General features: G+C 71.9%; 44 protein-coding genes and 1 riboswitch. Of the genes, 22 read left to right on the forward strand and 22 right to left on the reverse strand.

What is annotated here, in order from left to right:
* Positions 1–36 precede the first annotated feature (36 nt).
* Both AC5WRL_RS22975 and AC5WRL_RS22980 read right to left on the reverse strand, forming a co-directional pair.
* Positions 37–1,155 (reverse strand): lipid II:glycine glycyltransferase FemX, encoded by a 1,119-nt coding sequence (locus AC5WRL_RS22975; protein WP_496090534.1) that lies wholly within the window; start codon positions 1,153–1,155, stop codon positions 37–39.
* Positions 1,156–1,321: 166 nt separating this feature from the next.
* Positions 1,322–1,624: a hypothetical protein gene (locus tag AC5WRL_RS22980; RefSeq protein ID WP_496090535.1), complete on the reverse strand. Its 303-nt coding sequence runs from the start codon at positions 1,622–1,624 to the stop codon at positions 1,322–1,324.
* 215 nt (positions 1,625–1,839) lie between these two features.
* On the opposite strand from AC5WRL_RS22980, the gene rpsF reads away from it, so the two are divergent.
* The 4 genes from rpsF to rplI all read left to right on the forward strand — a co-directional run bounded on the left by rpsF (position 1,840) and on the right by rplI (position 3,606).
* On the forward strand, positions 1,840–2,130 hold the full coding sequence (gene rpsF / locus AC5WRL_RS22985; protein ID WP_453854694.1) for a 30S ribosomal protein S6: 291 nt from the start codon (positions 1,840–1,842) through the stop codon (positions 2,128–2,130).
* A 101-nt stretch (positions 2,131–2,231) separates the two neighbouring features.
* A complete protein-coding gene (locus tag AC5WRL_RS22990) occupies positions 2,232–2,816 on the forward strand; it encodes a single-stranded DNA-binding protein (RefSeq protein WP_496090536.1) in 585 nt (194 codons plus the stop codon).
* Between the two features lie 80 nt (positions 2,817–2,896).
* Positions 2,897–3,133 (forward strand): 30S ribosomal protein S18, encoded by a 237-nt coding sequence (rpsR, locus tag AC5WRL_RS22995; RefSeq protein ID WP_003978893.1) that lies wholly within the window; start codon positions 2,897–2,899, stop codon positions 3,131–3,133.
* Positions 3,134–3,153: 20 nt separating this feature from the next.
* A complete protein-coding gene (gene rplI, locus AC5WRL_RS23000; protein WP_030732522.1) occupies positions 3,154–3,606 on the forward strand; it encodes a 50S ribosomal protein L9 in 453 nt (150 codons plus the stop codon).
* 121 nt (positions 3,607–3,727) lie between these two features.
* Here rplI and AC5WRL_RS23005 read toward each other — a convergent pair whose 3' ends face one another.
* Positions 3,728–5,059, reverse strand: a complete 1,332-nt coding sequence (locus AC5WRL_RS23005; RefSeq protein ID WP_496090537.1) for an MATE family efflux transporter — start codon at positions 5,057–5,059, stop codon at positions 3,728–3,730.
* A gap of 400 nt (positions 5,060–5,459) precedes the next feature.
* On the opposite strand from AC5WRL_RS23005, the gene dnaB reads away from it, so the two are divergent.
* Positions 5,460–6,920, forward strand: a complete 1,461-nt coding sequence (gene dnaB, locus AC5WRL_RS23010) for a replicative DNA helicase (RefSeq protein WP_496090538.1) — start codon at positions 5,460–5,462, stop codon at positions 6,918–6,920.
* Positions 6,921–6,945: 25 nt separating this feature from the next.
* A complete protein-coding gene (locus tag AC5WRL_RS23015; protein ID WP_496090539.1) occupies positions 6,946–9,762 on the forward strand; it encodes a tetratricopeptide repeat protein in 2,817 nt (938 codons plus the stop codon).
* Here AC5WRL_RS23015 and AC5WRL_RS23020 read toward each other — a convergent pair whose 3' ends face one another.
* The 5 genes from AC5WRL_RS23020 to AC5WRL_RS23040 form a co-directional block, all read right to left on the reverse strand.
* A complete protein-coding gene (locus AC5WRL_RS23020; protein ID WP_496090540.1) occupies positions 9,763–10,074 on the reverse strand; it encodes a thioredoxin family protein in 312 nt (103 codons plus the stop codon).
* Positions 10,075–10,091: 17 nt separating this feature from the next.
* A complete protein-coding gene (locus AC5WRL_RS23025; RefSeq protein WP_496090541.1) occupies positions 10,092–10,469 on the reverse strand; it encodes a MerR family transcriptional regulator in 378 nt (125 codons plus the stop codon).
* Positions 10,470–10,498: 29 nt separating this feature from the next.
* Complete coding sequence (locus tag AC5WRL_RS23030) at positions 10,499–10,696, reverse strand: hypothetical protein (protein ID WP_496090542.1); 198 nt, start codon at positions 10,694–10,696, stop codon at positions 10,499–10,501.
* A gap of 54 nt (positions 10,697–10,750) precedes the next feature.
* Positions 10,751–11,245, reverse strand: a complete 495-nt coding sequence (locus AC5WRL_RS23035; RefSeq protein ID WP_496090543.1) for a hypothetical protein — start codon at positions 11,243–11,245, stop codon at positions 10,751–10,753.
* A gap of 324 nt (positions 11,246–11,569) precedes the next feature.
* Positions 11,570–12,319, reverse strand: coding sequence for an SDR family NAD(P)-dependent oxidoreductase (locus AC5WRL_RS23040; protein ID WP_496090544.1), 750 nt, complete (start codon positions 12,317–12,319; stop codon positions 11,570–11,572).
* Between the two features lie 21 nt (positions 12,320–12,340).
* On the opposite strand from AC5WRL_RS23040, the gene AC5WRL_RS23045 reads away from it, so the two are divergent.
* The 3 genes from AC5WRL_RS23045 (at position 12,341) to AC5WRL_RS23055 (ending at position 15,274) form a co-directional block, all read left to right on the forward strand.
* A complete protein-coding gene (locus AC5WRL_RS23045; protein WP_496090545.1) occupies positions 12,341–13,198 on the forward strand; it encodes a phosphotransferase family protein in 858 nt (285 codons plus the stop codon).
* A 14-nt stretch (positions 13,199–13,212) separates the two neighbouring features.
* Entirely contained in the window at positions 13,213–13,878 is a 666-nt protein-coding gene (locus AC5WRL_RS23050) for a helix-turn-helix transcriptional regulator (protein ID WP_496090546.1), read from the forward strand.
* A gap of 82 nt (positions 13,879–13,960) precedes the next feature.
* Complete coding sequence (locus AC5WRL_RS23055; protein WP_496090547.1) at positions 13,961–15,274, forward strand: MFS transporter; 1,314 nt, start codon at positions 13,961–13,963, stop codon at positions 15,272–15,274.
* Positions 15,275–15,511: 237 nt separating this feature from the next.
* Here the strand turns inward: AC5WRL_RS23055 and AC5WRL_RS23060 are convergent, their stop codons facing one another.
* Positions 15,512–15,982 carry a MarR family winged helix-turn-helix transcriptional regulator gene (locus AC5WRL_RS23060; protein WP_496090548.1) on the reverse strand — a complete coding sequence of 157 codons (471 nt, stop codon included), beginning with the start codon at positions 15,980–15,982 and terminating at the stop codon, positions 15,512–15,514.
* Between the two features lie 147 nt (positions 15,983–16,129).
* Here AC5WRL_RS23060 and AC5WRL_RS23065 point away from each other — a divergent pair, with 147 nt between their 5' ends.
* A complete protein-coding gene (locus AC5WRL_RS23065; RefSeq protein ID WP_496090549.1) occupies positions 16,130–17,419 on the forward strand; it encodes an MFS transporter in 1,290 nt (429 codons plus the stop codon).
* Here AC5WRL_RS23065 and AC5WRL_RS23070 read toward each other — a convergent pair.
* Positions 17,379–18,263 (reverse strand): GNAT family N-acetyltransferase, encoded by an 885-nt coding sequence (locus AC5WRL_RS23070; RefSeq protein ID WP_496090550.1) that lies wholly within the window; start codon positions 18,261–18,263, stop codon positions 17,379–17,381. The genes AC5WRL_RS23065 and AC5WRL_RS23070 overlap by 41 nt on opposite strands.
* A 100-nt stretch (positions 18,264–18,363) precedes the next feature.
* Here AC5WRL_RS23070 and AC5WRL_RS23075 point away from each other — a divergent pair, with 100 nt between their 5' ends.
* On the forward strand, positions 18,364–19,749 hold the full coding sequence (locus AC5WRL_RS23075) for a serine hydrolase domain-containing protein (protein WP_496090551.1): 1,386 nt from the start codon (positions 18,364–18,366) through the stop codon (positions 19,747–19,749).
* A gap of 19 nt (positions 19,750–19,768) precedes the next feature.
* Here AC5WRL_RS23075 and AC5WRL_RS23080 read toward each other — a convergent pair whose 3' ends face one another.
* Positions 19,769–20,233, reverse strand: coding sequence for a GNAT family N-acetyltransferase (locus AC5WRL_RS23080; protein WP_496090552.1), 465 nt, complete (start codon positions 20,231–20,233; stop codon positions 19,769–19,771).
* 226 nt (positions 20,234–20,459) lie between these two features.
* Here AC5WRL_RS23080 and AC5WRL_RS23085 point away from each other — a divergent pair, with 226 nt between their 5' ends.
* Both AC5WRL_RS23085 and AC5WRL_RS23090 read left to right on the forward strand, forming a co-directional pair.
* Positions 20,460–21,659: a globin domain-containing protein gene (locus AC5WRL_RS23085; protein WP_496090553.1), complete on the forward strand. Its 1,200-nt coding sequence runs from the start codon at positions 20,460–20,462 to the stop codon at positions 21,657–21,659.
* 37 nt (positions 21,660–21,696) lie between these two features.
* Complete coding sequence (locus AC5WRL_RS23090; protein ID WP_496090554.1) at positions 21,697–22,632, forward strand: pyridoxamine 5'-phosphate oxidase family protein; 936 nt, start codon at positions 21,697–21,699, stop codon at positions 22,630–22,632.
* Positions 22,633–22,668: 36 nt separating this feature from the next.
* Here the strand turns inward: AC5WRL_RS23090 and AC5WRL_RS23095 are convergent, their stop codons facing one another.
* From AC5WRL_RS23095 to AC5WRL_RS23105, 3 genes are all read right to left on the reverse strand, one after another.
* Positions 22,669–23,166 carry an NUDIX hydrolase gene (locus AC5WRL_RS23095; RefSeq protein WP_496090555.1) on the reverse strand — a complete coding sequence of 166 codons (498 nt, stop codon included), beginning with the start codon at positions 23,164–23,166 and terminating at the stop codon, positions 22,669–22,671.
* A 37-nt stretch (positions 23,167–23,203) separates the two neighbouring features.
* Positions 23,204–24,364: a cystathionine gamma-lyase gene (locus AC5WRL_RS23100; RefSeq protein ID WP_496090556.1), complete on the reverse strand. Its 1,161-nt coding sequence runs from the start codon at positions 24,362–24,364 to the stop codon at positions 23,204–23,206.
* Positions 24,365–24,515: 151 nt separating this feature from the next.
* Positions 24,516–24,887, reverse strand: a complete 372-nt coding sequence (locus AC5WRL_RS23105; RefSeq protein WP_496090557.1) for a phage holin family protein — start codon at positions 24,885–24,887, stop codon at positions 24,516–24,518.
* A 51-nt stretch (positions 24,888–24,938) separates the two neighbouring features.
* On the opposite strand from AC5WRL_RS23105, the gene AC5WRL_RS23110 reads away from it, so the two are divergent.
* Together AC5WRL_RS23110 and AC5WRL_RS23115 are read left to right on the forward strand one after the other, a co-directional pair.
* Entirely contained in the window at positions 24,939–25,256 is a 318-nt protein-coding gene (locus AC5WRL_RS23110; RefSeq protein ID WP_496090558.1) for a cupin domain-containing protein, read from the forward strand.
* A gap of 150 nt (positions 25,257–25,406) precedes the next feature.
* Complete coding sequence (locus tag AC5WRL_RS23115) at positions 25,407–25,619, forward strand: DUF5326 family protein (RefSeq protein ID WP_496090559.1); 213 nt, start codon at positions 25,407–25,409, stop codon at positions 25,617–25,619.
* Here AC5WRL_RS23115 and AC5WRL_RS23120 read toward each other — a convergent pair.
* Positions 25,585–26,886 (reverse strand): YibE/F family protein, encoded by a 1,302-nt coding sequence (locus tag AC5WRL_RS23120; protein WP_496090560.1) that lies wholly within the window; start codon positions 26,884–26,886, stop codon positions 25,585–25,587. The two genes, AC5WRL_RS23115 and AC5WRL_RS23120, sit on opposite strands and share 35 nt — an antisense overlap.
* A gap of 74 nt (positions 26,887–26,960) precedes the next feature.
* Positions 26,961–27,073: riboswitch (TPP riboswitch) on the forward strand.
* Between AC5WRL_RS23120 and thiC the strand changes: the two genes are divergently transcribed.
* Both thiC and AC5WRL_RS23130 read left to right on the forward strand, forming a co-directional pair.
* On the forward strand, positions 27,068–28,705 hold the full coding sequence (gene thiC / locus AC5WRL_RS23125) for a phosphomethylpyrimidine synthase ThiC (protein WP_496090561.1): 1,638 nt from the start codon (positions 27,068–27,070) through the stop codon (positions 28,703–28,705). Its footprint overlaps the riboswitch before it by 6 nt.
* A 140-nt stretch (positions 28,706–28,845) precedes the next feature.
* Complete coding sequence (locus AC5WRL_RS23130; protein WP_496090562.1) at positions 28,846–30,135, forward strand: DUF4241 domain-containing protein; 1,290 nt, start codon at positions 28,846–28,848, stop codon at positions 30,133–30,135.
* Between the two features lie 154 nt (positions 30,136–30,289).
* On the opposite strand, the gene AC5WRL_RS23135 is transcribed toward AC5WRL_RS23130, so the two are convergent.
* Positions 30,290–31,192: a BRO-N domain-containing protein gene (locus AC5WRL_RS23135; RefSeq protein ID WP_496090563.1), complete on the reverse strand. Its 903-nt coding sequence runs from the start codon at positions 31,190–31,192 to the stop codon at positions 30,290–30,292.
* 181 nt (positions 31,193–31,373) lie between these two features.
* Between AC5WRL_RS23135 and AC5WRL_RS23140 the strand changes: the two genes are divergently transcribed.
* The gene (locus AC5WRL_RS23140; protein WP_496090564.1) at positions 31,374–32,069 is read left to right on the forward strand and encodes a DUF2637 domain-containing protein; all 696 of its coding nucleotides are present in this window, start codon (positions 31,374–31,376) and stop codon (positions 32,067–32,069) included.
* 191 nt (positions 32,070–32,260) lie between these two features.
* Positions 32,261–33,061 carry an SAM-dependent methyltransferase gene (locus AC5WRL_RS23145; RefSeq protein ID WP_496090565.1) on the forward strand — a complete coding sequence of 267 codons (801 nt, stop codon included), beginning with the start codon at positions 32,261–32,263 and terminating at the stop codon, positions 33,059–33,061.
* A gap of 21 nt (positions 33,062–33,082) precedes the next feature.
* Here AC5WRL_RS23145 and AC5WRL_RS23150 read toward each other — a convergent pair whose 3' ends face one another.
* The 6 genes from AC5WRL_RS23150 to hisC form a co-directional block, all read right to left on the reverse strand.
* Positions 33,083–33,826 carry an SDR family NAD(P)-dependent oxidoreductase gene (locus AC5WRL_RS23150; RefSeq protein ID WP_496090579.1) on the reverse strand — a complete coding sequence of 248 codons (744 nt, stop codon included), beginning with the start codon at positions 33,824–33,826 and terminating at the stop codon, positions 33,083–33,085.
* 57 nt (positions 33,827–33,883) lie between these two features.
* The gene (locus tag AC5WRL_RS23155) at positions 33,884–35,494 is read right to left on the reverse strand and encodes a sensor histidine kinase (RefSeq protein ID WP_496090566.1); all 1,611 of its coding nucleotides are present in this window, start codon (positions 35,492–35,494) and stop codon (positions 33,884–33,886) included.
* A 14-nt stretch (positions 35,495–35,508) separates the two neighbouring features.
* On the reverse strand, positions 35,509–39,081 hold the full coding sequence (gene cydD, locus AC5WRL_RS23160; RefSeq protein WP_496090567.1) for a thiol reductant ABC exporter subunit CydD: 3,573 nt from the start codon (positions 39,079–39,081) through the stop codon (positions 35,509–35,511).
* A gap of 41 nt (positions 39,082–39,122) precedes the next feature.
* The gene (gene cydB, locus AC5WRL_RS23165; RefSeq protein WP_496090568.1) at positions 39,123–40,127 is read right to left on the reverse strand and encodes a cytochrome d ubiquinol oxidase subunit II; all 1,005 of its coding nucleotides are present in this window, start codon (positions 40,125–40,127) and stop codon (positions 39,123–39,125) included.
* Positions 40,128–40,152: 25 nt separating this feature from the next.
* A complete protein-coding gene (locus AC5WRL_RS23170) occupies positions 40,153–41,697 on the reverse strand; it encodes a cytochrome ubiquinol oxidase subunit I (RefSeq protein WP_496090569.1) in 1,545 nt (514 codons plus the stop codon).
* Between the two features lie 141 nt (positions 41,698–41,838).
* Positions 41,839–43,014, reverse strand: coding sequence for a histidinol-phosphate transaminase (gene hisC / locus AC5WRL_RS23175; RefSeq protein ID WP_496090570.1), 1,176 nt, complete (start codon positions 43,012–43,014; stop codon positions 41,839–41,841).
* Between the two features lie 322 nt (positions 43,015–43,336).
* On the opposite strand from hisC, the gene AC5WRL_RS23180 reads away from it, so the two are divergent.
* From AC5WRL_RS23180 to AC5WRL_RS23190, 3 genes are all read left to right on the forward strand, one after another.
* Positions 43,337–44,530 carry a LacI family DNA-binding transcriptional regulator gene (locus AC5WRL_RS23180; protein ID WP_496090571.1) on the forward strand — a complete coding sequence of 398 codons (1,194 nt, stop codon included), beginning with the start codon at positions 43,337–43,339 and terminating at the stop codon, positions 44,528–44,530.
* A gap of 203 nt (positions 44,531–44,733) precedes the next feature.
* Positions 44,734–45,714, forward strand: coding sequence for a metallophosphoesterase (locus AC5WRL_RS23185; protein ID WP_496090572.1), 981 nt, complete (start codon positions 44,734–44,736; stop codon positions 45,712–45,714).
* 268 nt (positions 45,715–45,982) lie between these two features.
* Positions 45,983–47,109, forward strand: a 1,127-nt coding sequence (locus AC5WRL_RS23190; protein ID WP_496090573.1) for a hypothetical protein, incomplete at its 3' end; no start/stop codon positions are given.

Consider the following 47,109-nt stretch of genomic DNA (forward strand, 5'->3'; position numbering starts at 1 on the left):
CGGGTGCGTCGGGGTGGGGGAGGGAAGGGGGGAGGGTCAGCGCCGCGACATGTAGATGTCGAGCGCCTTGTGCAGCAGCTTATTGAGCGGGAAGTCCCACTCGCCCAGATACTCGGCCGCCTCCCCGCCCGTACCCACCTTGAACTGGATCAGGCCGAAGAGATGGTCCGTGTCCTCCAGCGAGTCGCCGATGCCCCGCAGGTCGTACACGTGGGCCCCCAGCGCCTGGGCGTCCTGGAGCATCCGCCACTGCATGGCGTTGGAGGGCCGCACCTCGCGCTTGTGGTTGGCGGACGCACCGTAGGAGTACCACACATGGCCGCCCACGATGAGCATGGTGGCGGCGGCCACCGGCTCGCCCTCGTGCTGGGCGATGTACAGCCGCATGCGGTCCGGGTCCTCGGCGTTGAGCGCCTTCCACATGCGCTCGAAGTACGCCAGCGGGCGCGGCCGGAACTTGTCGCGGACGGCGGTGACCTCGTACAGCTCCTGCCACACCGGCAGATCGTCGTAACCGCCGCGCACCACCTCGACGCCGGCCTTCTCGGCCTTCTTGATGTTGCGGCGCCACAGCTGGTTGAAGCCCTTGTGGACCTCCTCCAGGGAGCGGTCCTTGAGCGGGATCTGGAAGACGTAGCGGGGCTGGACGTCGCCGAAGCCGGCGCCCTCGTCCTCGCCCTGCTGCCAGCCCATGCGGCGCAGCTTGTCGGAGACCTCGAAGGCGCGCGGCTCCAGCTCGGTGGCCTCGATGTCGCGCAGCCGCTTGATCTCGGGGTTCTGGATGCCGGCCTTGATGGCGGCGGCGTTCCAGCGGCGGATGACGACCGGCGGGCCCATTTTGACCGAGAACGCGCCCTGCTTCTTGAGGTGGGCGAGCATCGGTCGCAGCCACTCCTCCAGGTTGGGCGCGAACCAGTTGATGACCGGGCCCTCGGGGAGGTACGCGAGGTAGCGCTTGACCTTGGGCAGCTGCCGGTAGAGGACCAGGCCGGCACCCACGCAGACGCCGTTCGTGTCGAACCAGCCGAGGGACTCCGTACGCCACTCGGCCTTGACGTCGCCCCAGGCCGGCACCTGCATGTGGCTGGCCGCCGGCAGGGAGCGGATATACGCCAGATGCTCCTCGCGGCTGATGGTCCTCAGGGTCAGGCTCATTCGGGGCGCTCCTTGGGGCGTCAATCGCGGCGTCTGGCGGGAAGCCTAGCGGCGCGGTGGACGCCCGGGGCGCGGTGGCCTGCCCGGAGCCGGCCCGGAGCCGGTCCGGTGAGGTGCCCGTGGGCCGGAGTCGGCCGGAGACGCGGCCGGGGACGCGGCCGGGGAGTCAGCCGAGGACGCCGCCGAACAGGCCGCCGTGCGCCATGCCGAGATAGAAGCCGGTGGCGGCGGCGCCCAGGCCGATGACCAGGACGAATCTTTCGGCGGTGGTGGCGGAGATCATCTGGCCCCAGCCGCCGGTGATGATGCCCGCCAGGCCGGCCCAGGAGGCTGCCAGATGCATGCTGTGCCACTGGGAGAGGAGGAGCGCCGCCGGGCCGAGGACGAGGGTGATGGCGGCGAGGGTGTTGGGGAGGGGATGGGGGTGGCCGTCGGAGTTGAAGACGCTGCTGAGCGTCATGTGGGCCATGGGGCACCTCCTGCGGAGCGCTGCGGAAGCCGTGTACCCGATCCCTCCAGGTTGCGCTGACCGGGGCCGGATTTCAACCGGAAGGTGCTTGCCGGGTACGGTGTACTGTCCCGTGTTCCGTCGACGCCGCGGCGCCGACGCGTGGGACGCGCATAACGACCCTCCTGCCACGGATCGTCCGTGGCCGCCTGAGTCCAGAGGAGGTGGGTTCCACAATGCGTCAGTACGAACTGATGATCATCCTCGATCCCGATCTTGAGGAGCGCGCTGTCGCCCCGCTGATCGAGAGCTTCCTTGCTGTCGTCCGCGAGGGCAACGGCAAGGTCGAGAAGATCGACACGTGGGGTCGCCGTCGGCTCTCCTACGAGATCAACAAGAAGCCCGAGGGCATCTACTCCGTCATCGACCTGCAGGCAGCCCCCGAGACCGTCAAGGAACTCGACCGGCAGCTGAACCTCAACGAGTCGGTTCTGCGGACCAAGGTCCTCCGTCCCTCCACCCACTGAGCATCACGCTCCGCGGGATCAGCGGGACACCGAGTAGCGATGTCAGTGCCATAAGTAATCATCGCAGCAACAGCAGTTAGCACCCCGCCGAGAGGTTCACCATGGCAGGCGAGACCGTCATCACGATTGTCGGCAATCTGGTCGACGACCCCGAGCTGCGCTTCACCCCCTCAGGTGCGGCGGTCGCGAAGTTCCGTGTCGCGTCCACGCCGCGCATCTTCGACCGGCAGACCAATGAGTGGCGGGACGGCGAAGGGCTGTTCCTGACCTGCTCGATCTGGCGGCAGGCGGCGGAGAACGTCGCCGAGTCCCTTACCAAGGGGATGCGGGTCATCGTGCAGGGCCGGCTCAAGCAGCGGTCCTACGACGACCGGGACGGGGTCAAGCGCACGGTCTACGAGCTGGACGTCGAGGAAGTCGGCCCCAGCCTGAAGACCGCGACGGCCAAGGTCACCCGGGGCGCGAGCGGCGGCGGCCGTGGCGGTCAGGGTGGCGGCGGCAACGGCTGGGGCGGTGGCTCCGGTGGCGGCCAGGGCCAGCAGGGCGGTGGCGGCGCTCCCGGGGGTGACCCGTGGGCGACCGGCGCGCCGGCCGGTGGTGGCCAGCAGCAGGGTGGCGGTGGTAACGGCGGCTGGAGCGGTGGTTCCGGTGGCGGTGGCGGCTACTCGGAGGAGCCCCCGTTCTGACGACGGCCCGGAGTTCGCGGGCTGAAGGGAACGGCCGGGCTCGGCTATTCACTTCTTTTTGAGATCAACGGAGAGAGACCATGGCGAAGCCGCCTGCTCGCAAGCCTAAGAAGAAGGTTTGCGTGTTCTGCAAGGAGAAGATCTCCTATGTGGACTACAAGGACACGAACCTGCTGCGGAAGTTCATTTCCGACCGCGGCAAGATCCGTGCCCGCCGGGTCACCGGCAACTGCACCCAGCACCAGCGTGACGTCGCCACGGCCGTGAAGAACAGCCGTGAGATGGCGCTGCTGCCCTACACCTCGACCGCGCGCTAAGGAAGGGTGGTTCAAGCATCATGAAGATCATCCTGACGAGCGAGGTCTCCGGCCTGGGCACGGCCGGTGACGTTGTCGAGGTGAAGGACGGGTACGCCCGTAACTACCTGCTTCCCCGCGGTGTCGCGATCCGCTGGACCCGGGGCGGCGAGAAGGACGTCGAGCAGATCCGGCGGGCGCGGAAGATCCGCGAGATCGCCACGATCGAGCAGGCGAACGACATCAAGGCGCAGCTGGAGAAGGTCACGGTCCGGCTGAAGGTCCGTGCGGGCTCCGGCGGCCGGCTGTTCGGTTCGGTCACCCCGGCGGACATCGTCTCCGCGGTGAAGACCTCTGGTGGTCCCGATGTCGACAAGCGTCGCATCGAGCTGAGCAACCCGATCAAGTCTCTGGGTACCCACCAGGTCTCGGTCCGGCTGCACCCGGAGGTCGTGGCGAAGGTCGGACTGCACGTCGACTCGTCCGCGAAGTGAGCGGTAGGCAGTAACAGCAGTAACAGCAGTAAGCGATACGGCGTCGGCCGCGTCTCCGTTCACCGGGTGGTGGGCGGGGCGCGGCCGATGTCGTTGTGTGGCGGTGGTGGCGGCGGGGGTCTCAGGCCCGTTCGGCGCCGGTGACGACCCAGCGCCCGGTGCGGGCGCGCAGCGCGAGGGTGAGCAGCCGGGTGGCCATCATCAGTCCGGCCATCGCCCACCACAGGGTGGCGACGCCACCGCCGATGGTGGGCACCAGCAGGGCGACGGGGGCGAAGACGGCGAGGGTGAGCAGCATGGCGGCGGCCAGGTACGTACCGTCCCCGGCGCCCATGAGCACGCCGTCCAGGACGAAGACGACGCCGGCGATGGGCTGGGTGACGGCGATGATCAGCAGGACCGGCAGCAGCCGGTCGTGGACATCGCTGTCGCCGGTGAACAGCGGCATGGTGAGGGGGCCGGCGGTGGCCACCAGGACGCCGAGCGCGATCCCGGAGACGATGCCCCAGCCGACCATGCGGCGGCAGATCGTCCGGGCGCCGGCCGCGTCGCCTGCGCCGAGGTAGCGGCCGATGATGGCCTGGCCGGCGATGGCGATGGCGTCGAGGGCGAAGGCGAGCAGCATCCAGATGGTGAGGGCGATCTGGTGGGCGGCGACGTCGGCGTCGCCGAGCCGGGCGGCGACGAGGGTGGCGAGCAGCGAGATGGCGCGCAGCGCGAGGGTGCGGACCAGGAGTGGGGTGCCGGCTCTGGCGGAGGCGCGGATGCCGGCCGAGCGGGGCCGCAGGGCGACGGCGTGCCGGCGGGCGCCCTTGAGGACGGTGCGCAGATAGACGGCGGCCATGCCGTACTGGGCGATGACGGTGCCCCAGGCGGAGCCGGCGACGCCCCAGCCGAGGCCGTAGATGAACAGGCCGTTGAGGGCGATGTTGGCGGTGAAGCCGCCGATGGCGACGTAGAGCGGGGTGCGGGTGTCCTGGAGGCCGCGCAGGATGCCGGTGGCGGCGAGGACGATCAGCATGGCGGGGATGCCGAGGATGCTGATCCGCAGATAGGTGGTGGCGTGCGGGGCGGCGGTGGCGGAGGCGCCGAGGGCGTCGACGAGGGCGCCGGCGGTGGGGACGCCGAGGGCGACGACGGCGAGGCCGAGGAGGACGGCGAGCCAGATGCCGTCGATGCCCTGGCGGAGCGCGGCGGGCAGGTCGCCCGCGCCGAGGCGGCGGGCGACGGCGGCGGTGGTGGCGTAGGCGAGGAAGACGAAGACGTTGACGGCGGTGGCGAGGAGGGCGGCGGCCACGCCGAGGCCGGCGAGTTGGGGGGTGCCGAGGTGTCCGACCATGGCGCTGTCGGCGAGGAGGAAGAGGGGTTCGGCGACGAGGGCGCCGAAGGCGGGGAGCGCGAGGGTGAGTATCTCGCGGTCGTGGCGGCGGTGCGTGGTGGTCTGCTGGGACACGAGGAGATCCAAGCATCCACAGGTAATGGACGCAATGGTTTTGTGATCCTTACCTCTGCCCGTCTCCGGTGTGATGGTCTGCGGTCGTTGTCGTGATCTCGGCGAGTGAACGAGTGTTCCCGTAATCGGGGGTGGGCGGACAGTAAACGCCCAGGTCAGGGCGGGTAAGAAGTGGATCATGAAAGAGGGTCGGCAATGGCCGCCGTCGGCTTGTCCACAGGAACCCCCGGCTTATCCACAGGGTGCGATCTGAAATCCACATAGCCTGTGGATAACTTGTCCGGCTGACCCCTCCCCCGGCCGTCCGGAGCACCCGCCGACTGCCGTAGCGTAGGTCCGCGCTTCGGTACGGAAATGTCGGAGCCGTACCGTACAAAGGGTCCGGGAGGAGGTGGGGTCGGTGGCCGAGTTCGAGCACGGGGAACCCCCCTGGGACGATGCCCCGCCGAGCGACGGGCCGCCGCCCCGACCGCCGGCCCGCGGTGGCGGCGGCTCCGGCGGTCCGGGCGGGGACGACAGCCCACCACCCACCGCCTTCGAACGGGTGCCGCCGCAGGACGTCCGCGCCGAACAGTCGGTGCTGGGCGGCATGCTGCTGTCCAAGGACGCCATCGCCGACGTGGTCGAGACGCTGCGCGGCGCCGACTTCTACAAGCCCGCCCACGAGACGATCTACTCGGCGATCCTCGACCTGTACGCCAAGGGCGAACCGGCCGACCCCATCACCGTCGCCAACGAGCTGACCAAGCGCGGCGAACTCGCCAAGGTGGGCGGCGCCGGCTACGTCCACTCCATCGTGCAACTGGTGCCCACCGCGGCGAACGCCCTGTACTACGCGGAAATCGTCCACGACAAGGCCGTACTGCGCCGCCTGGTGCAGGCCGGCACCCGCATCACCCAGATGGGCTACGCGGCGGACGGTGACGTGGACGACATCGTCAACACGGCGCAGGCCGAGGTCTACCAGGTCACCGAGCAGCGCACCTCCGAGGACTACCTGCCGCTCAGCGACATCATGGAGGGCGCCCTCGACGAGATCGAGGCCATCGGCGCCCGCAGCGGCGAGATGACCGGCGTCCCCACCGGCTTCACCGACCTGGACTCCCTCACCAACGGCCTCCACCCCGGCCAGATGATCGTCATCGCCGCCCGCCCGGCCATGGGAAAATCGACATTGGCTTTGGATTTCGCCCGGGCGTGCTCGATCAAGCACAAGCTGCCCAGCGTCATCTTCTCGCTGGAGATGGGGCGCAACGAGATCGCGATGCGGCTGCTGTCGGCAGAGGCCCGGGTGGCGCTGCATCACATGCGGTCCGGGAGCATGACCGACGAGGACTGGACCCGGGTGGCGCGGCAGATGACGGAGGTCAACGACGCGCCGCTGTACATCGACGACTCGCCGAACCTGTCGATGATGGAGATCCGTGCCAAGTGCCGGCGGCTCAAGCAGCGCAACGACCTGCGGCTGGTCGTCATCGACTACCTCCAGCTGATGCAGTCGGGCGGCAGCCGCCGCCCCGAGAGCCGGCAGCAGGAGGTCTCCGAGATGTCCCGGAACCTGAAGCTGCTGGCCAAGGAGCTGGAGGTCCCGGTGATCGCGCTCTCCCAGCTGAACCGTGGCCCCGAGCAGCGCACCGACAAGAAGCCGATGGTCTCCGACCTGCGTGAGTCGGGATCGATCGAACAGGACGCGGACATGGTGATCCTGCTGCACCGTGAGGACGCCTATGAGAAGGAGTCGCCCCGGGCGGGCGAGGCGGATCTGATCGTGGCGAAGCACCGTAACGGGCCCACGGCCACCATTACGGTGGCCTTCCAGGGTCACTACTCCCGGTTCGTCAACATGGAGGGCGGTTTCTGAGCCGCCCGGGGGGTGAGGGGGGAACGTGTCCGAAGGGAAGCTGTCGCGGCAGGAGATCATTCGGCGGCGCCGGAGTTCTGGGTTTGTGGGACGGCAGGGGGAACTGGCCCTGTTCCGCGACAACCTGGGGCGTGGTGTCGCGGATGACCGGTACCAGTTCTTATTTCATGTGCGCGGCGACGCGGGGGTCGGCAAGACCTCGCTCGTACGGCAGTGGGAGCGGCTTGCCGTCGACCAGGGGGCGGTGACCGGCTATCTGGACGACGATGTGCACGGCCCGATCGAGGCCATGGAGGCGATCCGGGCCCAGGTGGTCCGGCAGGGGCATCCGCTCAAGGAGTTCGACAAACGGCTCGCGCTGTACCGGGAGCGGCGGCAGGAAGCGGAGAGCGTGCCGCCGCTGGACGATCTGCCGGGCGGGCCGGAGTCCTCGACGCCTTCGGTGGCCGGCTCGCTCATGGCCCAGGCCGGTCTGATCGGTCTCAGCCTGATTCCCGGGGCCAACGCGCTGGCCGCCGCCGTGGACGCGCGGCAAGTGGCGCAGGGCGCCGACCGGTTGAAGGCGGCCCTGGCGGCGCAGTTCCGCAGCCATGACGATGCGCAACTGGTGCTCGATCCGGTGCCCGTGCTGAGCCGGGCGCTCCTTGAGGGCGTGGCCGGAGCGGCCGAGCGGGTGCCCTGGGTGCTGCTGACGTTCGACACCTATGAACGGGTCGGGCCGGTGCTGGACGGCTGGCTGCGGAATCTGTTGCTGGAGGAGAGCTACGGGGTCGTGCCGCCGAACGTCATCGCGGTGCTGTCCGGCCAGGGCGCGTTGAACACCCGCTGCTGGGGCGACTGGCTGGACCAGATCGCGGTGATCCCGCTGGAGGTGTTCACCGAGACCGAGGCCCGCGCTCTGCTGTCCCACCGGGGGGTCAGTGATGAGGAGAGGGTGCGGGAGGCGCTGCGGCTCTCCCAGCGGCTGCCGGTGCTCGTCTCGCTGCTGGCCCAGCACTCACCCCAGTCGCCGGGGGACATCGACGACCCGGCCGACACCGCCGTGGAGCGCTTTCTCCAGCGTGTGGTCAATCCGCATCTGCGGGAGACCGCCCTGCTCTGCGCGCTGCCGCAATATCTGGACGCGGATGTCTACCGGGCCATCGCGCCCCCCGAGACGGCCGCCTCCTACGACTGGCTTCGCGAACTGCCCTTCGTGACCTCAAGCGCCGGCCGCCGCCGCTACCACCAGGTGGTGCGCGGACTGATGCTGCGCCTCCAGCAGGGCCAGTCGCCCACCCGGTGGAGGGAACAGCACGAACGTCTTGCCGAGGTGTTCGCGGGCTGGCGCCGGCAGCGGCAGGAGCAGGTGCCGTCCATATCGCGTTGGAACGACCAGGCGTGGCGCGAATTCTTCTTGAACGAGAGCTATCACCGGTACTGCGTCGATCCGCGTGAGCGGCTGACCGACGCTCTGGCCGAGGCCGCCCATCTGTGCAGCCACGGCACGGATCTCCTGCGCCGCTGGCTGCAATTGCTGGTCCAGGTCGGTGAGGACACGGGGGACGAGACCATGGCCGACTGGGGGCGCCGGATGCGGGAGGCCAATGAAGGCGGCATGATTCCGGTGCTCGATCTGCTGCTGTCGGAACCTGCGGTGGGCGATGCCGAGCGTGCCCGGGCCTACGTGCTGCGCGGCGAGCACCACGAGTCGGTGGCTGCCTACCAGGAGGCGCTGAGTGACTACACGGCCGCGTTGCGCCTTGATCCGGAGCTGGCCCGGGCCCATGCCGGCACGGGGGATGTGCTGTGGAAGATCGACCGCCACCAGGAGTCCCTGACCGCATTCGAGCGGGCGCTGGAGCTGAGTGGGGACGATGCCCGGATTGTGGCCGGGCGCGGGGACACGCATATGGCGATGGGAAACCACTCCTTGGCGTTGGACGACTTCACGCGCGCCTGTGAGCTGGACCCGAAACTGACCTGGGCCCGCTCGCATCGGGGCAGGGCGCTCATGGCGCAGGGGCGCTATCCGGAGGCGTTGGAGGATTTCCGGCTCGCCATCGAACTGGGCCCCAGGGAGAGCTGTCCACTGAAGGCTCGCTCTCAGGTCTACGCCAATCTGGGGCGTTTTGCGGAGGCGGTCGCCGACCTTGACCGTGCTCTGGAGCTGCGGCCCGACAGTGCCGACGCCGCGCGACAGCGCGCTCAGGCGTTGCTGGAACTGGGTCGGGAACGCGATGCCCTGGATGGCTTCAACCGTTTGGTCGAGAGTGGCATGGCGGACGCGGCGGTGCTGGCACAGCGGGCCTTTCTCCACCTGTCGTCGGGCGACTATGCGGCGGCCGTCCGGGACTTCACGCGGGCCTGGGAGCTGGGTGGTGCGGGTTCCGAAGGACCGGGTGGGGAGCACGCGTTCTTGCTGACGAAGTGTGGCGAGGCACGACTGATGGTCGGTGAGTGGCAGGAGGCCCTGCGAGATCTGGCGGTCGCTGAGCGGATGCGGCCCAACGGTGTGTGGAACGCGGCGTTGCAGGCACTCGCTCACGGCAAGCTGGGGCGGGTGGACGCGGCGGAGGAACGCTGGCGTCACGCGCTGACGCTCATCGACGTACAACTCGAAGACCCGCATCCGGAGGCGTACGGCAACCTCTTTCTGATCAGCTGCGCCGTGTCCGACTGGGACCGGGCCATCGAGGCGATCGATGGTTTCTTCGATGTCGCCCCCGGTGCATGGGTGGCTCGGGAGGCCCTGAGCCTGCTGGACCGGCTGGCCGTGCTCGTACCGCTGGACGGGGAGCGGACGGCGCCGTTCCGGCGGCGGCTGGTGGATGCCGCCGGGGGCGGCGCGTCCGCGCGGTGACTAGCTCGCCAGTTCCTGGCTGAGGCGGTGCTTGGTTCTGGCCCCGACCAGGGACTTCACGGGTTCGCCGGCCCGGAAGAGGATCAGGGTGGGGACGGACAGCACGCCGTAGGCCGCGGCTGTTTCGGGGTTGTGGTCCACGTCGAGGGTGGCGACCTTGAGGTGGCCGGTCTGTTCGGTGGCGATGGCGGTCAGGACCGGGGTGAGCTGGTGGCAGGGCGGGCACCAGTCGGCGGTGAACTTCAGGAGGACGGGCAGGTCCGCGTCCAGGACCTCGGCGGCGAAGGTGGCGTCGGTGATCTCGGTCGGCATGGTCGGCATGGTCGGCCTCAGCCTCTCAGTTGGCACTTGGGTTCCTCTCCGGCGAGCAGCAGCAGTCGCTCGCTCACCTCGGCGCGTACCGCCCGGAGGCGGTCCATGAGCGCGTCGATCTCGGTGAGCTTGTTGCGGTAGACCTCCAGCGAGTCGGGGCAGGAGTCCCCACTCGGATGACCGGCCCGCAGGCATTCCACGAACGGGCGGGTCTCCTCCAGGCCGAAGCCGGACTCCTGGAGCGTGCGGATCTGGCGGACCAGCCGCAGGTCGGTGTCGTCGTACACGCGGTAGCCGTTGGCGGCTCGCGGGGTACGGAGCAGGCCGCGTGCCTCGTAATAGCGCAGCGTCCTGGTGCTGACGCCGGCCCGTTCGGCGAGTTCACTGATGCGCATGCCGATGACCGTAAACGTTGACGTCCGGGTCAGGGCAAGGCCGGCTCGCGGGAGAGGTTCCACAGCCGGGCCGCCGCCTCCGGGTCCCTGACCCAGGGCTTGACGCCGCCGATGAGCATGTCGTCGGTGGTGGCCGGTTCGGCGATGTCGCAGTCCTGGCAGTAGGCGCCGCCGTACGCGTCGAGCGGCGGGGAGGTGGCCGCCCAGACGGTCTCGGGGAGGGCCATCACCCCGGCGTTGTTGATGACGATGTCGAGGGGGCGGCCGGTGGCGACAGACCGCTATCGGCTGTCGGTGCGCACGCTGCGGGCCCGGGTGACGCCCGGTGCGTGGCCGGGCGGACCGCTGCTGGTGGCGGCGACGGTGCTGCGGGAGGTCGCGGAGTGGGCGCGGGGCGCCGGTGAGGTGGCGCTGGAGGCGTCCGGGGCCCGGGCGTGGGTACGGGAGGGGGCCGTGGTGCGGGAGTTGCCGGTGGTGGCGGGGGAGTTTCCGGCGTACCGGCTGGTGCTGGACGGGCCGGCGCCCGTACGGCACCGCGTGATCGCGGACCGGGCGGCGCTGCGTACGGCGCTGGCCGGGGTGGACGGTGCGGTGGCGGTGCTGCGCACCGGTGGGGCGGCCGGGCTGCTGGTGGGCGGGGTGGAGGTGCCGGCGATGGTGACGGGTGCGGGGCTGCGGGTGGCGTTCGATCCGGTGGTGCTGGCGGGGCCGTGGAGTCGGCGGTGGGGCCGGATGTGCTGCTGGAGCTGGGGGACGGCGCGGCGGCGGGTGAGCACTTCCGGCTGGCGGCCGGGTGTGCGGGGGTCCTTGGTGATGACGCGTACGGGCAGTGGCTGCGGATCGCGGTGGCGGGCGGGTTGCGGTGTACGGGGGCGGGCCCGGTGCGGCCGGCGGCGGTCGCCGAGGCGTTGGGCGTACGGGTGGACTCCTTGTGCGACCGGGGTGAGACGCGGACCCTGGCGCTGCTGCTGCCGGCCCAGCTCGGGGATCTGGGGACGGACGGCGATGCCGTGCGGCTGGTCACGGCCTTGCGGATGGTGCCGGCCACCGACTGGCTGAGCGGGCCGGGCGGGAGGCGGTGGCGGCGCCGGCGGGGTGGTTCAGAGCAGGCCGCCGGTGGCGAGGATGTTCTGGCCGGTGATCCAGCGGCCGTCCGGGCCGGCCAGGAAGGCGATGACGTCGGCGACGTCGGCGGGCGCGCCGAGGCGGCGCAGCGGGGTGAGGGCGGTGATGCGCTCCATGGCCTCGGGCGGGTTGACGCCGTGCAGCATGTCGGTGTCGGTGGCGCCCGGGGAGACGGTGTTGACGGTGATGCCGCGCGGGCCGAGTTCCTGGGCGGCGACGGCGGTGAGTTGTTCGAGGGCGCCCTTGCTGGCGGCGTACGGGGCGATGCCGGGGACGGGCCGCACGGTGTTGAGGGTGGAGACGTTGATGATCCGCCCGCCGTCGGGCATGTGCCGGGCGGCGTAGCGCAGGGTGCGGAAGACGGCGGTGGTGTTGACGGCCAGTACGGCGTCGAAGACGGCGTCCTCGGTCTCGGCGAGCGGGGCCGGGGCGGTGGACAGCGCGGCGTTGTTGACGATGATGTCGGGGGTGCTGTGCCGCTGCGCGGCCTGGTCGAGGAGGGCCTCGGCGGCGTGCGGGTCGGCCAGGTCGAGGCGGATGCCGTGGGCGCTGCCGGGGGCGGCGGAGGTGCGGACTGCGGCCATGACATCGGCGGCGGCCGTCTCGTTGTGGGCGTAGTTGAAGACGACATGGGCGCCGTCGCGGGCGAGCCGTTCCACGACGGCCCGGCCGATGCCGCGTGAGCCGCCGGTGACGACGGCGGTTTTTCCCTGGAGTTCTGCCATGCGCCGCACTGTAATGCGGTGATGGGCGAAGAGATCAGGGCGGTCGCGGCGCGGTACGGGATTCCGGCGGATGCGGTGGTGCCGGCCCCGCGGCAGGGGGCGGGCGGGGACGTGTGGCTGCTGGGGGAGGCGCTGGTGCTGAAGGCCGGCGCGGACTCGGCGGGGCTGCGGAAGGAGGCGGCGGTCATCGGGTACGCGCGTGGCTGCGGGGTGCGTACCCCCGAGGTGGTGGCGGCCGGGCCCGGGTGGCTGCTGGTGCGGCGGGTGGCGGGGGTGGCGGCGGGGACCGAACCGGGGGTGGGCGTGTACCGGGAGCTGGGCGAGCAGTTGGCGCTGCTGCACGCGGGTGGTGAGCCGGGGACGGTACGGGATGTGGTGCCCGGTGATCCGGCCGTCGATCCGCGTGCCGGGCTGGCGGCGCTGGTGGCGGCCGGGCAGCTGAGTGGTGAGCAGGCCAGGTGGCTCGGCGCGTGGTTCGGGCTGCTGGAGCGGGCGATGCCGGACGGCTGTGCCGAGCCGGTGCTGATCCACGGGGACGCGGCGCCGCAGAACCTCTTGGTGGCGCCGGGTGGTGGGCTGGCCGCGCTGGTGGACTGGGGGGACGCGGCGTGGGCGGATCCGGCGGTGGACTTCGCGAAGGTGCCGTTGCGGTCGGTGGAGCCGGTGCTGGCGGGGTATCTGGGCGGGGTGCGGCCGGGGGAGGAGTGGGCGGCCCGGGTGTTGTGGCATCACCTGGCGTGGGCGGTGGGCCGGCTGGGGTCGGTGCCGGACCGGGTGGGAACGCACTGGAGCGCCCAGCCCGGGAACCGGCTGGTGGAGCTGCTGCGGTTCTGGGCCGGGCGGCCGGGCGGGGTGTGGCGGGGGTTGGTGCCGGCGTGAGGGGGTGTAGGGGCGTGTACGAAGAGCAGGCGGTGTGGCACGTGGCGGCGGCGTCGGGGCTTGTGGTGCCCGATGGCTGTATGGATGTGATCTGGTCGGAGCGTGTGGGGCTGCTGGTGGCGGGGCCCGATACCCGGGGGCGGGAGGTGGCGGCGGAGGTGGCCGGGGGGATGGCGGCCGGGGTGCGGTTTCCGCCGGGCAGGGGGCCGGTGGTGCTGGGGGTGGCGGCGTGGGAGTTGCGGGACCGGCTGGTGCCGCTGGCCGAGGTGTGGCCGGGGCCGGTGGTGCGGGAGTTGAGCGAGCGGCTGGCCGGGGCGGCGGCGCCCGGGTCCGTACTGGAGGCGGTGGCGGCGCGCCGGGTGGCGCGGGTGGGGCCGCCGGAGCCGTGGCGGGCGTGGGCGGCGTCGGCGCTGGGGCGGGGGTACCCGGTGGCGCGGGTGGCCGGGGAACTGGGGGTGAGCGAGCGGCAGTTGCGCCGGCGGTGTCAGGAGGCGTTCGGGTACGGGCCGAAGACGCTGGCGCGGGTGTTGCGGATGCGGCGGGCGCTGGGGCTGGCGCGGGCCGGGGTGCCGGCGGCGGAGGTGGCGGCGCGGGCCGGGTATGCCGATCAGGCGCATCTGTCGCGTGAGGTGAAGGGCCTGACGGGGGTGCCGCTTTCGGTGCTGTCGCGTGCGGTCTGACGGTCCGAAGAACTCGGGGTGCTGTGGATAACTTTCCGGCGCTGGGGCGGGTTTGTCAGTGGGCCGCTCTACGGTCCGTGGCATGACCGCTTCCCCGACGCCCGCCGCTTCCGTTTCCGTTTCCGCTTCCGCTTCCGCTCCGGCTCCCGCCACGGCCGCCACCGGTGCCGGTGCGCCTGCGGGGCGGTTGCCCCGGGTGTTCCAGGTCTGGCTGGCGGGTGCCCTGGTATCGATGCTGGGCACGAGCCTGATGTTCTTCGCGCTGGGGTGGGCGGCGTCGGCGCACGGCGGGCTGGTGGCCGGTCTGGTGCTGACGGCGATCAACCTTCCCCGGTTCTGCCTGCTGCTGGTCGGGGGCGCGCTGGGGGACCGGGTGGGCGCGTGGCGGGTGATGGTGGCCGGGGACATCGTCATGGTGGCGGTGTCGCTGGGGGTGGCGCTGGCGGCGTGGCGGTTCGGGACCGGCGCTCCGCCGGTGTGGCTGCTGCTGGCCGCGGCGCTGCTGACCGGGGTGGTGGACGCGTTCTATCTGCCCGCCTCAGGGTCGATGCCGCGCCGGCTGGTGGGGAGGGCGGCGCTGCCCAGGGCGATGGCGCTGCGGCAGACCGGGGTGCAGTTGTCGCTGTTCGCGGGCGGTTCGCTGGGTGGGGTGCTGGTGGCCGGGGTCGGGCTGAGCGGGGTGGCGCTGGTGCAGGTGGGCACGTTCTCCTTGATGCTCGCGGTGCTGGTGGGGATACGGCGCCGGTTTGCCGGGGAGGGTCTTGGCCGTCCGGCCGACGGCTCGGTGGCCCTGGACATCGTGGACGGGCTGCGGCTGGCGTGGCGGGACCGGCTGCTGCGGGTGTCGCTGGCGGTGGTGGCGGTGGCGGCGGCGTTCCTGCTGCCGGTGGTGTCGCTGCTGGTGCCGCTGCTGGCCCGGGAGCAGGGCTGGGGGGCGGAGTCGGCCGGGATGGTGGCGGGTGCGCAGGCGCTGGGGATCGTCGCGGTGTCGCTGGTGGTGCTGTGGCGCGGCGGCGCGGCCCGGCCCGGGATCGCGGCGGCCGGGGGGCTGGTGGTGGCCGGTGCGGCGGTCGGTGTCATGGCGCTGGTGGCGCTGCCGGGTGGGGTGGTGGCCGCCGCGCTGGGGGTCGGGGTGGGCCATGGGCTGTTCGGCGCGCATGTCGCCCCGCTGATCCTGACGACGGCTCCGCCGTCCCATCTGTCCCGGGTGCAGGCGATCTTGGCGATGGTGCAGACGGGGGCGCTGCTGGCGATGAATCTGCTGCTGGGGGCGGCGGCCGAGCACATACCGGTGGCGGCCGTGCTGGGCGGCTGCGCGCTGGTGGTGGCCGCGACGGGTGGCGGTGCGCTGTGCTCGGGCCCGCTGCGTGAGGTCCGGCGACCGGCCGTCGGCTGACGCGGCGACCCGGCCGGCCGCGTCGGCCGCGTCGGCCGCGTCAGCCGTGCCGGTACGCCGGTCCCCGCGGACGCGGGCCGGGCTGTGCTGTCGGGGTTGCCGGTCCGGGGTGCCGGACGCGGTGAGCCGGGCCTTCGGTAGGGCGGTGGGTGTCGGTGTGCCGGTACGTCCGGTGTGCCGGTGTCCGCCGCTCCGCCGGGTGCGGCGGTCCGGCCGGCTCCCGGGTCGGTGCGGCGGTCACCGGGGCGTGGGGGTGGGGGCGGGGGCGGGGTTGAGGGTGCGGAGGGCGGTGACCAGGGGGGACAGGGCGGGCTGGGTCGCGGCCTCGGTGAGGGCGGCCTCCAGCGCGGCGTCGTTGGTGGGGCGGGCCTCCGCCAGGAGGGCGCGCCCGGCCTCGGTGACGTCCGTGTAGATGCCCCTGCGGTCGTCCGCGCACAGGTATCGGGTGAGGAGCCCGCGGTCCTCCAGGCGGTTGACCAGCCGGGTGGTGGCGCTCTGGCTGAGGACGACGGCTTCGGCCAGCTCGTTCATCCGGCAGTGGCCGCCGCTGCCGGCGTGCTGCCGGTCGAGCACGTTGAGGACGGAGTACTCGCGCACACTCAGCCCGTGGGCGGCCTGGAGGGCTCGTTCGATGGCCGTCTCGATGCGGCCGTGCAGGGCGGACAGGGCGCACCAGCTCTGGCTCAGGCTCTGGTCGGGGCGCGTCATCGGGCCTCTCCTTCCGCTGTGCTGCCGGGGTTCTCCGCAAGGTTAGCTCACGATCGCAATAGTCGGCGTTTGCATATATCCCGCGTCTGCAATTATTGTCCAGGCGGGTAAACGTTGTCTGCATGCAATGAACCGGAGGGTCCTCCCATGCCGCTCGCGCTCCTCGCGCTGGCCGTCGGCGCCTTTGGCATCGGTGCCACCGAGTTTGTGATCATGGGTCTGCTGCCCGAGGTGGCCGGGACCTTCGAGGTGTCCATCCCCACCGCCGGGTATCTCGCCACCGGCTACGCCCTTGGCGTGGTCATCGGGGCGCCGGTGCTGGCGGCGGCGGGGGCCCGGGTCTCCCGCAAGCGGATGCTGATGGCTCTGATGGGCCTGTTCATCGCCGGCAACGCCCTGTCCGCCGTCGCCCCCGCCTTCGCCGTGATGCTCGCCGGGCGGATCATCGCCTCGCTCGCGCACGGCGCGTTCTTCGGCATCGGCGCGATCGTGGCGGCCGGGCTGGTGGCGCCGCACAAGCGGGCCGGGGCGATATCCCTGATGTTCACCGGGCTCACCGTCGCCAATCTGGCCGGCGTCCCGCTGGGCACCTGGCTGGGCCAGCAGGTCAGCTGGCGGGCCACCTTCGCGGTGATCGCCGGGATCGGGGTGCTCGCCCTCGCCGGGGTGGCCGCCCTGGTGCCGCACCACCTCCAGCAGCCGGCCGGAGCCGGAGCCCCGGCACCGGCGTCCGCCCCCGCGCCGCCGGCGGACCGCGGGCTGCGCGCGGAGCTGGCCGCGCTCCGCAACATCCAGGTGCTGCTGGCCATGGCGATGACCGTGCTCGGCTTCGGCGGCGTCTTCGCCGCCATCACCTACCTGGCGCCGATGATGACCGACGCCGCCGGGTACGCCCCGGGCAGCGTCACCTGGCTGCTGGTCCTGCTGGGCGCCGGCATGGTCATCGGCAACCTGGTCGGCGGCCGGTACGCGGACCGCGCGCTCATGCCGATGCTGTACGTCTCGCTGGGCGGACTCGCCGTACTGCTGGCCCTGTTCGCCGGCACCGCGCACCACAAGGCGGGCGCCGCCGTGACGCTGCTGCTGGTGGGCGGGTTCGGGTTCGCGACCGTGGCGCCGCTCCAGAAGCGGGTGCTCGACCACGCCGCCCAGGCGCCGACCCTCGCCTCCGCTGTCAACGTCGGCGCGTTCAACCTCGGCAACGCGCTCGCCGCCTGGCTCGGCGGCCTGGTGCTCGCGGGCGGGCTCGGCGCCACCGCCCCCAACCTGGTCGGCGCGGTGATGACCGCCACCGCGCTCGGCCTCGCCGTCCTCGCCGCCGCGCTGGAACGGCGCTCCGCCCCTGCCCCCGACTCCGCCCCCGCCCCCGACTCCGCCCCCGCCGCCGCGCCGGGGCTCAGCCCAGCGCCACCGAGTACGGTGCGAACCGGCGGCTGATGTCGCCCGGGATATCCGCCGCACCGCGCACCATCAGCGTGCAGCGGAAGTCCCCGGACAGGCCCCGGGCCCGCAGCCAGCCGGCCAGTTCGGGGTGCCGGTCGTCCACGTCGTACCGCAGCGGCAGCGGGGCCGTCGCGCCGAGGTGTGAGATCAGCGCCTCGGCCGTCCCCAGATCCTCGGCGACGACCGGGCCGAGCACCGTGCTGGTGACGTTCGGCCAGGCCGCCGCGTACCCGGTCAGCCGCCCGTCGCCGGCCTGCGCCACCGCCAGCCGGTCGGCGAACGACGGCAGCCGGGTGAGCAGTTCGGTGCGGTCGACGCCGAACACCGGCAGGTCGAGCGCCAGCAGGCCCGGCAGATCGGCCGCGGTCGCCGGACGTACCCGGCCCGTACGACCCTCCTCGCCGTCGTCACCGGCACCCGTGAACCGGCCGCGCAGCGTCGTCACCGCCCCCACCGCCGTGAAGCCCAGCCTCTCGTACAGCGGGCGGCCGTTGTCCGTCGCGGACAGGAAGACCACCGCGTCGCCCGACTCGGCGATCGCGTGCCGCATCAGCCGCGCCCCCAGCCCGCGCCGCTCGTACCGCCGCGCCACCAGCACCATGCTGACGCAGCGGTACCCCGGGTACGGGGTGAGGACGAAGGCGCCGATCAGCCCGCCCACCGGGTCATCGGCCGGGGCGTCGATCCCGTACCCGGTGCCGGCGCTGAGCAGCAGCCGCCACTTGTGCTCCTCCCGGGTCCAGTCCCGGTCGGCGGCCAGGTCCAGGGCGGCGGGCAGATCGGCGCGGGTGAGACGGCGGATGGGCAGCGTGAGCGGCGTGAGTGATGAGGTCGGCACGCTGCCCAGGCTTATCAACCGCCCGCGCCCGCCGCGACCGGTTTTCCCGCCGCGCACCGGTCCTCGTACGCTCCCCGGCCCGGCTGGCACAGTGGGCGCCATGACCGATGATCACGCGCTGCTCCCCGCCACCGCCCGCGCCCTGCGCCACCGCGTCGCCGCCGCCCAGGCCCGGGGCCGGGCCCCCTCGGTGGTGGCCGGGGTGGTACGCGACGGCGCGCTGGTGTGGACCGGCGCGCACGGCGAGGGCGCCGCCGACGAGCACCGCCAGTACCGCATCGGGTCGATCACCAAGACCTTCGCCGCCGTTCTCGTCATGCGGCTGCGCGACGCCGGCCGGCTCGACCTCGGCGACCGGCTGCGTACCCACCTCCCCGACGCCCCGCACGGCGGCGACGCCACCATCGCCCAACTGCTGGCGCACTCCGCCGGGCTCGCCGCCGAGGCGCGCGGCCCCTGGTGGGAACGCACCGAGGGCACGCTGCGCCCCGAACTGGCCGATGTCTTCGGCCCGGACCCCGACAAGCACCCGGCCGGCCGCCGCCACCACTACTCCAACCCGGGGTATGCCCTGCTCGGCGCCCTCGTCGAGCGGCTGCGCGGCGCGCCCTGGGAACGGGTGCTGCGCGAGGAGGTGCTGGAGCCGCTGGGCATGACCCGTACCACCGCCCTGCCGCAGGCCCCGTACGCGAGCGGCTGGGCGGTGCACCCGTACGCCGATGCCGTACAGCCGGAGCCGCTCACCGACACCGGCCGGATGGCCCCGGCCGGGCAACTGTGGTCCACCGTCACCGACCTCGCCGCCTTCGCCGGCTTCCTGCTGGCCGGCGACGAGCGGATCCTGGGCGCCGGCACGCTCGCCGAGATGCGCGCCCCCGCCGTCGCGCCGCAGGACCCCCAGTGGGAGTCCACGTACGGGCTCGGCCTGCAACTGGCACTGCGCGAGGGCCTGGTGCTGGCCGGGCACACCGGCTCGATGCCGGGGTTCACCGCCGGGCTGTGGACCAGCCCCGCCGAGCGGCTGGCGGCGGTGGCGCTCGCCAACGCCACCTCGGGGGTGCCGGCCGCCTCGCTCGCCGCCGACCTGCTGACCGAGGTCGCCGACCGCGAGCCCGCCGTACCCGACCCCTGGCGGCCGATGCCGGCCGCCGACGCCGAGCCGTGGCTGCTGGAGCTGACCGGCACCTGGTACTGGGGCACGACCCCCTGTGTGCTGCGGCTGCTCGCCGGGCGCGTCCTCACCCTCACCCCGGCGAACGGCGGCGGCGGGCGCGGCTCCCGATTCCTGCCGGTGGACGGGGCCGGGGCCGGGGACGGCCGGCGCTGGGTGGGGCAGGACGGCTACTACGCGGGGGAGACACTGCACGCCGCCCCCGGGCCGGTGCCCCATCTCGACCTGGGAACCTTCGTCTTCACCCGCACCCCGTACGATCCGGCCGCCCCGACCCCCGGCGGCGCCGATCCGGGCGGCTGGGGCGGACTGTGACGGCCGGGGGCCCAGCCGCTCAGCCGTCCAGCGTCATCTTGAAGCCGAGGTGGCTCGCCTCGAACCCGAGCCGCTCGTAGAACCGGTGGGCGTCCACCCGCGTGGCGTCGGAGGTGAGCTGCACCACGGCGCACCCCTGGCGCCGCGCCTCCGCCACCGCCCAGCCGATCATCTCCCCGCCCAGACCCGCGCCGCGCTGCGAGGCGTGCACCCGTACCGCCTCGATCAGCGCCCGCGACGCGCCCCGCCGGGACAGTCCGTGGATCACCGACAGCTGGAGGGTGCCCACCACCGGGCCCGGCGCGTCCGCCCGCTCGGCGACCATCAGATGCTGCTGCGGGTCGGCGGCGATCCGCTTGAAGGCCGCGAGGTAGGGCTCGGGGTCCGCCGGGCTCTCGCGCGCCGCGCCCAGCGGGTCGTCGGCCAGCATCGCGACTATCTCCGGAATGTCCTCGCTCGTCGCGTATCGCATGGTGATGTTCATGCCATCGAGTCTAGAAAACGTCGGGCGACCGGCCGCAGCGGCACAGGAAGGGGGTTGTGTCTCGTCCCTATAACGGTAGGGTCGGACTCGCCTGCTGGGCGACGGCCAGCCGCTCAGTTTATGAGGTTCGGGGGCTCGAAGCCGGAATATCCGGCTAACCACCCCGCCCCGGTGAGCCCGCTGACACGCTGAGCCACCGGGAGTTGATCGAGGCGAGGCAGAGCACATGACCGCGATACCGGCCGACGACGGCACCGCAGGCACCGGATTCCAGCGGGGGCACCGACCGTCCCCCGACGCTGTGGTGATCCGGCGCACCCTGGCGGAGATCGAGCCGGTGGCCGACGACGCCACCTCGTACTTCTACGCGCTGCTGTTCGTCAACCATCCCAACCTGCGGCCGATGTTCCCGCCCGCCATGGACGCCCAGCGCGACCGGCTGTTCGGCGCGCTGCTCACCGCCGGCGAACACATAGACGACACCGTCACCCTGACCGACTACCTGATGGCGCTCGGGCGCGGCCACCGCAAGTACGGCACCCGCTCCACGCACTATCCGGCGGTCGGCGAATGCCTGATGGCGGCCCTGGAACGGTACGCGCCGCGCAGCTGGGGCCCCGACGCCGAGGCGGCCTGGGTACGCGCCTACACCGCGATCTCCCAGATCATGATCGACGCCGCCGCCGACGACGAACTGCGCTCCCCCGCCTGGTGGCAGGCCGAGATCGTCAGCCACGAGCGCCGCACCGCCGACGTCGCGGTGATCACCGTACGGCCCGACCAGCCCTATCCGTACCGGGCCGGCCAGTACGCCAGCATGGAGACCCCCTGGTGGCCGCGCGAGTGGCGGCAGTACTCCTTCGCCTGCTCGCCGCGCCCCGACGGGCTGCTGATGTTCCATGTGAAGGCGGTGCCGGCCGGCTGGGTGTCCCGCGCGCTGGTGCACCGGGCGCGGTGCGGCGACGTCGTACGGCTCGGGCCGCCCGAGGGCGCGATGACGATCGACCACACCTCCGACAGCGGGCTGCTGTGCGTGGGCGGCTCCACCGGGATCGCGCCGATCAAGGCGCTGGTGGAGGACGTGGCCGAGCGCGGCCGGCGGCGCCGGATGGAGGTGTTCTTCGGCGCGAACCGGGACGCCGACCTGTACGACCTGGACTCCTTCCTCGAACTGGAGCGGCGGCACAACTGGCTGTCGGTGCGCCCGGTGGTGGCGCAGTACGCCACCCGCGGGTTCGCCGGGCAGTTGCCGCAGGCGGTCAAGGAGTACGGTCCGTGGCCGGAGTTCGACGGCTATCTGTCGGGCCCGCCGCAGATGATCCGGCACAGCGTGGCCGCGCTGGTCTCCGCCGGGATCGAGGAGCGCCGGATACGGCACGACTTCACGGGTACGTTGACCGCCTCGGGGATGTCCCCGCAGAAGTGAGTCACCAGACACCACGCAAGGTCGGGTTGAACTGATCATGAACAACGGGGATGACAGCGCCCGGCTGCCCGGCAGCGACGGGGAGCACGAGTTGCAGCGGCAACTCGGCAGCGAGCACCGGGCGGACCGCTTCTACGAGGAGCAACTCCTCGACCATCTCAATGAGCGGATGCGGGAGTTCGTGGCCAGGGCGGAGATGTTCTTCCTGGCCACCGCCGACCGCGACGGCGAGTGCGACAGCAGTTTCCGGGCCGGGCCGCCCGGCTTCATCCATGTGCTGGACCACCGGGCGGTGGCGTACCCGGAGTACCGGGGCAACGGGGTGCACGCCTCGATGGGCAACATCACGGAGAACCCGCACGCCGGGCTGCTGCTGATGGACTTCGACCGGGCGCGGATCGGGCTGCACATCAACGGGCGGGCGAGCATCGTGCCGGACGCCGAACTGCGGTCGCTGCACCCGGAGCTGCCCCGGGACACGGCGCCGGGGCGGCGGGCGGAGCTGTGGGTGCGGGTGGACGTGGAGGAGGCGTACATCCACTGTGCCAAGCACATTCCGCATCTGGTGAAGGCGCCCAGGCGCACGGCGCGGGCATGGGGGAGCGATGACTACCGGCGCAAGGGCGGCGACTTCTTCGGGGCGGCGCGGCAGTCGCGCGAGAGCGGGCGCGGGGCCGGGGAAGGCGACGGGCCGGGCGTGAGCCCGGGTACGGGTACGGGTACGGGGCTGCCGCGGTCGGTACCCGCGCCGCCCCCGCCGTCCGTACCCGCGCCGCCCCCGCCGCCCCCGCCGGCGCCCGTACCGCCCGCGCCGCCCCCGCTCGTACCGGCGGCGGGCGCACTGCCGCTGCCGCCGCCGTCGGTGCCTGTACCGCCGGCCCGGGCCCATGACTGGCAGGAGCAGGCCGAGCGGGCACTGGCCGAGGCCGAGCGGCGCGGGCCGCAGGAGCCGGGCGCGGGCTGGTTCGGGTAGGCCGGCTCTTTCGGATCTTCGCGGGGCCGCGCCGGTTCAGCCCAGGTCGGGCGCCAACAGCGCCCGCACCCCGGGGATGTTGCGGGTGAGGTAGGCGCGCAGGGTGGCGGGGACGAGTTCGACGCCGGCCAGGCCCTGCGGGGTGAACGGCAGCCGGACGATCTCGTACCCGCCGCGCGGATCGGTCACTTCGGGGCCGTGCCGCAGCGCCGGGTCCATGGAGGCCAGCCGGCACACGAAGAAGTGCTGGACCTTCAGCCCGGGCGGGGTGTGCTCGCCCGGCTCGGGCAGGTGCGGCACGGTGTCGACGAACGCGGGGACCACGTCGGTGATCTTGGCGCCCAGTTCCTCGAACACCTCGCGGTGCAGGGCGTCGAGCACGGTGGCGTCGGTGGGCTCGACGCCGCCGCCCGGGGTGATCCAGTACGGCGGTTCGCCGGGCTTGGTGCGTTTGATCACGATCAGTTCGGTGTCATCCCTGGTGAGGAGGATGGCGCGGGCGGTGCGTTTGACCACAGGTCGTGCGTCGGTCATGCGGGTACTTGTCGCCCGTACCGCACCTCGCGAAACCTCAGCGGGCCGTGGTGTCCGGGGCGGCGTCCAGGGCGGTGGTCAGATCGGCGACCAGATCGGCCGCGTCCTCCACACCCACCGACAGCCGGATGAAGCCCTCGGGGACGTCGTCGCCGCCCCAGCGGGCGCGGCGTTCGGCGGTGGAGCGTACGCCGCCGAAGCTGGTGGCGTTGTCGATGACGCGCAGAGCGGCGAGGAAGCGTTCGGCGGTGTCGCGGTCGGGGAGGGTGAAGGAGACCACGCAGCCGAAGCGCCGCATCTGGCGGCCGGCGAGGGCGTGCGAGGGGTCGTCGGGCAGCCCGGGGTAGCGCAGGCCGGTCACATCGTGCCGGGAGCGCAGCGCGGTGGCGACGGCGAGCGCGTTGGTGGCCTGCCGGTCCACGCGCAACTGGAGGGTGGCCAGGCTGCGGTGGGCGAGCCACGCCTCCATGGGGCCGGGGATGGCGCCGATCGCGGCGCGCCAGCCGCGCAGTTCGGCGGCGGCCTCGGGGTCGCGGGTGACGACGTAGCCGAGCAGCAGATCGCCGTGGCCGCTGAGGCCCTTGGTGCCGCTGGCCATGGAGAAGTCGGCGCCCAGCTCCAGGGGGCGCTGGCCGAGCGGGGTGGCGAGGGTGTTGTCGACGGCGAGGAGTGCGCCGTGCGCGTGGGCGGCGTCGGCGAGGGCGGCGAGGTCGCACACGTCGAGGCCGGGGTTCGAGGGGGATTCGGTCCACAGCAGCCGGGCCCCGTCCAGGGCGTCGAACTGCCGCGGCCCGCCGGTGGGCACGGTGGTGACGTGGATGCCGAACGCCTCAAGGCGCGGGATGAGTCCCGAGGTGCCGTGGTAGCCGTCGGTGGGCAGGACGGCGGTGTCGCCGGCCTTCAGCTGGGTGAACAGGACGGCGGAGGTGGCGGCCATGCCGGAGGCGAAGACGACGGCGTGCGCGTCCCGGCCGGGGGATTCCAGCTCGGCGATGGCTGATTCGAGGGCGGTCCAGGTGGGGTTGGCGTTGCGGCCGTAGCCGTACGGGGTCTCGGCGGGGTCGCCGGGCAGGTGGTAGTGGGCGGCGAAGACGGGGCCGGGCAGCGCGGGCCGGCCGGGCCGGGGGGCGGGCAGGCCGGCGTGTACGGCGCGGGTTCCGTCGCCCGGTCCGGGGGCTGCCGCTGGGGAGTGGCTCATGGGCGGTGCTGCTTTCCGTGAGGTGGAGTGGTGTGCCGGGCAGGGCTGCCCGGGAGGTGCCCCCCGCGTCCGCGGATCCGCTCCCTCGCCCGGCGGTTGACGCCGGTGCGGGTGAAGCGGACGCGGTACGTACGGTCGTGGCCGGTTCGTGTCAGTCCCGGTCCAGGACCAGATTGACGGCCCAGGACACGATGGAGATGATCAGACCGCCGAGCACGGCCGATCCGAAGCCGTGGACCTCGAAGGAGTCCCCGGCGATCCAGCCGGTCAGCATCAGCATGAGCGCGTTGATCACCAGGGTGAACAGCCCCAGGGTGACCACCAGCAGGGGAAAGGCCAGGATCTTCACGATCGGCTTGACGATGAGGTTGACCAGGCCGAAGATCAGCGCGACGAGGATGAGGGTGAGGGCCTTGCCGCCGGTGCTGGTGTCGCCGTCACCGAGGGTGATGCCGCTGACCAGCCAGACCGCCACCAGCAGCGCCACGGCGTTGGCGATGAACTTGAACAGGATGCTCTTCATGCAAGAGATCGTTGCAGACCGGGCCATGGGCCGGGCAAGGGGTGCGGGGCGATGAAGGAATTCCGGCTGGATCTGCTGGAGGCGGAGCGGATCGCCAACAACGGTGCCTATCTGCGGTTTCTTCGTGAGCGCAATATGTCGGCCGGGCTGTACGCGCTCAATGTGGGAGACACCGACGGGCAGGGGCCGCAGCGGCAGGATGTGCTGTACTTCGTGGCCAGCGGTCACGCCGAGATCACGGTGGGTGCCGAGAGCTCGCGGGTGGCGCGTGGCAGTGTCGTCTATGTCCCGGCGCACACCCCGTGCAAATTCCACCACATTACGGAAGATCTGCGGGTGATGGTGATCTTCTCTCCGCCCGAGGGGTGAGAGAAAGGGCCCCCGGGTCTCAGGGTCCCCTCAGGGGACGGTCAGGGGAGGACGGGGGCCGCCGGGCCTCCCGTCCGCTCCCCGGTCCGCTTAGCATCGAGACAACGGTGCCGGGGGATGCCGGAGAGCGGATTGAGGAGCCGTAGCGTCATGAAAGAACTGTTCAGGTCACTGCCGTGGTGGGTGCGCTGGGTCGCCATTCCCGCCATCGTGCTCGTGGTCTTCGGCGGCCTCATCACCTCGGTGCTCACGTGGGTGATGAGTCTGATGTTCAAGATCCTGGTGTGCGCGGCACTGATCGCGCTGCTGATCTTCATCGTGCGGAAGTTCACCTCTTCCTCCTCCTCCGGCGGCGGCTGGTAGCGGCGTCCGCGGACGGGGGCCGGTCGGCGCTGACGACCAGCGCCGCCAGCACGGTGGTGACCGGCACCGACGCGACCAGACCGATCGAGCCGACCAGGGTCCGTACGATCTCCTCGGACACCAGCTCGCTGAACGCCACCGTGCCCACGCTCGCGTTCGCCACCGTGAACAGCAGCAGCAGGGGCAGCGCCGCCCCCGCGTACGCGAGCACCAGGGTGTTGACCACCGAGGCGATGTGGTCCCGGCCGATGCGCATGCCGGCCCGGTAGAGCTTGAGCCAGCCGGCATTCGGCTCGGCCGCCTTCAGCTCCCACACCGCCGAGGTCTGGGTGACGGTGACATCGTCCAGGACGCCGAGCGAGCCGATGAGGATGCCGGCCAGCAGCAGGCCGCGCACCTCGATGCCCGGGTAGAGCGCGTGGATCAGGCCGGTCTGGTCATCGGTGTTTCCGGACAGATGCGCCCACGCGGTGAACAGCGAGCCCAGCAGCCCGATCAGGACGAGCGAGATGAGCGTGCCGAGCACCGCCACCGAGGTGCGGGCGTTCACGCCGTGACACAGGTAGAGCGTCACCAGCATGATGGCGCTGCCGCCGATCACCGCCACCAGCAGCGGATTCGAGCCGTGCAGGATGGCGGGCAGGATGAACAGCGTCAGCACCCCGAAGCTGACCACCAGACCGATCAGCGCCAGCAGCCCGCGCAGCCGCCCCACCAGCACCACCGCCACCGCGAAGACGGCGGCCAGCAGCAGGATCGGGAACTTCCGGTCCACATCCGTGACGCTGTACTGGAGCTCCTCGGGGGCGTTGGGCGCGTACGCCACGATCACCTTCTGCCCGGTGTGGAACCGCTGGGTGGCGTCCGGCGGCACCACCTCGTGGAAGGTACGGCCGCTGTGCGGGCCGCTGGTCACCTCGACGGTGGCCTGCTCGCACGCCGTCGCGTCCACCCCGCGTGGCACCTGCACTCCCAGCTGGTCGCAGTCCAGCCGTTCGACGGCGGTGACCTTCGCCTCCTCGAACTGCTGGTCGAAGCCGACGCCGGTGTGCTCGTCGCCCGCGGTGGGCGCGCCACCGGGCCACAACAGCAGCAGACCGCCGACCACCGCCACGGTGAACGGGATCAGCACCGCCGCTATCACCCGGCGCAGATGCGTCGAGACGGGGGGCGGCGGTCCGTGGCTGTGGCTGTGGCCATGACCGTGGGCGTGGGCGTGGGCGTGGCCGTGGCCGTGGCTGTCGCTGGGTCCAGGGGTGTCTGTCACGCGCCGATCATCGCAAGAGAATCCCGGGTGCTCTGTTCAGCGGGGCCGGTGAGCCGTTAGCGTGGTGCCCGCTTATGTGACATCGCGGGAGCTCCGAGCACGGGGCTGAGAGGGCGCTGACGGGCTGCGCCGACCGCCGAACCTGGTACCGGGTAATGCCGGCGTAGGGAGTTGGGTCGTCATGACCAAGCAGGACACACGTGTGCTCGGCTCGCACAAGGGATATCTCACCGGATCCCGCCCCGACTTGCGGGTCCCGGTGCGCCGGGTGCATCTCACCGACGGGCACGAGGTGACGCTGTACGACACCTCGGGGCCGTACACCGACCCGGGCGTGACCACCGACGTACGGCGCGGGCTGCCGCCGCTGCGCGCCGGCTGGCTGGCGGAACGCGCCGCGCGCCGGCGCCCCGGGGACGGGCTGACGCAACTGGCGTACGCCCGGCGCGGGGAGATCACCGAGGAGATGGAGTACGTGGCGCTCCGGGAGGACCGTACCCCCGAGTTCGTGCGCGAGGAGATCGCCGCCGGGCGGGCGGTGCTGCCGGCGAACGTGAACCACCCGGAGGCCGAGCCGATGATCATCGGCAAGAACTTCCTGGTGAAGATCAACGCCAACATCGGCAACTCCGCCGTCACCTCCTCCATCGAGGAGGAGGTGGAGAAGATGCGCTGGGCCACCCGGTGGGGCGCCGACACCATCATGGACCTGTCGACGGGCAAGGACATCCACACCACCAGGGAGTGGGTGCTGCGCAACTCCCCGGTACCGGTGGGCACCGTGCCGCTGTACCAGGCGCTGGAGAAGACCGGCGGCCGGGCGGAGGAGCTGAGCTGGGAGATCTTCCGCGACACGGTGATCGAACAGGCCGAGCAGGGCGTGGACTACATGACCGTGCACGCCGGGGTGCTGCTGCGGTACGTACCGCTGACGGCACGGCGCACGACGGGCATCGTCTCGCGCGGCGGCTCGATCATGGCGGCATGGTGCCTGGCGCACCACGAGGAGAGCTTTCTGTACACGCACTTCGCGGAGCTGTGCGAGATCCTGCGGGCGTACGACATCACCTTCTCGCTGGGCGACGGGCTGCGGCCGGGGTCGATCGCGGACGCCAACGACGAGGCGCAGTTCGCGGAGTTGCGGACGCTGGGCGAACTGAACCGGATCGCCAAGTCGCACGAGGTGCAGACCATGATCGAGGGCCCGGGCCATGTGCCGATGCACAAGATCAAGGAGAACGTGGAACTCCAGCAGGAGATCTGCGAGGAGGCGCCGTTCTACACGCTCGGCCCGCTGACGACGGACATCGCGCCGGCGTACGACCACATCACGTCGGCGATCGGGGCGGCGATGATCGGGTGGTGGGGGACGGCGATGCTGTGTTACGTGACGCCGAAGGAGCACCTGGGGCTGCCGGACCGGGATGACGTGAAGACGGGCGTCATCACGTACAAGATCGCGGCGCACGCGGCGGACCTGGCGAAGGGCCACCCGGGGGCACAGCGGTGGGACGACGCGCTGTCGCGGGCGCGCTTCGACTTCCGCTGGGAGGACCAGTTCAACCTGTCCCTGGACCCGGACACGGCACGGGCGTTCCACGACGAGACCCTGCCGGCGGAACCGGCGAAGACGGCGCACTTCTGCTCGATGTGCGGGCCCAAATTCTGCTCGATGAAGATCAGCCGAAGCATCACAGAGCGGTTCGGCGGTGCGGCGGCCGAGGGGGCGACACCGGAGGAGATCGCGGAGGGGATGCTCCAGAAGTCGAAGGAGTTCGCGGCCGGCGGGAACCGGGTGTACCTGCCGATCGCCGACTGATCTGCGGGCGGTGCCCGCGGTCGGCTGATCCGGGCACCGCCTGTCGCGCTGCTCATTCACAACCGTCCCCGGCTGTTGTCACACGCCACGCCTATGGTTCCTCGAAACAGCGGGAGCAGGATCGGCGCAGCTCGGGAGGCATGATGGGCGATGGTGAGCAGACGGTGAAGGTGTCCTTCGCGGAGGGATGGGACCTTGCCGCCCGGACCGTGGTCCACCCGCTCTCGCGTGCCGATGCCGAGGCACGGGACCGTGCGGGGAAGCCTTATGTGATGGTGCACCGGCTGGAGGGCCGTACCTCACCGGTCGAGGTGCACCTGGTGGCCTGGGGCGACTCTCACGTGGGCGCATGGGCGTACGACGATCAGGGTCGGCGGACCATGGAGGGGGATTGGCGTCTGCTGGAACCCGGGCGCATGTTCCTGCGCCACCTCGGGGAATGGCGCTATGACACCGAGGAGCAGGGCGAGTTCGCCTCCGGAGCCGGGCGTACCTCTGTGGATCTTTTCCCGGACGGAAAGGGGCGCAGGGTGAGCGAGCCGGAGGGGGACCAAGGACCGTCACGCCACACGCTCGCGGACATTCCCGAAGAGAAGCGATGGCATGCGAGGGAGACGTTCGGCGTATACGGGGTGCGGCAGTTGCTCCTGTCGCAGCCGCTGCCGACTGGGCGGCAGCCGGAGTTCGTGGACGCTACCGACAGCGAGGCCGACGCGCGGTGCGCGCACCGCGTCGCCGATGGTCGGTCTTCCCTCTGGCTTCCTCCGGGTCCGACCCGAGCGGCCCATCTCAACGAGTTGTTCGAGCCGGGCACACGTATCGCGACGAGCTTCGAGCCGGAGATGACGGTCAGCGCGATCCGGGACATCGCGACTCTTCGCCTGCCCAGCGGCAGGCTGGTCGTCGCGGATCCGCTCACCGGGGGCCACGGTGCCGGCCGCGAGCTGTCCAAGCGGATCCCTTCGGGTGAGCACCTCATGCAGGCTGCTGTGGTCGCCTACGAGAGTCAGTACGAGGACACACGCACCGCTGTGGAGGAGGATGTCGCCGTCCGCCTCCTGCTGGGGGAAGAGCCGGCCGTTTCGTGGGAGCTGGCGCCGGCTGAGCAGGACGACGTCAGGCTGTTGCGTGAGGACGAGATATTCGGCTTCGACACGGACGCCGCCACGGGAGCCTTCGCCGATGGCTCGGGGTGGGAACGACTCGCGGACAAGTACCGGCGCCACCTCGTGGAGCAGGAGGACAACGCCGGAGAAACCATCAGCGGCGGGTATCTGCGCACCACGGACGAGGCAACCGGCAGTGACCTCGTCTCCTTCTACACCGGCGGCGACGGCACGTATCCCGTGTGGCTCGGACGTGCGAGCACGGGAAAGCCCGTGAGTGTCGTGGTCGTGGTCAGCTACCTGCCCGATCTACGGCTGCTCTGAGCGCTCCGCGTCCCGACGAGCCTGTGCGACCTGTCGCTTTCCTCGATGAAGATCTCGCACGACATCAGGGCCGAAATGGACCGGAAGTCGGCGGAGTTCGCGGAGGCCGGGAACCGGGTGTATCTGCCGCTGACATCGACGCGGGGCAGGCTGATCAGTAGAGCGCGTACACCGGGGCGTTGTGCAGGACGCCTATCTGCCGGATGCAGTGCCGCTTGAGGAGAAACCGCAGACTGTCGTGCGTCCGCGCCGAGGTGAGCCCGGCGCGGGCGGCGATCTCGTCCACGGGCCAGCTCACCCGCCCCTCGGCGACCAGCACGGGCGCGAGCAGCACGGCGACCGCCCAGACATCGTCGGTGACGGTGAGTCGAGCCCGCCACCCGGCGAGCAACGCCTCGGCGCCCCGCCCTTCGAGGCGGGGCGCCGGGCGCTGCCCGGGCAATCGCGGCGGGCCGGCGGCGAGCTGCTCCTGGATCCCGCCGAGCACGTCGGCGACCGAGCGCAGCGCGTCGGCCATCTCCCGCTGCGCGGCGGCCTGGGCCTCATCACGCCGCAGGGCCCGCTCCTCCAACCGGACGATGGCCTCGGCGACCTGGGGCGGCATGGCGTACGCGACGGGGGTGCCGGGGCCGGCGGGCTGGATCTCGGCTTCGGGGAGGGTGTAGGTGCCCTCGCGCTGGATGGTGACGATGACGTCGAGCATCCACTCCTTGAAGGGCGCGCAGGCGGGCTTGGTACAGCCGGTCACCAGGAGCAGCAAGCCTTGGAGACTGACCATCTGCAAACTAGTTTGCCAGCGCTGACCTGGCAGTTTGCGCAAGGTGTGACCTCTGGTCACACCTTGCAGGTGCTTGCGAAACCGCTCCGGAACGTGGTCGGTCAGGGCCTTGCGCGTCGTGGTGTAGCCCAGCTCACGACACACGTCCGCCGCCGGGAACCAGTGTTCGCCGTCCGGGGTCGTCAGCCGTCGGACGCGGGCGCCGGTGGCGGCGAAGACGAAGTCGCCGATGTCGATGGCGTCGTGTCGCTGTGGCCGCTGGTGCTGCTGCTCATTCATGTTTGTACGGTAAGCGGGCGTTTCATCCAAGTTGCTGCGAACGAACTGAAGTTCACTCGGTAGTGGGGTGCTCGGCCGCAATTTCAAGATCAACAATGGCATTGATCGTTTCATTAATAAATAAACTGGACATTCACTCCAATGCTTCGCATCGCGGCCAAATGCGTGTCGTTGGCGGGGTATGACCACACCGAATTCCTCGCCCTATCCCGAATCCCCTTACGGATCAGTGCTCTACGAGGCGGACGACACCCAGCAGTTGCTCCGGAACGGCGACGGCAACTGGCAGTTCGACGGTGATCTCGCCCAACTGCTCCAGACGGCCGCCCCGCAGGCCGCCCACCAGCCCCCGGCACCTGCCGCCGCCCCGGCCGCCGACGCCGCGGATCCCGCCGCCCGGCACCGCCGGCCCCGGCGCCGGATGCCGCTGCCCAAGCGGCCCGGCCCGGTGCAGTGGCTGCGCTGGAGCAGCCTGCTGATCGCCGCGTCCCTGACCGCCATCGCCGCCATGCTCAGCGTCCTCGGCGGGCTCATCTCCTACCAGCCGCTGCGCGAGATGGTCTCCCCGACCACCGCCAGCGGATTCACCGGCTGGTGGCCGGTGCTGATCTACGGCCCCTGGCTGGTCGCCTCCCTGTCCATCGTGCGCGCCGCCCTCCACCAGCGCCGGGCCGCGCACTCCTGGGCCGTGGTGGTCTTCTTCTCCGGCCTCGCCGTCTACCTCTGCGTCGAGCAGGCCCCCAACACCGTCACCGACCTGGCCGTCGCCGGCCTGCCACCGATCTCCGCGCTCGTCGCCTTCCACCAACTGGTGCGCCAGATCACCCTGATCAACCCACCCCGGCACGCGGTCCCGCAGCCCAGGCCCACGCGTTGACCGAACAGCACCTTCCAGGTCCGGCCGCAGCTCTGACCAGGGACGAGGGCCTACGGCATTCCTCCAGGTCACAGGGGTTGTGGATCAGGTGGCCAGCTCTCACCGCAGCCGTGGTCGTACCCCTCCCGCACCAGCCTCATCACCCGTAAACTGACGAGCAATCACCACGCCGTCTGCGGAGGGGGACTGAGATGAGCGACGAGGCCATCCCGGGGGTCGATCTGAGCCGGCCCAGCATCGCGCGGACCTATGACTACCTCATCGGTGGCAAGGACAACTACGCCGTCGACCGGGAGTTCGGCGACGAGTTCATCGTGAAGCTGCCCGGCGCGGTGCAGATGGCCATCGACAATCGGCAGGCCCTGATCCGGGCGGTCGGAGATGTCGCCGCCACCACCAGGATCCGTCAGTTCATCGACTTCGGCAGCGGGCTGCCCGGCACGGACAACGTGCATCAGGTCGCCGAGCGGCACGCCTCCGGGGTACGGGTCGTGTACATCGACAACGACCCGATCGTGCTCGCCCACGGCCGGGCGCTGCTCGCCGAGAACGATCTGACGGCCGTCCTCCAGGCCGATCTGCGCGACCCCCGTGCCATAAGGGATGACCCCGCCCTCCAGCGGCTCATAGATTTCGACCGGCCGGTCGGCGTCATCCTCTCCGCCGTGCTCCATCACCTCAACGACGACGAGGACCCGTACGGCGTGATGCGGTTCTGGCGGGAAGCCGTGCCGTCCGGCAGTTACTTCTTCATCAGCCACTTCCGCAGCCGCCGCGACCCCGAGTCGGCGAAGCTGGAGGGGCTGCTCCAGGGCTCGCTCGGCCGGGGCCGCTGGCGTACCGATGAGGAGATAACGGCGCTCTTCGACGGTCTCGACATCCTGGAGCCCGGCATCCTGCCCGCCGCCGAGTGGCGGCCCGTGCTGGAGCACCGCTCCGAACTCACCCTCTGGCAGCAACTGCTGGTCGTCGGCCTCGCCGTCAAGCCGTAGCCGGCCCCACCCCACCACCCCTCAACGGCCGCGTTCCGCGCCGCCGTTCACCTGGATGGTCTGTGCCGTGATGTGGCCCGCCGCATGGGAGGACAACCAGTGCAGGGTCTGTGCCACATCGCCGGGCTCGCCCGCCCGGCCGGTCAGGGTTTCGGCCACCCGCGCGCGACGCCGCTCCTCCGTCAGGCCGCCGCCGAAGAACTCCGTGTCGTCGATCAGCCCGGGCGCCACCACATTCACCGTGATGCCGCGCGGGCCGAGTTGGCGCGCCAGGTCGAAGGCGTACGGATGCAGGGCCGCCTTGCTCCCTCCGTAGCCGCCGGAGCCCGAGCCCCGGTAGGCGGCGATCGAGGACACGAACAGCACCCGGCCGCCCGGTGAGGCCAGCCGGTCGCGCAGTGCCTCGGTCAGCAGCACCGCCGTCAGCGTGTTGATCCGGAACGACTCGGTCCACTCGTGCGCCGCCGCAGCCAGGGGGTCGCTCGCATCGTCGGGCCCGGCCGGGGCCAGGCCGCCCGCGTTGTGGATCAGGACATCCACCGTGCCGAACCGCTCCCCGATAACGCCCGCCGCCCGCGCAACCTGTGCCGGGTCGGTCAGGTCGGCGGGTACGGCCACCGCGCCGTCGATCCGCTCCGCCGCCCGTTCCAGGACCTCGGCGCGCCGCCCGATCAGCACCGGGGTGTCGCCCCCGCGCGCGAACACGTCCGCCGTGGCGAAGCCGATCCCCGTGCCACCGCCGCTGATGACCACTGTGCGTCCGATTGTCATGGGCGCGACCGTACCCGTGCGCATCGTTATCCTCCAGCCACTTACGGCGACTTACAGGGGCACCTCCCACACCAGCCCCAGCCCCGCCCCCTCCAGGCCCGGGACCAGTTCGGCCGAGCCGCCCAGGGTGGTGGCCCGGTCGGCCAGGTTGCGCAGTCCGCTGTAGCGGCCGGCGCCGCCCTCCGGCAGCCCGGCGCCGTCGTCCGCCACCGTCAGCCGTACCCCCTCCCGGCCGTCCGGCAGCGTGATGGTGGCGTCCACCGTCACCTCCACCCGCCTCGCCCGCGCGTGCCGCGCCGCGTTCGACAGCGCCTCGCGCAGCGCCGCGATCAGGTTCTGGGTGATGCCCTCCCCCACCCGGGTGTCCACCGGCCCCGTGAACGACACCGACGGCGCGAAGCCAAGACCCTGCGCCGCGGTGCCGGTCTCCCGCAGCACCCGGGTGCGCAGCCCGGCGTGCGCCTCGTCCGGGTGCTGCTGGAGCGCGAAGATGGTGGTGCGGATCTCCTGGATCGTCGCGTCGAGTTCGGTGACGGCCTTGGCCAGCCGCTCCCCGGTGTCCGTGGCCGGGGTGGCGCGCCGGGCGCCCTCCAGGAGCATGCCGACCGCGAACAGCCGCTGGATGACCAGGTCGTGCAGGTCGCGGGCGATACGGTCCCGGTCCTCGTACACCGCCAGGGCCTCCCGGTCGGCGCGGGCCTGGGCCAGCACCAGGGCGAGCGCGGCCTGCTGGGCGAACTGGGTGGCCATCGCCCGCTCGGGTACGGAGTACACCTCGGCGCCGGGGGCGCGGGGCAGGCCGAGGGCGCCGAGGGTTTTGTCGCCGCTGGTGAGCGGGAGCAGCATGCAGGGGCCGAAGTGTTCGGCGAAGCGGCGGGCGGTGAGCCGGGGGTCGGTGGCGGCGTCCTCGATGAAGACGGGTTCGCCGGCCAGCAGCTGCCGTACGGTGTCGGCGTCGGCGGGCAGTGCGGTGCCGATCAGCGGCGGGCCGCCGGGGCCGGCGCTGGCGGCGACGATCTCCAGGGTGCCGTCGGTGGGGACCAGCACCAGGCCGGTGTCGGCGTCGGCGAGTCGTCTGGCCTGTTCGGCGACGACCGCGAGCGCGTTGTCGATGTCCTCGGCCAGCAGCGAGGCGGACAGTTCCACGCTGCCGTCCATCCAGCGGGCCTGCTGCCGTACCGCCTCGTACAGCCGGGCGTTGCCGATCGCGATGCCGGCCTCGGTGGCCAGGATGCGGAGCATCTGGCGGTCCTCGGGGGTGAAGGGGGCACCGGCCGGCTTGTCCGCGAGATAGAGGCCGCCGAAGCCGGCGCCGTGCACCCGGATGGGGACGCCGATCACGGGTGCGCTGTCGTCGGACTCCGCGCGCGGCAGGGGGCGTCCGCCGTGCTCCAGCAGTTCGGCGAGCAGTTGGTCGCGGCCCAGGGCCCCGGGGTCGGTGCCGTGGGCGACGAACTCTCCGACGCGCTCCCCGTCGTCGGAGAGGACCACCAGTGCGGCGTACCGGGCACCGGCCAGCTCGGCGGCGGTGCGGACGATCCGGTGCAGCAGGGTGCGCAGCTCCACGTCGCCGCCGAGTGAGGTCATGGCGGCGAGCAGCTGGGGCATCCGGCGGGCCAGCTCGGGGCTGAGCGGTGGTCCGGGTGCCTCCTGCTGTGTCATAGCAGTGAGGGTAGTTAGTCCACCTTTGCGGCGAAAGTCGGGATCGGTGCCGAGGGCCGTTCCACCGCCGCCTCCCGTTCCAGCATCCGGCGGAACGGGCCCTCGGCGGCGGCCAGCTCGGCGTACGGGCCGCGCTGTACGGGACGCCCCGCCGCGAGCACCAGCACCTCGTCGACGGCGTCGAGGCCCGCCAGCCGGTGGGTGATCAGCACGGTGGTACGCCCCTCGGTGGCGGCCAGCAGATCGCGGGTGAGGGCGTCGGCGGTGGGCAGATCGAGGTGTTCGGCGGGCTCGTCGAGGACCAGGACCGGGAAGTCCGCGAGCAGCGCGCGGGCCAGGGCGAGCCGCTGGCGCTGGCCGCCGGAGAGCCGGGCGCCGTGTTCGCCGACCTCGGTGTCCAGGCCGTCGGGCAGCGCGTCCACCCAGTCCAGCAGCCGGGCGCCGGCCAGCGCGGCGCGCAGCGCGGCGTCGTCGGCGCCGGGGGCGGCGAGCCGGAGGTTCTCGCGCAGGGTGCTGTCGAAGATGTGGGCGTCCTGGGCGCACAGGCCGACGTACCGCCGTACGGTGTCGCCGTCCAGTGCCGTGGCCGGGGTGCCGCCGAGGGTGTAGGTGGTGGGGTCGGCGGGATCGGCCGGGTCCAGGAAGCGCAGCAGAACGTGGGCCAGGGTGGTCTTCCCGGCCCCGGAGTGACCGACGACCGCGATCCGGTGACCGGGGGTGAGGTCCAGGTCGAGGCCGTCCAGCGCGGGCGGGGCGGCCGGGGCGGCTCCCGGGTGGCGGGCGGTCAGCCCGCGCAGCCGCAGCGGGAACGGGGTGGCCGGGGCGGTGGTGGCGGGAGCGTCCGGCTCCCGCACGGGCGAGGGGGCGTCCAGCACCTCCCGGATCCGTTCGGCGGCCTGGCGGGCACGCTGCCGGTGCTGTACGGCAGACGGCAGGCCGAGGACCGCCTCGAACGCGGCCAGCGGGATGAGGACGACGGTGGCCAGCCACACCCCGTCCAGGCGGCCGTCCGCGACGGCCGGGACGCCGGCCCAGGCGGCGGCGGTCACGGTGAGGCCGGTGATCACGGCGAGCAGTCCGCCGGCCAGACCGGTGACGGCGGCCGAGCGGGCGGCGATCCGGGTCAGCCGGGCGTCCGCCTCGCGGACGGCGTCCAGCTGGGCGGGGAGCGCCCCGGCCACGGTCAGTTCGGCGGTGCCGGTGAGCAGATCGACGGTGCGGGTGGCGAGTTCACCACGGGCCGGTGCGAGCTGCCGGTCGGTGCGGCGGGCCAGGGCACCGCTGAGGGCCGGGACGGCGACCCCGGCCAGCAGCAGCCCGGCACCGAGGGCGGCGCCCGCGGCCGGCAGCAGCCAGGTGGTGAACGCGACGGCTCCGGCCGACACCACGCCGGCCGCGACGGCCGGCAGCAGCCAGCGCAGGAAGTAGTCCTGGAGGGCGTCCACATCGGTGACGACCCGGGAGAGCAGGTCCCCGCGCCGGGTGGTGCGCAGTCCGGCGGGGGCGAGCCGTTCCAGCCGCCGGTAGACGGTGACCCGGAGCCCGGCGAGTATCCGCAGGACGGCGTCGTGGCTGATGAGGCGTTCGGCGTAGCGGAAGACGGCCCGGCCGATGCCGAAGGCGCGGGTCGCGGTGACGGCGACCATCAGATAGAGGATGGGCGGCTGCTCGGAGGCCCGGGAGATCAGCCACCCGGAGACGGCCATCAGCCCGGTGGCCGACCCCAGCGCCAGCGCCCCGAGCACGGCCCCGAGGAGCAGCCGCCTCCACCAGCCGGCCCCGGCCCGCCGCACCCAGGCCAGCGGGGCAAGGGCACCGGCGGCACCTGTGGCACCTGTGGCGCAGGAGTCCGCGGTATGGACGGTGTCGGGTGACGCCGGTTCGGCCGGCGGCCGGGGAAGGCCGGCCGGCGCGCCGGGCTCGGGGTGGGCCGGGTGGCCCGGCGCTGCGTTGAGGTGGTGTTTCACGTGAAACACTCGATCGGCCGCGGCCAACAGAGCGGGGCGGTGGGTGACCAGGAGGACGGTGCGGTCGGCCGCCAGGGTGGTGATGGTGGCGACCAGCTCCGCCTCCGTGCTGCCGTCCAGGGCCGCCGTCGGCTCGTCCAGCAGCAGGATCGGACGGTCGGCCAGCAGCGCCCTGGCCAGTGCCACCCGTTGGCGCTGGCCCGCCGAGAGACCGCCACCCGACTCGTCCAGCGGGCGGTCGGGGTCGAGGTCGCCGGCTGCCGCCGCGCGCAGCGCCGCGGTCACGTCCTCGTCGGTCGCCTCGGGACGGGCCAGTCGTACGTTCTCCGCGATCGTGCCGGCGAACAGTCGCGGGTGCTGGGGCACCCAGGCGATCCGGCGGTGCCACTCCGGCAGCTCCACGGCGGCCAGATCGGTGCCGCCCACCAGCACCCGCCCCAGGGTCGGCCGGGCGAAGCCCAGCACCACGTTCAGCAGGGTGCTCTTGCCGGCTCCCGAGGGGCCGGTCAGCGCCACCGTCTCCCCGGGCCGGATGGTCAGGCTGGTCTCCGGCAGTGAGTCCGCTTCCCGGCCGGCATGGCGTACCACCACACCATCGAGCTCGATCGGCGCGTTCAGCGGCGGCAGCAACGCCGTGCCCGTACCGGTGCCCGTACCCCGCGCCGGCTCCGTCTCCAGCACCTCGAAGACCTCCGCCGCCGCCGACAGGCCCTCCTGCGCGGCGTGGAACTGCGTCCCCACCTGGCGCAGCGGCAGATATGCCTCGGGCGCCAGGATCAGCACCACCAGGCCGGTGTAGAGGTCCAGTTCGCCGTGCACCAGCCGCATGCCGATGCCGACCGCCACCAGGGCCACCGAGATGGTGGCCAGCAGTTCCAGGGCGAAGGAGGACAGAAACGCGACCCGCAGCGTCCGCAGGGTGGAGCGGCGGTAGTCGGCGGTGATGGCCCGGATGTTCTCGGCCTGGGCCTTGGCCCGGCCGAACACCTTCAAGGTGCTCAGCCCGCCCACCACATCGAGGAAGTGTCCGGACAGCCGGGCGAGTTGCCGCCACTGGCGGTCCATCTGGGCCTGGGTGGCCCAGCCGATGAGGATCATGAACAGCGGGATCAGCGGCAGGGTGCCCGCGATGATCGCCGCCGAGACCCAGTCGTCCGTCACGATTCTGGCCAGCACCGCCACCGGCACCACCACCGCCAGGCCCAGCTGCGGCAGATAGCGCGCGAAGTAGTCGTCCAGCGCGTCCACGCCGCGCGTGGCCAGCGCGGTGAGTTCCCCGCTGCGCTGTCCGCTCAGCCAGCCGGGCCCGAGCCGGGTGGCGTGGCCGAGCAGCCGGATCCGAAGCTCCGACTTGACGGCCGCGCCGGCCCGGTGGGCGGCGAGTTCGGTCAGCCAGGCGACCAGGCCGCGTCCCAGCGCGGTGGCGGCGAGCAGCAGCAGCGGGGTACGGAGGTCCGCCAGGTCCCGGCCGTCCTGGAACGCGCCGGCCACGATCTCGGCGATGAGCATGGCCTGCCCGATGAGCAGCACGGCTCCGGCGAGTCCCAGCGCCACCGAGGCGGCGAGGAAGCCCCGGGTGGCCCGGGCGTGGCGGAGCAGTCGCGGGTCTATGGGCTTCATCGGTCCGTTCCGTCGTCCGTCGTCGGTCGCCGCTGTCGCCGTCAGTGCGCCGCCGGCGCGATGTGCTGGGTGCCGATGCGCTTGCGGAAGACCCAGTACGTCCAGCCCTGGTAGAGCATCACCAGCGGGGTGGCGATGGCCGCGCACCAGGTCATGATCTTCAGGGTGTACGGGCTGGAGGCGGCGTTGTCGATGGTCAGGGTGCCCGCCGGGTCGCCGGTGGAGGGCATCACATCGGGGAACAGCGCCAGGAACAGCATGGCCACCGCGGCCACGATCGCCAGCCCGGACCAGGCGAAGGACCAGCCTTCGCGGCCCCTGGCGTTCGCCACCAGTGCCGCGCCGAGCGCCGCCCCGGCGATCACCATGGCCACCCAGGTACGGTCGTTGCCACTGTTGCCCTGGGTCCACAGCAGGAAGCCGGTGGCGAGCGCCAGCGCCGCGAGCCCGAGCCCGGTGGCCAGCCGCCGGGCCCGTACCCGGATGTCGCCGACCGTCTTGAGCGCGGTGAAGACCGTGCCGTGGAAGGTGAACAGCACCAGGGTGAGCGCCCCGCCGAGCAGCGCGTACGGGTTGAGCAGGCCGAACACATCGCCGGTGTACTCGTGGGAGGCGTCCAGCGGGACGCCGTGCACGATGTTGGCGAAGATCACGCCCCACAGGAAGGCGGGCACCGCCGAGCACCAGAAGATCGCGTGTTCCCAGTTGCGCTGCCAGCGCTCGCCGGGCCGCTTGGCGCGGTACTCGAAGGCGACGCCGCGCACGATCAGGCTGAGCAGTACGGCGAGCAGCAGCAGATAGAAGCCGGAGAAGAGGGTGGCGTACCAGTCGGGGAAGGCGGCGAAGGTGGCGCCGGCGGCGGTCAGCAGCCAGACCTCGTTGCCGTCCCAGACCGGGCCGATGGTGTTGATGAGCACCCGGCGTTCGGCGCGGTCGCGGGCGAGGACCTTGGTCAGTACGCCGACGCCGAAGTCGAAGCCCTCCAGGAAGAAGTAGCCGATCCACAGGACGGCGATGAGGGCGAACCAGAGGTTGGGGAGGTCCATCGCATGCTCCTTGTCGGTCCGCGGCTCAGTAGGAGAAGGCCATGGGGCGGTCCGGTGCCGGCGTGCCGCCGTCCGGGCCGTCCGGGTCATCGGTGCGGTCGTGGCCGCCGATCCGGGTCGGCGGATTGCGGTCGGCGTCGGTCAGCTCGGGCGGGCCCGCCTTGGCGTACTTGGCGAGCAGCCGCACCTCGACCACGGCGAGGATCGCGTACAGCAGCGTGAACAGCGTCATGGAGGCGATGACCTCGCCCTGGGAGACGCCGGGCGAGACGGCGTCGGTGGTGCGCAGCACCCCGTACACCACCCAGGGTTGCCGGCCGGTCTCGGTGAAGATCCAGCCCCAGGCGTTGGCGATCAGCGGGAAGAGCATGGTGAGCAGGGCGAGCCGCCAGTAGCCGCGGGTGAGGGTGGGGCCCAGTTCGCGGTCGCGGGTGAGGGCGAGCCGGGGCACGGTGTCCTCGTCGGTGCGCAGCCGTTCGGCCAGCCACAGCCGGCGCCGGGTGAGCCACAGTCCGGCGGCGCCGAGCGCGAAGGAGGACATGCCGAAGCCGATCATCCAGCGGAAGCTCCAGTAGGCGACCGGGATGTTGGGGCGGTAGTCGCCGGGGCCGTACAGCTCCTCCATCGCCTTCTGGGTGTCATTGATGCCGGGGACCGGGTCGGTGAAGTTGTCGTGGGCGAGGAAGGACAGCAGCCCGGGGATCTCGATGGCGACGTCGTTGTGACCCTTGGCGACGTCGCCGATGCTGAACAGGGAGAACGGTGCCGGGGCCTGGGTGTCCCACAGCGCTTCGGCGGCGGCCATCTTCATGGGCTGCTGGTCGTACATGATCTTGCCGAGCCGGTCGCCGGAGAAGGCGGTGAGCGCGCCCGCGATGACCATGGTGACCAGGCCGACCCGCAGCGAGGTGCGCATCACCCGGATGTGCTGCTTGCGGATGAGGTGGTAGGCGGCGATGCCGACCATGAACGCGCCGCCGGTGAGGAAGGCGGCGGTGATGGTGTGGGCGAACTGGGCGACGGCGGTGTTCTGGGTGAGGACGTGGACGATGTCGGTCAGCTCGGCCCGTCCGGTCTCCTCGTTGATGCGGTAGCCGACCGGGTGCTGCATCCAGGAGTTGGCGGCCAGGATGAAGTACGCGGAGAGCACGGTGCCGATCGCGACCATCCAGATGGTGGCGAGGTGGATCTTCTGCGGCAGTTTGTCCCAGCCGAAGATCCACAGTCCGATGAAGGTGGACTCGAAGAAGAAGGCGATCAGGGCCTCGAAGGCGAGCGGGGCGCCGAAGACATCCCCGACGAAGCGGGAGTAGTCGGACCAGTTCATGCCGAACTGGAACTCCTGGAGGATGCCGGTGACCACGCCGAGCGCGATGTTGATGAGGAAGAGCTTTCCCCAGAACTTGGTGGCCTTCAGGTACTTCTCGTTGCCGGTGCGTACCCAGGCGGTCTGCAAGCCGGCCGTGAGGGAGGCGAGTGAGATCGTCAGCGGCACGAAGAGGAAGTGGTAGACGGTGGTGATGCCGAACTGCCACCGGGCCAGTGTCTCGTTGGCGAGCGCCAGGTCCACGGGGGTCTCCTTCCCTGCGCCCCGTACCTTGTGAACGTATTCACATTCACAAGTACGATGATGGCACACCGCCTCCGGGCTCCCCACGGGGGGTCCGAAAGCGGTGAAACCCGATAAAGCAGCAGGTCAGAAGGGGTGAGATCAGGACGGGGCGGTGGTACGGAAGGCCGCCGCCGTGGCCAGCACCACATCGTTGGCCTCGGGCTCGGCGACGGTGATCCGTACCCCCTCGCCCCCGAACGGCCGCACCGTCACGCCGGCCTCCTCACAGGCCGCCGCGAAGCGGGCGGTGTCCGCGCCGAGCCGCAGCCACACGAAGTTGGCCTGGGAATCCGGCACCGGCCAGCCCTGCTCACGCAGCCCGTCCGCCACCCGGGTCCGCTCGGCGACCAGCACCGCCACCCGCTCCAGCAGCGCGGACTCGGCGCGCAGCGAGGCGATCGCCGCGTTCTGGGCGATCTGGCTCACCCCGAAGGGCACCGCCGTCTTGCGCAGCGCCGCCGCCACCGGCTCGTGCGCCACCGCGAAGCCCACCCGCAGCCCGGCCAGACCGTACGCCTTGGAGAAGGTGCGCAGCACACAGACATTCGGCCGGTCGCGGTACAGCACCAGGCCGTCGGCCGCGTCGGCGTCGCGGACGAACTCCCGGTACGCCTCGTCGATGACCACCAGGACGTCGGCGGGCACCCGGTCCAGGAAGCGGGTCAGCTCGGCGTGGCCGATGGCGGTGCCGGTGGGGTTGTTGGGGGTGCAGACGAAGATGAGGCGGGTGCGGTCGGTGATGGCGTCCGCCATCGCGTCCAGATCGTGCTCCTCGCCGGCCGTCAGCGGCACCCGTACCGAGGTCGCCCCGGAGATCTGCGTGATGATCGGATACGCCTCGAAGGACCGCCAGGCGTAGATCACTTCGTCGCCCGGGCCGGCCGTGGCCTGGAGCAGTTGCTGGGCGACGCCCACCGAGCCGGTGCCGGTGGCCAGATGGCCGACCGGGACCTTGAAGTGCTCCGCCAGCTCGGCCAGCAGCGCGCCGGCCGTCATGTCCGGGTAACGGTTGAACGCGCCGGCCGCGCCGACGGCGGCCTCCAGCACGCCGGGCAGCGGCGGATAGGGGTTCTCGTTGGAGGACAGCTTGTACACCGGCCGGCCGTCGGTGCGGGCGGCGGCGGGGCGGCCCGGCAGATAGGCGGGGATGTCCTCCAGTACGGCGCGCAGCCTCGGTCCCGCCACCTCGGCGGCGGCCGTGGCCGCGGCGGTCCGAGGCGCTGGTTCGGACTCGGGTGCGGCGTCCCGTGGGGCGTCCTGGGAAGATACGGTCATCCTCCACACTGTATGAGGAAAGCCCCGGCAGGCGTATCCCCCGGGGCGTGCGAAGTCGCGCGGTACAGCGCTCACCCCACAACACGCGCCGGTGGCGAGTACCCTGGCGCGCTTCACTCGTGAGAGTGAACCGGCACGCGTTGAATTCGATCGAAGCGTTCGGAAGTAAGCGCTCGCACATCGGTTCCCTCATGGGGGAAGCTGGCGATTATCCCTTTCGATCGCAGGCAGAACGCCTTAATGATCATGCAGAAACGTAATCGCGCCCCCTACTCCGCAGTGGGGCGGACGGCCCCGCCCCCGGGCCTACCATCAGGTCGCCATGACAGCAGCGAAGCATCAGGTGACTCGGTCCGCCGGGCGCCGGCCGAGCGGGCGGGCCGGCATCCGAGATGTCGCCGCGGCGGCCGGTGTCTCGATCACCACTGTCTCCGACGCGCTCAACGGCAAGGGCCGGCTCCCCGACGCCACCCGCCGCCACGTCCGCAACGTCGCGGACCGCCTCGGCTACCGCCCCTCGGCCGCCGCCCGCACGCTGCGCACCGGAAAATCGGGGCTCATCGGGCTCACCGTCACCACCTACGGCGAAGAACCGTTCACCTTCACCGAGTTCGCCTACTTCGCCGAGATGGCCAGAGCCGCCACCTCGGCCGCCCTCGCCCGTGGCTACGCCCTGGTGATCCTCCCGGCCACCTCCCACCACCGCGACTTCGACGTCTGGTCCAACGTGGCGCTGGACGGCACCGTCGTCATCGACCCCGCCGACCACGACCCGGTCGTCACCGAGCTCGTCCGGCAGGGCATCCCGGTGGTCTCCGACGGCCGCCCCGACGCCGCGCTGCCCGTCACCGCCTGGGTCGACAACGACCACGAGGCCGCCGTGCTGGGCCTCCTGGACCATCTCGCGGGCTCCGGAGCCCGCCGCATCGGCCTGCTCACCGGCACCAGCACCGACACGTACACCCGGCTGTCCACCACCGCCTACCTCAACTGGTGCGAGCGGGTGGGCCAGGAGCCGGTGTACGAGTCCTACCCCGCCCACGATCCGTGCGCCGGAGCGGTGGCCGCCGACCGGCTGCTGGCCAGGCCCGACCGGCCCGACGCCGTCTACGGCCTGTTCGACCCCAACGGCACCGATCTGCTGGCCGCCGCCCGCCGTTACGGACTGCGGGTGCCCGACGATCTGCTGGTGGTGTGTTGCAGCGAGTCCCCGGTGTACGCGACCACCGAGCCGCCCATCACCACCCTGTCCCTCAAACCGGGCCGGATCGGCTCCACCGTCGTCCAGTTGCTGATCGACGCCATCGAGGGCACCCGGGACCGCAGCCGCGACCGGGAGCGCGACCGGGTACGCCCGGCGGCCCGCCCGCCCTCGCACCAACTCATGCCGACCGAACTCATCGTCCGCGGCTCCTCCCAGCGCACCGCCCGCGTCGGGGTGCCCCCCGGCCGGCTGCCCGGAGACCCGCGCACCACCGTCGCCGCCCCGCGGACCCCACCGCTCGGCGACCGCTAGTTTCCAGCCGCCCGTTCCGGCAATATCGTCTTACGACAGAACCTCGCGTCCGACTCGACCGGCGGCGGCGTCCCGGCGGACCGTACCCTCCGCCGATCGGCACCCCCGGGTGTGTCACACGTGGGCGGCTGGATTCCTATGATGGGCGAATGGCACCGGGACCCGGCCGAAACGGCAGGTCCCGCAGGTGAAGGCGGCGTGTGATGGTGGAGGGGTCGATGACGCAGGGGGCCGGCGAGGTACCCAAGACGTGGCAGGGCGCGACCGAGGGCGGTCCGGCCATGCCCCCCCGGCCCACCCACGAGCCCGATCTGTACACCCCCACCGTGCAGGACCTGCCGGTGATCGAGGGCGCCGGACCGCTGTACGTGGTCGGCGACGTCCACGGCTATCTGGACGAACTGCGCGCCGCCCTGCACACGGCCGGGCTGACCGACGCGGAGGACCGCTGGGCGGCCGGAAACGCCCGGCTGTGGTTCCTGGGGGACTTCACCGACCGGGGCCCGGACGGCATCGGCGTCATCGACATGGTGATGCGGCTGTCGGCGGAGGCCGCCGCCTCCGGCGGCTACTGCAAGGCGCTGCTCGGCAACCACGAACTGCTGTTCCTGGGCGCCAGCCGGTTCGGCGACACCCCGGTCGAATCCGGCGCCGGCACCGCCTCGTTCCACGCCGCCTGGATGCTGAACGGCGGTCAGCGCGCCGACATGGAGCGGCTGCGCGACCACCACGTCCAGTGGATGTCCCGGCTGGACTCGATGGCGGTGGCGGACGGCCATCTGCTGCTGCACTCCGACACCACCGCGTATCTCGAATACGGGCAGAACGTCGACGACGTCAATGACGCCATCTGGCAGGCTCTCCAGCGCAATGACCCGGAGGAGACCTGGGACCTGTTCCGTAAATTCACCAAACGCTTCGCCTTCCGCGACGAGGACGGCCCGCAGGCCGCCCGCGAACTGCTGGACACCTACGGCGGCAAGCGCATCGTGCACGGCCACAGCCCCATCCCGTATCTCACCGGCGAGCCCGCCGAATCCGACTCCGGCGACCCCGACGCGCCGGACGCCACGCCCAGGATCGATGGACCGCACATCTATGCGGATTCCCTCGCCATCGCGATGGACGGCGGGGTCACCATGGCCGGAAAGCTGTTGGTCGCCCGACTCCCCCTGGATGATTGAGTCTTCGTTCCCTGTTGTGCAGAGTGCGCCGCCGTGCGGGCGGGCAGGTGAGAAGCGGGGCACAAGGCTGACGGGCCCGGGCCCCGGGGGTGCCAGAAATCCCTCTGGTGAGGGTGGTGGAAGGAAAGATTCCGGCGATCTCCTATGACGGGGCGGCGGAAGCCCTTTACCATCAGTTCCTTCACCAGCTCTCTGCCCACCCTGACCGCCCGGTCGGCAGGAAGGCCCTTCGGAGCATCTGGGGACTTATATGAACAGCGCTCAAGATTTGCTGCCAGAGGATCGCGCCGAATTCGAGCGGGTCCTCGACGAGGCCCTGCGCGCGGCCCGGCAGGCAGGCGGCGCGGACGTCGATGTCGCCGCCCTCGTACGGCAGGTGCGGCAGGCCGCGCTGGCGGCCCGGCCGCAGCTGACGGCCACCGCCGCCGACGAGTACCACCGCTATGTCCGGCTGCGCGAGCAACTGCGCGCCCCCGCCGGCCCGTCGGGCGCGCCCGAGCGCACCGGCGGCGGCAACCTGGCGGTGATCTCGGTGCTGATCCCGGTGCTGGCCGGGATCGCCGCCGTGGTGTTCCTGCTGATCGGGTACGGCATGGGGCTGTCCGAGGAGGAGGCGGGGGTGGCCGGGTCGATGCGGAACATCGGCTGGCTGTTCGCGCTGTTCGCCGCGTTCGGGCTGCTGCTCGCGGTGGCCGGCCTGGTGATCACGGCGGCCCGTAACGGCTCCGCCTCCGCGATCCGGGCCGGCGACCCGGGGCCGGGGCGCGGCGGCCTGGCCGGGGACGTGGCGCAGGCGCGCGAGGACTGGCGGCGGGCGCTGGCGGAGCGCGGCATCGGGCCGTTCCTGCGCGAGGCGGCGGTGCTGCGCGGCACCGGCACCGGCACCGGCGCCGGTGCCGGGGCAGGCGACCCGGGGACGGGCCGCGGGGACGGGGCCGCGGCGGGCGGGCGGATCACGCCGCAGCTGCGGTTCTCCAGCCCCGACTTCTCCAGCCCGACCGGCGGCGCGCCCCGTACCACGCCGCGGGCCGGCCATCCGGAGTTCTCCCGGCCGGAGTTCTCCAGCCCCGGCTTCTCGACCCAGGGCGCCGAGGACGAGCCGGCCCGGGCCAAGGGGTACGCGGCACCCGACTTCACCGCGCCGGAGCAGGGCAGCGGCAGTTCGCGGGGCTACTCGACCGGGGACTTCTCCTCCGGGAACTTCTCCTCGGGCACCTACGCGGCCGGCGACTTCGCCAGCCCCGACTACTCCTCCGACAGCGGCGAGCGCACCGAGAAGGGGTACGCGGCCCCCGAGTTCGGCAGCCCCGACTACGCGCGTCCGCGCCGCAAGGGCGAGGCGGACGACGGCAACACCGACGGCGAGGAGAACCGGGACCGGGACCGGCCCCGTAC

Source organism: Streptomyces sp. NTD107, assembly GCF_059510435.1.

What these genes read in the sequence shown, in the direction of transcription:
- AC5WRL_RS22975 (WP_496090534.1), bottom strand. Translation starts at nt 1,155, where the DNA reads ATGAGCCTGACCCTGAGGACCATCAGCCGCGAGGAGCATCTGGCGTAT.
- AC5WRL_RS22980 (WP_496090535.1), bottom strand. Translation starts at nt 1,624, where the DNA reads ATGGCCCACATGACGCTCAGCAGCGTCTTCAACTCCGACGGCCACCCC.
- rpsF (WP_453854694.1), top strand. Translation starts at nt 1,840, where the DNA reads ATGCGTCAGTACGAACTGATGATCATCCTCGATCCCGATCTTGAGGAG.
- AC5WRL_RS22990 (WP_496090536.1), top strand. Translation starts at nt 2,232, where the DNA reads ATGGCAGGCGAGACCGTCATCACGATTGTCGGCAATCTGGTCGACGAC.
- rpsR (WP_003978893.1), top strand. Translation starts at nt 2,897, where the DNA reads ATGGCGAAGCCGCCTGCTCGCAAGCCTAAGAAGAAGGTTTGCGTGTTC.
- rplI (WP_030732522.1), top strand. Translation starts at nt 3,154, where the DNA reads ATGAAGATCATCCTGACGAGCGAGGTCTCCGGCCTGGGCACGGCCGGT.
- AC5WRL_RS23020 (WP_496090540.1), bottom strand. Translation starts at nt 10,074, where the DNA reads ATGCCGACCGAGATCACCGACGCCACCTTCGCCGCCGAGGTCCTGGAC.
- AC5WRL_RS23025 (WP_496090541.1), bottom strand. Translation starts at nt 10,469, where the DNA reads ATGCGCATCAGTGAACTCGCCGAACGGGCCGGCGTCAGCACCAGGACG.
- AC5WRL_RS23030 (WP_496090542.1), bottom strand. Translation starts at nt 10,696, where the DNA reads ATGGCCCTCCCCGAGACCGTCTGGGCGGCCACCTCCCCGCCGCTCGAC.
- AC5WRL_RS23040 (WP_496090544.1), bottom strand. Translation starts at nt 12,319, where the DNA reads ATGGCAGAACTCCAGGGAAAAACCGCCGTCGTCACCGGCGGCTCACGC.
- AC5WRL_RS23045 (WP_496090545.1), top strand. Translation starts at nt 12,341, where the DNA reads ATGGGCGAAGAGATCAGGGCGGTCGCGGCGCGGTACGGGATTCCGGCG.
- AC5WRL_RS23055 (WP_496090547.1), top strand. Translation starts at nt 13,961, where the DNA reads ATGACCGCTTCCCCGACGCCCGCCGCTTCCGTTTCCGTTTCCGCTTCC.
- AC5WRL_RS23060 (WP_496090548.1), bottom strand. Translation starts at nt 15,982, where the DNA reads ATGACGCGCCCCGACCAGAGCCTGAGCCAGAGCTGGTGCGCCCTGTCC.
- AC5WRL_RS23065 (WP_496090549.1), top strand. Translation starts at nt 16,130, where the DNA reads ATGCCGCTCGCGCTCCTCGCGCTGGCCGTCGGCGCCTTTGGCATCGGT.
- AC5WRL_RS23075 (WP_496090551.1), top strand. Translation starts at nt 18,364, where the DNA reads ATGACCGATGATCACGCGCTGCTCCCCGCCACCGCCCGCGCCCTGCGC.
- AC5WRL_RS23080 (WP_496090552.1), bottom strand. Translation starts at nt 20,233, where the DNA reads ATGAACATCACCATGCGATACGCGACGAGCGAGGACATTCCGGAGATA.
- AC5WRL_RS23085 (WP_496090553.1), top strand. Translation starts at nt 20,460, where the DNA reads ATGACCGCGATACCGGCCGACGACGGCACCGCAGGCACCGGATTCCAG.
- AC5WRL_RS23090 (WP_496090554.1), top strand. Translation starts at nt 21,697, where the DNA reads ATGAACAACGGGGATGACAGCGCCCGGCTGCCCGGCAGCGACGGGGAG.
- AC5WRL_RS23095 (WP_496090555.1), bottom strand. Translation starts at nt 23,166, where the DNA reads ATGACCGACGCACGACCTGTGGTCAAACGCACCGCCCGCGCCATCCTC.
- AC5WRL_RS23100 (WP_496090556.1), bottom strand. Translation starts at nt 24,364, where the DNA reads ATGAGCCACTCCCCAGCGGCAGCCCCCGGACCGGGCGACGGAACCCGC.
- AC5WRL_RS23105 (WP_496090557.1), bottom strand. Translation starts at nt 24,887, where the DNA reads ATGAAGAGCATCCTGTTCAAGTTCATCGCCAACGCCGTGGCGCTGCTG.
- AC5WRL_RS23110 (WP_496090558.1), top strand. Translation starts at nt 24,939, where the DNA reads ATGAAGGAATTCCGGCTGGATCTGCTGGAGGCGGAGCGGATCGCCAAC.
- AC5WRL_RS23115 (WP_496090559.1), top strand. Translation starts at nt 25,407, where the DNA reads ATGAAAGAACTGTTCAGGTCACTGCCGTGGTGGGTGCGCTGGGTCGCC.
- thiC (WP_496090561.1), top strand. Translation starts at nt 27,068, where the DNA reads ATGACCAAGCAGGACACACGTGTGCTCGGCTCGCACAAGGGATATCTC.
- AC5WRL_RS23130 (WP_496090562.1), top strand. Translation starts at nt 28,846, where the DNA reads ATGATGGGCGATGGTGAGCAGACGGTGAAGGTGTCCTTCGCGGAGGGA.
- AC5WRL_RS23135 (WP_496090563.1), bottom strand. Translation starts at nt 31,192, where the DNA reads ATGAATGAGCAGCAGCACCAGCGGCCACAGCGACACGACGCCATCGAC.
- AC5WRL_RS23140 (WP_496090564.1), top strand. Translation starts at nt 31,374, where the DNA reads ATGACCACACCGAATTCCTCGCCCTATCCCGAATCCCCTTACGGATCA.
- AC5WRL_RS23145 (WP_496090565.1), top strand. Translation starts at nt 32,261, where the DNA reads ATGAGCGACGAGGCCATCCCGGGGGTCGATCTGAGCCGGCCCAGCATC.
- AC5WRL_RS23155 (WP_496090566.1), bottom strand. Translation starts at nt 35,494, where the DNA reads ATGACACAGCAGGAGGCACCCGGACCACCGCTCAGCCCCGAGCTGGCC.
- cydD (WP_496090567.1), bottom strand. Translation starts at nt 39,081, where the DNA reads ATGAAGCCCATAGACCCGCGACTGCTCCGCCACGCCCGGGCCACCCGG.
- cydB (WP_496090568.1), bottom strand. Translation starts at nt 40,127, where the DNA reads ATGGACCTCCCCAACCTCTGGTTCGCCCTCATCGCCGTCCTGTGGATC.
- hisC (WP_496090570.1), bottom strand. Translation starts at nt 43,014, where the DNA reads ATGACCGTATCTTCCCAGGACGCCCCACGGGACGCCGCACCCGAGTCC.
- AC5WRL_RS23180 (WP_496090571.1), top strand. Translation starts at nt 43,337, where the DNA reads ATGACAGCAGCGAAGCATCAGGTGACTCGGTCCGCCGGGCGCCGGCCG.
- AC5WRL_RS23185 (WP_496090572.1), top strand. Translation starts at nt 44,734, where the DNA reads ATGGTGGAGGGGTCGATGACGCAGGGGGCCGGCGAGGTACCCAAGACG.